The 57,409-nt window shown below is 58.2% G+C and carries 51 protein-coding genes and 9 pseudogenes; 27 read left to right on the forward strand and 33 right to left on the reverse strand.

The features are described from left to right. The 3 genes and pseudogenes from NKI79_RS29355 to NKI79_RS29365 all read left to right on the forward strand — a co-directional run. A partial coding sequence (locus NKI79_RS29355) for a Kae1-like domain-containing protein (protein WP_502900083.1) occupies positions 1 to 998 on the forward strand: 998 nt, incomplete at its 5' end. A 268-nt stretch (positions 999 to 1,266) separates the two neighbouring features. Next, positions 1,267 to 2,948, forward strand: a pseudogene (locus tag NKI79_RS29360) (ISL3 family transposase). 708 nt (positions 2,949 to 3,656) lie between these two features. Then, positions 3,657 to 4,196, forward strand: coding sequence for a glycosyltransferase family 10 domain-containing protein (locus tag NKI79_RS29365; RefSeq protein ID WP_352806562.1), 540 nt, complete (start codon positions 3,657 to 3,659; stop codon positions 4,194 to 4,196). 137 nt (positions 4,197 to 4,333) lie between these two features. Here NKI79_RS29365 and NKI79_RS29370 read toward each other — a convergent pair whose 3' ends face one another. The 7 genes from NKI79_RS29370 to NKI79_RS29400 all read right to left on the reverse strand — a co-directional run bounded on the left by NKI79_RS29370 (position 4,334) and on the right by NKI79_RS29400 (position 11,056). Next, positions 4,334 to 4,687, reverse strand: coding sequence for a hypothetical protein (locus tag NKI79_RS29370; protein ID WP_352806565.1), 354 nt, complete (start codon positions 4,685 to 4,687; stop codon positions 4,334 to 4,336). Positions 4,688 to 4,885: 198 nt separating this feature from the next. Beyond that, a complete protein-coding gene (locus NKI79_RS29375; RefSeq protein WP_352579643.1) occupies positions 4,886 to 5,251 on the reverse strand; it encodes an ATP-binding protein in 366 nt (121 codons plus the stop codon). Continuing rightward, positions 5,139 to 5,372: an ATP-binding protein gene (locus NKI79_RS29380; RefSeq protein WP_348625942.1), complete on the reverse strand. Its 234-nt coding sequence runs from the start codon at positions 5,370 to 5,372 to the stop codon at positions 5,139 to 5,141. Before NKI79_RS29380 ends, NKI79_RS29375 begins: the two co-directional genes overlap by 113 nt. 243 nt (positions 5,373 to 5,615) lie before the next feature. Next, on the reverse strand, positions 5,616 to 6,800 hold the full coding sequence (locus NKI79_RS29385) for a glycosyltransferase family 9 protein (RefSeq protein WP_352571661.1): 1,185 nt from the start codon (positions 6,798 to 6,800) through the stop codon (positions 5,616 to 5,618). 582 nt (positions 6,801 to 7,382) lie between these two features. Then, on the reverse strand, positions 7,383 to 9,449 hold the full coding sequence (locus tag NKI79_RS29390) for a carbamoyltransferase family protein (RefSeq protein ID WP_023679092.1): 2,067 nt from the start codon (positions 9,447 to 9,449) through the stop codon (positions 7,383 to 7,385). A 921-nt stretch (positions 9,450 to 10,370) separates the two neighbouring features. Beyond that, positions 10,371 to 10,793 (reverse strand): type II toxin-antitoxin system VapC family toxin, encoded by a 423-nt coding sequence (locus tag NKI79_RS29395; protein ID WP_352480554.1) that lies wholly within the window; start codon positions 10,791 to 10,793, stop codon positions 10,371 to 10,373. Next, positions 10,790 to 11,056, reverse strand: a complete 267-nt coding sequence (locus tag NKI79_RS29400; RefSeq protein WP_023679089.1) for a type II toxin-antitoxin system prevent-host-death family antitoxin — start codon at positions 11,054 to 11,056, stop codon at positions 10,790 to 10,792. The genes NKI79_RS29395 and NKI79_RS29400 overlap by 4 nt, the downstream gene beginning before the upstream one ends. Positions 11,057 to 11,443: 387 nt before the next feature. Between NKI79_RS29400 and tyrS the strand changes: the two genes are divergently transcribed. Then, the gene (gene tyrS / locus NKI79_RS29405) at positions 11,444 to 12,703 is read left to right on the forward strand and encodes a tyrosine--tRNA ligase (protein WP_031212411.1); all 1,260 of its coding nucleotides are present in this window, start codon (positions 11,444 to 11,446) and stop codon (positions 12,701 to 12,703) included. A gap of 50 nt (positions 12,704 to 12,753) precedes the next feature. Here the strand turns inward: tyrS and NKI79_RS29410 are convergent. After that, positions 12,754 to 13,132: pseudogene (locus NKI79_RS29410) on the reverse strand (IS30 family transposase); the annotation flags it as partial. A gap of 5 nt (positions 13,133 to 13,137) precedes the next feature. On the opposite strand from NKI79_RS29410, the pseudogene NKI79_RS29415 reads away from it, so the two are divergent. Continuing rightward, a pseudogene (locus NKI79_RS29415) lies at positions 13,138 to 13,455 on the forward strand (integrase core domain-containing protein); the annotation flags it as partial. A gap of 977 nt (positions 13,456 to 14,432) precedes the next feature. Here NKI79_RS29415 and NKI79_RS29425 read toward each other — a convergent pair. Both NKI79_RS29425 and NKI79_RS33355 read right to left on the reverse strand, forming a co-directional pair. Next, positions 14,433 to 15,038: pseudogene (locus NKI79_RS29425) on the reverse strand (Tn3 family transposase); the annotation flags it as partial. 27 nt (positions 15,039 to 15,065) lie between these two features. Next, positions 15,066 to 15,263: pseudogene (locus tag NKI79_RS33355) on the reverse strand (leucine zipper domain-containing protein); the annotation flags it as partial. A 139-nt stretch (positions 15,264 to 15,402) separates the two neighbouring features. On the opposite strand from NKI79_RS33355, the gene NKI79_RS29430 reads away from it, so the two are divergent. Beyond that, on the forward strand, positions 15,403 to 17,064 hold the full coding sequence (locus NKI79_RS29430) for a tannase/feruloyl esterase family alpha/beta hydrolase (protein ID WP_352806567.1): 1,662 nt from the start codon (positions 15,403 to 15,405) through the stop codon (positions 17,062 to 17,064). Between the two features lie 242 nt (positions 17,065 to 17,306). Here NKI79_RS29430 and NKI79_RS29435 read toward each other — a convergent pair. After that, positions 17,307 to 18,437 (reverse strand): annotated as a pseudogene (locus NKI79_RS29435) (site-specific integrase). Between the two features lie 536 nt (positions 18,438 to 18,973). Here NKI79_RS29435 and NKI79_RS29440 point away from each other — a divergent pair. Further along, on the forward strand, positions 18,974 to 19,942 hold the full coding sequence (locus tag NKI79_RS29440; protein WP_352806569.1) for a glycosyltransferase family 10 domain-containing protein: 969 nt from the start codon (positions 18,974 to 18,976) through the stop codon (positions 19,940 to 19,942). Between the two features lie 138 nt (positions 19,943 to 20,080). On the opposite strand, the gene NKI79_RS29445 is transcribed toward NKI79_RS29440, so the two are convergent. Then, positions 20,081 to 20,437 (reverse strand): hypothetical protein, encoded by a 357-nt coding sequence (locus NKI79_RS29445; protein ID WP_352806572.1) that lies wholly within the window; start codon positions 20,435 to 20,437, stop codon positions 20,081 to 20,083. An 859-nt stretch (positions 20,438 to 21,296) separates the two neighbouring features. On the opposite strand from NKI79_RS29445, the gene NKI79_RS29455 reads away from it, so the two are divergent. After that, positions 21,297 to 22,295 carry a DUF1612 domain-containing protein gene (locus NKI79_RS29455; protein WP_352806574.1) on the forward strand — a complete coding sequence of 333 codons (999 nt, stop codon included), beginning with the start codon at positions 21,297 to 21,299 and terminating at the stop codon, positions 22,293 to 22,295. 33 nt (positions 22,296 to 22,328) lie between these two features. Then, on the forward strand, positions 22,329 to 22,442 hold the full coding sequence (locus tag NKI79_RS29460) for a helix-turn-helix domain-containing protein (protein WP_352842715.1): 114 nt from the start codon (positions 22,329 to 22,331) through the stop codon (positions 22,440 to 22,442). 137 nt (positions 22,443 to 22,579) lie between these two features. Here the strand turns inward: NKI79_RS29460 and NKI79_RS29465 are convergent, their stop codons facing one another. From NKI79_RS29465 to NKI79_RS29515, 11 genes are all read right to left on the reverse strand, one after another. Beyond that, complete coding sequence (locus NKI79_RS29465; protein WP_352806576.1) at positions 22,580 to 22,978, reverse strand: hypothetical protein; 399 nt, start codon at positions 22,976 to 22,978, stop codon at positions 22,580 to 22,582. Between the two features lie 435 nt (positions 22,979 to 23,413). After that, positions 23,414 to 23,812: a holo-ACP synthase gene (acpS, locus tag NKI79_RS29470; RefSeq protein ID WP_352755360.1), complete on the reverse strand. Its 399-nt coding sequence runs from the start codon at positions 23,810 to 23,812 to the stop codon at positions 23,414 to 23,416. A gap of 6 nt (positions 23,813 to 23,818) precedes the next feature. Next, a complete protein-coding gene (locus NKI79_RS29475) occupies positions 23,819 to 24,187 on the reverse strand; it encodes a hypothetical protein (protein WP_352755362.1) in 369 nt (122 codons plus the stop codon). Then, a complete protein-coding gene (locus NKI79_RS29480) occupies positions 24,184 to 25,188 on the reverse strand; it encodes a nucleotide kinase domain-containing protein (protein ID WP_352806578.1) in 1,005 nt (334 codons plus the stop codon). The genes NKI79_RS29475 and NKI79_RS29480 overlap by 4 nt, the downstream gene beginning before the upstream one ends. Before the next feature lie 136 nt (positions 25,189 to 25,324). Further along, the gene (locus NKI79_RS29485; RefSeq protein ID WP_352806580.1) at positions 25,325 to 26,047 is read right to left on the reverse strand and encodes a dCTP deaminase domain-containing protein; all 723 of its coding nucleotides are present in this window, start codon (positions 26,045 to 26,047) and stop codon (positions 25,325 to 25,327) included. Further along, complete coding sequence (locus NKI79_RS29490; RefSeq protein ID WP_352755369.1) at positions 26,047 to 26,643, reverse strand: hypothetical protein; 597 nt, start codon at positions 26,641 to 26,643, stop codon at positions 26,047 to 26,049. The genes NKI79_RS29485 and NKI79_RS29490 overlap by 1 nt, the downstream gene beginning before the upstream one ends. Before the next feature lie 11 nt (positions 26,644 to 26,654). Continuing rightward, positions 26,655 to 27,467, reverse strand: coding sequence for a thymidylate synthase family protein (locus tag NKI79_RS29495; RefSeq protein WP_352755371.1), 813 nt, complete (start codon positions 27,465 to 27,467; stop codon positions 26,655 to 26,657). Positions 27,468 to 27,475: 8 nt separating this feature from the next. After that, positions 27,476 to 28,108, reverse strand: coding sequence for a C1 family peptidase (locus NKI79_RS29500; RefSeq protein ID WP_352755374.1), 633 nt, complete (start codon positions 28,106 to 28,108; stop codon positions 27,476 to 27,478). Next, positions 28,108 to 29,127, reverse strand: a complete 1,020-nt coding sequence (locus tag NKI79_RS29505; RefSeq protein ID WP_352755375.1) for an ImmA/IrrE family metallo-endopeptidase — start codon at positions 29,125 to 29,127, stop codon at positions 28,108 to 28,110. Before NKI79_RS29505 ends, NKI79_RS29500 begins: the two co-directional genes overlap by 1 nt. Further along, complete coding sequence (locus NKI79_RS29510) at positions 29,120 to 29,476, reverse strand: helix-turn-helix transcriptional regulator (RefSeq protein ID WP_352755377.1); 357 nt, start codon at positions 29,474 to 29,476, stop codon at positions 29,120 to 29,122. Before NKI79_RS29510 ends, NKI79_RS29505 begins: the two co-directional genes overlap by 8 nt. A 10-nt stretch (positions 29,477 to 29,486) precedes the next feature. Beyond that, positions 29,487 to 29,858, reverse strand: a complete 372-nt coding sequence (locus NKI79_RS29515) for a hypothetical protein (RefSeq protein ID WP_352755379.1) — start codon at positions 29,856 to 29,858, stop codon at positions 29,487 to 29,489. Between the two features lie 278 nt (positions 29,859 to 30,136). Between NKI79_RS29515 and NKI79_RS29520 the strand changes: the two genes are divergently transcribed. Both NKI79_RS29520 and NKI79_RS29525 read left to right on the forward strand, forming a co-directional pair. Beyond that, positions 30,137 to 30,775 (forward strand): DUF433 domain-containing protein, encoded by a 639-nt coding sequence (locus NKI79_RS29520; protein ID WP_352755381.1) that lies wholly within the window; start codon positions 30,137 to 30,139, stop codon positions 30,773 to 30,775. Continuing rightward, positions 30,772 to 31,203, forward strand: a complete 432-nt coding sequence (locus tag NKI79_RS29525; protein WP_352755383.1) for a type II toxin-antitoxin system VapC family toxin — start codon at positions 30,772 to 30,774, stop codon at positions 31,201 to 31,203. Before NKI79_RS29520 ends, NKI79_RS29525 begins: the two co-directional genes overlap by 4 nt. Before the next feature lie 176 nt (positions 31,204 to 31,379). Here the strand turns inward: NKI79_RS29525 and NKI79_RS29530 are convergent, their stop codons facing one another. The 5 genes from NKI79_RS29530 to NKI79_RS29550 all read right to left on the reverse strand — a co-directional run bounded on the left by NKI79_RS29530 (position 31,380) and on the right by NKI79_RS29550 (position 35,625). Continuing rightward, positions 31,380 to 32,111 carry a DUF4431 domain-containing protein gene (locus tag NKI79_RS29530; protein WP_352755385.1) on the reverse strand — a complete coding sequence of 244 codons (732 nt, stop codon included), beginning with the start codon at positions 32,109 to 32,111 and terminating at the stop codon, positions 31,380 to 31,382. A 68-nt stretch (positions 32,112 to 32,179) separates the two neighbouring features. Next, entirely contained in the window at positions 32,180 to 32,647 is a 468-nt protein-coding gene (locus NKI79_RS29535; RefSeq protein ID WP_352806587.1) for a hypothetical protein, read from the reverse strand. 92 nt (positions 32,648 to 32,739) lie between these two features. After that, the gene (locus NKI79_RS29540) at positions 32,740 to 33,588 is read right to left on the reverse strand and encodes a GIY-YIG nuclease family protein (RefSeq protein WP_352755390.1); all 849 of its coding nucleotides are present in this window, start codon (positions 33,586 to 33,588) and stop codon (positions 32,740 to 32,742) included. A 244-nt stretch (positions 33,589 to 33,832) separates the two neighbouring features. Then, positions 33,833 to 34,741: a restriction endonuclease gene (locus tag NKI79_RS29545; RefSeq protein ID WP_352755392.1), complete on the reverse strand. Its 909-nt coding sequence runs from the start codon at positions 34,739 to 34,741 to the stop codon at positions 33,833 to 33,835. Positions 34,742 to 35,037: 296 nt separating this feature from the next. Further along, positions 35,038 to 35,625 (reverse strand): DUF309 domain-containing protein, encoded by a 588-nt coding sequence (locus tag NKI79_RS29550; protein WP_352755394.1) that lies wholly within the window; start codon positions 35,623 to 35,625, stop codon positions 35,038 to 35,040. A gap of 1,113 nt (positions 35,626 to 36,738) precedes the next feature. On the opposite strand from NKI79_RS29550, the pseudogene NKI79_RS29555 reads away from it, so the two are divergent. From NKI79_RS29555 to NKI79_RS29570, 4 genes and pseudogenes are all read left to right on the forward strand, one after another. Then, a pseudogene (locus tag NKI79_RS29555) lies at positions 36,739 to 37,302 on the forward strand (OB-fold nucleic acid binding domain-containing protein); the annotation flags it as partial. 84 nt (positions 37,303 to 37,386) lie between these two features. Then, positions 37,387 to 38,016 (forward strand): hypothetical protein, encoded by a 630-nt coding sequence (locus tag NKI79_RS29560; RefSeq protein WP_352806592.1) that lies wholly within the window; start codon positions 37,387 to 37,389, stop codon positions 38,014 to 38,016. 11 nt (positions 38,017 to 38,027) lie between these two features. Then, a complete protein-coding gene (locus NKI79_RS29565) occupies positions 38,028 to 39,212 on the forward strand; it encodes an SIR2 family protein (RefSeq protein ID WP_352755398.1) in 1,185 nt (394 codons plus the stop codon). A 50-nt stretch (positions 39,213 to 39,262) separates the two neighbouring features. Next, on the forward strand, positions 39,263 to 40,201 hold the full coding sequence (locus tag NKI79_RS29570; protein ID WP_352755400.1) for a DUF2971 domain-containing protein: 939 nt from the start codon (positions 39,263 to 39,265) through the stop codon (positions 40,199 to 40,201). A 519-nt stretch (positions 40,202 to 40,720) separates the two neighbouring features. On the opposite strand, the pseudogene NKI79_RS29580 reads toward NKI79_RS29570, so the two are convergent. Next, positions 40,721 to 40,855: pseudogene (locus tag NKI79_RS29580) on the reverse strand (helix-turn-helix domain-containing protein); the annotation flags it as partial. 448 nt (positions 40,856 to 41,303) lie between these two features. Here NKI79_RS29580 and NKI79_RS29585 point away from each other — a divergent pair. After that, positions 41,304 to 41,639 carry a hypothetical protein gene (locus tag NKI79_RS29585; RefSeq protein WP_352755485.1) on the forward strand — a complete coding sequence of 112 codons (336 nt, stop codon included), beginning with the start codon at positions 41,304 to 41,306 and terminating at the stop codon, positions 41,637 to 41,639. Here NKI79_RS29585 and NKI79_RS29590 read toward each other — a convergent pair. The 3 genes and pseudogenes from NKI79_RS29590 to NKI79_RS29600 all read right to left on the reverse strand — a co-directional run bounded on the left by NKI79_RS29590 (position 41,546) and on the right by NKI79_RS29600 (position 44,205). Then, a pseudogene (locus NKI79_RS29590) lies at positions 41,546 to 42,045 on the reverse strand (peptide deformylase). The gene NKI79_RS29585 and the pseudogene NKI79_RS29590 overlap by 94 nt on opposite strands. A 38-nt stretch (positions 42,046 to 42,083) precedes the next feature. After that, positions 42,084 to 42,557 carry a Ros/MucR family transcriptional regulator gene (locus NKI79_RS29595; protein ID WP_352755402.1) on the reverse strand — a complete coding sequence of 158 codons (474 nt, stop codon included), beginning with the start codon at positions 42,555 to 42,557 and terminating at the stop codon, positions 42,084 to 42,086. 226 nt (positions 42,558 to 42,783) lie between these two features. Beyond that, the gene (locus NKI79_RS29600) at positions 42,784 to 44,205 is read right to left on the reverse strand and encodes a DUF4365 domain-containing protein (RefSeq protein ID WP_352806595.1); all 1,422 of its coding nucleotides are present in this window, start codon (positions 44,203 to 44,205) and stop codon (positions 42,784 to 42,786) included. Positions 44,206 to 44,752: 547 nt separating this feature from the next. On the opposite strand from NKI79_RS29600, the gene NKI79_RS29605 reads away from it, so the two are divergent. The 9 genes from NKI79_RS29605 (at position 44,753) to NKI79_RS29640 (ending at position 54,501) form a co-directional block, all read left to right on the forward strand. Continuing rightward, positions 44,753 to 45,439, forward strand: coding sequence for an XRE family transcriptional regulator (locus NKI79_RS29605; RefSeq protein WP_352806598.1), 687 nt, complete (start codon positions 44,753 to 44,755; stop codon positions 45,437 to 45,439). Next, on the forward strand, positions 45,440 to 46,075 hold the full coding sequence (locus NKI79_RS29610; RefSeq protein WP_352806601.1) for an RES family NAD+ phosphorylase: 636 nt from the start codon (positions 45,440 to 45,442) through the stop codon (positions 46,073 to 46,075). A gap of 198 nt (positions 46,076 to 46,273) precedes the next feature. After that, positions 46,274 to 47,782 (forward strand): DNA ligase D, encoded by a 1,509-nt coding sequence (gene ligD, locus NKI79_RS29615; RefSeq protein WP_352806616.1) that lies wholly within the window; start codon positions 46,274 to 46,276, stop codon positions 47,780 to 47,782. Between the two features lie 103 nt (positions 47,783 to 47,885). Next, positions 47,886 to 49,568, forward strand: coding sequence for a DNA polymerase/3'-5' exonuclease PolX (locus NKI79_RS29620; protein WP_352806618.1), 1,683 nt, complete (start codon positions 47,886 to 47,888; stop codon positions 49,566 to 49,568). 672 nt (positions 49,569 to 50,240) lie between these two features. Continuing rightward, a complete protein-coding gene (locus NKI79_RS29625; protein WP_352806604.1) occupies positions 50,241 to 51,110 on the forward strand; it encodes an MBL fold metallo-hydrolase in 870 nt (289 codons plus the stop codon). A gap of 354 nt (positions 51,111 to 51,464) precedes the next feature. Continuing rightward, a complete protein-coding gene (locus NKI79_RS29630; RefSeq protein WP_502909870.1) occupies positions 51,465 to 51,917 on the forward strand; it encodes a YidB family protein in 453 nt (150 codons plus the stop codon). Between the two features lie 149 nt (positions 51,918 to 52,066). Further along, positions 52,067 to 52,399 (forward strand): TPR end-of-group domain-containing protein, encoded by a 333-nt coding sequence (locus NKI79_RS33360; RefSeq protein WP_502900687.1) that lies wholly within the window; start codon positions 52,067 to 52,069, stop codon positions 52,397 to 52,399. 424 nt (positions 52,400 to 52,823) lie between these two features. Further along, positions 52,824 to 53,075 (forward strand): alpha/beta fold hydrolase, encoded by a 252-nt coding sequence (locus tag NKI79_RS29635; protein WP_352690972.1) that lies wholly within the window; start codon positions 52,824 to 52,826, stop codon positions 53,073 to 53,075. A gap of 499 nt (positions 53,076 to 53,574) precedes the next feature. Beyond that, the gene (locus NKI79_RS29640; RefSeq protein WP_352806607.1) at positions 53,575 to 54,501 is read left to right on the forward strand and encodes an ArsR/SmtB family transcription factor; all 927 of its coding nucleotides are present in this window, start codon (positions 53,575 to 53,577) and stop codon (positions 54,499 to 54,501) included. Between the two features lie 233 nt (positions 54,502 to 54,734). Here NKI79_RS29640 and NKI79_RS29645 read toward each other — a convergent pair whose 3' ends face one another. Further along, entirely contained in the window at positions 54,735 to 55,658 is a 924-nt protein-coding gene (locus NKI79_RS29645) for a glycoside hydrolase family protein (RefSeq protein WP_352806610.1), read from the reverse strand. 398 nt (positions 55,659 to 56,056) lie between these two features. Between NKI79_RS29645 and NKI79_RS29650 the strand changes: the two genes are divergently transcribed. Together NKI79_RS29650 and NKI79_RS29655 are read left to right on the forward strand one after the other, a co-directional pair. Then, positions 56,057 to 57,229, forward strand: coding sequence for a glycosyltransferase family protein (locus NKI79_RS29650; RefSeq protein ID WP_352806613.1), 1,173 nt, complete (start codon positions 56,057 to 56,059; stop codon positions 57,227 to 57,229). A 2-nt stretch (positions 57,230 to 57,231) separates the two neighbouring features. Continuing rightward, a partial coding sequence (locus tag NKI79_RS29655; RefSeq protein ID WP_352806624.1) for an NAD(P)-binding protein occupies positions 57,232 to 57,409 on the forward strand: 178 nt, incomplete at its 3' end.

Raw genomic sequence — 57,409 nt, forward strand, 5'->3', positions numbered from 1 at the left:
AGAACGCGTGGAGGCAGGCGTTGGGGCTGTATCGAAGCCTGTTCGACACGAAGCCGGACCTCATTGTGGCCGACCGGAATCCGGGCTACCGTTCGACCCAGCTTGCCATGGAGCTTGCCCGTGAGACCGCGGCGAGGTTTGTGCAGGTCCAGCACCATCACGCGCATCTCGCCTCGTGCCTTGCCCAGCACGGCCGCGCAATCGACGCACCGCCGGTGCTGGGCATTATCCTCGACGGTCTCGGATACGGCGATGACGGCACGATCTGGGGCGGCGAGTTCCTGCTCGGCGGCTATCGAGGGTTCCGGAGGCTGGCATACTTCGAGCCGGTCGCCATGCCCGGCGGCGACAAGGCCAGCCTCGAGCCGTGGCGCAATGCCTATGCGCATCTGCGGGCGGCTTTCGGTCCGGATTTCCTGGCCAAGCTTCCTGCCGATCGGCCCTTCGTCCCCGCCTTGGCCGAAAAGCCGCTTCGGGTGCTGGACCGGATGATCGAGAGGGGCGTCAATGCTCCGCTTGCCTCCTCGGCGGGGCGGCTTTTCGATGCCTGCGCGGCAGTCCTCGGCATCTGTTTGGAGCGCCAGAGCTACGAGGGGCAAGCCGGCATGGAGATGGAGGCGCTCGCCAGCCCGTTCATGGATGCGGCCGAGGCTTGGCCAGCAACCTCGCGGAAGGGACCGGTTATCTCCTGGAAAGGTCTGTGGGAAGCGCTTCTTTGTGATCAGGCTTTGGGCGCCGAAACCGGGCTGATTGCTGCGCGCTTCCACAGGACGCTGATAGAGATCATCTCGCGGAAGGCCATCGGACTCACTAACGAAAACGGCGTCGGCACGGTCGCACTGTCCGGTGGCGCTTTCCAGAATCGGCTGCTGCTCAAAGGCGTACTTGCCGAGCTCACAGTCGCAGGATTGGAGGGGCTGGCGCACGTAAGCATTCCCGCAAACGACGGCGGTCTGGCGCTCGGCCAGGCAACGATCGGCCTAGCCCTTTCGCATTGAGACCAATCGTTGAAGAAAAAATATCAGCATCGTCCAAATAAGGCGCTGCGCATTGTGACGTGCGGCGGCCAGCTTTGCGCATTTCGTCCGGGCCGTGAGTGGCTGATCGCGTATGGCCGGGTAAAAGGACTAGCCAGGAATGATGCTCCGAGGGAATCGTCGAGGACGGGTACGCAGCCAAGGATCGTGTCGCTTGGCAGTTAATGGGGCTCTGCCTCACTTTGTGTGGTTCATTCGCCGTTGGCGAGGGATGCCGCTATGTGCGGGCATGCGAACGAAAACAAAATGGTCCCCCGGCCCAGGGGCTAAAATACGGGGTGTCGCGCTCACTGATGATGACAGTTGGCTTGTTTCCGCTGCCGGACCGGCGTTCGGCATTTTGCCCAGATTGCGGACGACGGACCCGAAGTCGGCATGGCTGGTCCAACCGCAGCCTTCAGAATCTGCCGGTCCAGGGCAAGACCGTGACGGTGAAGCCTCGGTTGAGCCGCTGGCGGTGCGCACATCAGAAATGTGAACGACAAACATTCACCGACCGTCTGCCGACGATTGCTTCCCCTTGGAGGGTCGCGGAGATTGTCGGTCTGCTCGGCCATAGCACCGGCGGCCGTCCCGGCGAGCGCTTGATGCGACGGCTCGGCATGCCGGTCTGCGACGACACTATCCTGTGGCAGCTGAAGCGAGATGCCGCGGTCGCTCACAGCAACTCCACCATTCGGGTCGTTGGCATCGATGACTGGAGCTGGCGGCGATCATGGCGCTACGGCACGATGATCGTGGACCTGGAGCGCCATTCGGTTGTCGACATCCTGGATGACAGAAGCGTGGCGAGTGCGTCGCAATGGCTAGAGCGGCACCCTTCCGTCGAGATCGTGAGCCGAGACCGATGCGGGCTCTATGCGCAAGCTGTTCGCGAGGGTGCACCGCAAGCGCGCCAGGTGGCTGATCGGTTCCATCTCATGTAGAATCTGCGGGTCGCAATCGAGGAGCAGATGAGCCTTTCGGGCCGCGCCACGGGGCCTGCATTGCTGCCCGATAAGGGTATCGGGAGCGCGCAAGTCGATCTGATGCAGGATGATCCGCACGTTGACGCAACGCATCGGCGCCGGGTGCGCCACGCTCATCGACAATCGCGGCAGACGGTGTTCGAAATGGTTCACGCCTTGCGCAAGGAAAGGGCTGTCCTGTTCCGAGATCGCCCGTCGTACCGGCTACGGCCGGCGCAGCATCGCCAAATGGCTGAATTTCGACACGCCACCCGACCGACGCAGGGCCGCGTCGAGCCGACGTCACCCTTATATTTCGAGGCGTTTCTTAGCCAGTCCTGGAGAGACGGCAATCGCTGCGGACGACACCTGTTCCACGATATCAAACAGCGCGGCTACACGGGCAGTTTCTCGAATCTGGAGCGGCTTCTCCCAAGCTGGCGCCGCGCCGAGAGGACGGGCGAGGACAGTGCGTCGCCTGCTTCGATCATACGCCATCAACCAGCCCGCGATGCTGTCCCCATCCAGGATCCGGCGACCGGCCATGTGATCTCGCCGGTAGTCGCCGCGGCCCTCTGCATGAAGGCCCGGGGTATGCTGACGATCATTCAGGCGAGAAAGGTCGACGTCCTGAAGCAAGGATCACATGAGTTTGCCACGATGCGCAGGCTTGCCATGCGCTTCCGCGGCATTTTGCGGGGCCTGTGAATTGGACAAGCTCGACACTTGGATCGAGGATGCCGTCAACTCCGGGCTCGTCGCCATCACGCGTTTCGCTCGGGTCCTACGCCGTGACGTTGACGCCGTTCGCAATGCCATTGAATTACGGTGGAGCAACGGCCAGGCGGAAGGGCAGATCAACCGCCTGAAGACGATCAAGCGTGCGATGTACGGCAGAGCGGGCTCCGAACTCCTTAGGGCACGCATGCTGCCACTCAACCGGCCTGATCACCACACAAAGTGAGGAAGAACCTGGTTAAGTGCAAAGCGACAATTGCCTCGACGGCGGGTCCCGGCAGGTTTATGCTGCCCAATGTTACCGCAATCCGGAATGGCGATTGAGTACCTTCACGAGTGAAGGGATTCCCGCGGTCTTAGAGATGAGTTGTCGAATGGCGCGAAGTCGCACAGAATCGTGTGTTTGATATCGATCAGGATCGCGAGCTATTTCAGGCGCAGAGAGGTGTTGCGCCCGATGCACAAGTTGCTCCCGGTCCAACGGAAGTGAATGGGGTGGAACTGCTTTGTTGGCCAAATTGTTGACGGAACGTCCGGCGCCCATTGTTGCTACATGTCTGGATTCTTGGGGCGTTTTGGATGATGCAATCCACCATCTCACTCCAAAGGGCAGTGGAATCTGGAACAATGTCGCTTTTGTACGCACGACATCCTTCGTGCCCGATTGACATATCGTCTTTAACTCTGCTTCTCTTTTTGGGTCCCTGTTGATATCGAGGCGAGCCCAAACAGGACAATTTTTGCAATCGGCGAACCGCCGACGAAAGCTCATCGCGCATTTCATGAAGGGCAGGGGAAAAATACCATCGTCCTGACGTCTGACGCAGAGCTGGCTGCTCGGCAGAATGCAGGGCGCCGATTCGTTTTGGCTCCACCTATCACTCGGTCTTGGTCTGTAAACAAGACATATGACCAACTTCTGGTCAGCGAAGTCGTGGACAAGCCGCTTCGGCTCTCATGGATTACCAGTAACATCGCCCTGCTTAAAGGGCATCGATATCGGCTGGCGTTTCTGGAACGGCTGAGAGAGGAGCTCGATTTTGACCTGTTCGGCCGAGGTTTTCGGCTGATTGGAGATAAATGGAACGCACTCGCACCTTACCGTTACAGTATAGCTTTCGAGAATACTCGTGCTGATTACTATTTCACAGAGAAGCTTATGGACTGCTTCGTTGCTGAAACAATGCCGATCTATTACGGCAGCCCGGCAATCACGAGGTTCTTCCCTTCGGACTCAATGGTTCTGATTGACCCAGAGGACAAGAACGTAATCCAAAAAATTCAAGAAATCATCAACTCGGACCTCTGGAAGGAGCGTCGCGGCGCAATACGAGAGGCGAAGCGGTTGGTCCTCGAGAAATACAATACGTTTGCTTATCTCGCGGGCTTCATCGAAAGCGTTCAGGATAAACCCTTACCGCCAGAAATTATACACATCGATTCGCCTGAGGTCGATTTTGGAATAGACGAATGAAGTACTCCAACGCTCGCTTCGCGTGCCCGGCGGTTGGTGGTCTGGCGAGATCGGTACGGAAAGCTCGGCGGAGAATGCCTACTGCGCAGAACGGCCGGTACGGGCGCACGAGGTCATGCGCCCCCGGCTGCCGCTGATCAGACGAACTGGGGAAGGCCAGGAACTGAATTGAGGACCTCGTCCACGAGTTCGTCGCCGACACGTTCCTTGGTGAAGGCGATCGTCTCGTTGGCGAGGCCGGCGATCTTTGCCATGCTGAGACCCTCACTCATCAATTGCTGGCCGAGCCCCATAAGGCCGCCACCCTCTGGGTCGTCGCCATGATACTTCGCTACTAATTCCGAAGCTCCCGGAATGGCCGCGATCATGCGGGCAACGGGACCGTCGGCCGCGTGGCTTTGCAGGAAACCCAGCATTAACCCAACGGCCTTCTCTGCGAGAGCCGGGCCGATGCCGGCACCAGTGGCGATGCGCGGTAAGAATTCTTCCATGCAGGGTCTCTCTCTCTTTACACGGGGCCGGTCCGGCGCCCAGCGCCCTTGGCCGAACCACAATTGAACTCCACAAAAATAGGCCGAGCGGAAGTGCTATTGCGCGTAAAACCGCCTCTGTCAACGCAAGCTGCGTCGGACGTGCGTATTTCGCAAAAACGAGACAGTCGTTCCGCTAAATCGCGGACAGCAGTTTCACTAATTCGCGGACAGCAGGATGGGGTCGGCGCTCGGTTGCCTGGTTGAAGTCATTTGCGATTGATTTCGCCGTTTTCGGCGCCGGTCAAGGGCGGCGGTGTTTTTTGCTTTCTCATGCTCGCCGATCATGGCGTGCCACTGGGCGATCGGCAGTTGGGCGGTGATCAGCGTTGATTTCCGGCGATAGCGTTCCTCGAAGATTTCCAGCAGATCGAGACGCTGCTGGTCGGTCAGGCTGTGGGTGCCCCAGTCGTCAAGGATGAGCAGTTGCACCCGAGCCAGCTTGTCGATGAGACGGGGAAAGCGGCCGTCGCGACGCGCCAGGGCGAGATCTTCGAACAGACGCGGCATGCGCAGGTAGAGCACGGAATGATTCGAGCCGGGCGGCCTGACGTCCGAAGGCGCAGGCCAGCCAAGTCTTTCCGGTGCCGGTCTGCCCGGTGATGACGAGGTTTTCATGCGCCTTCAGCCAGGCGCCTTGGGCCAGCTGTCGCTTGGCACTTAATTGGGGTCTCCCTCACTTTGTGTGGTTCATCTGCTGTTAGTGGCGCTGTCGCTATGGACGGGCATGCGAACGAAAACGAAATGGTCGCCCGGCCCAGGGGGTGACATCGCCACTGCGGTCCTTCGACCAAGTCGATTCAATTCTGAATTTCGGCCTTTAGATGTTTGTAGCGATTGAATCAGCGACCAAGATCCGGGCAATCGCGGTTATGGTGACCGCGAGCCACTAAGCTTGTGCCGTACCCTTACAATGATTCATCAAGGCGTTTACCTCGGCAATCACGAGATCCGGCGTGATGTCGAACTTGCATCGGACTTTGACCGGACAATGCCGCACTTGGTCCAGACCACACCCGCGACATTCAATAACACTCATAAGCATGCTGACCAGGGGACCTCGAAACCCCCAAATCTCCGGTAGATGTGACGCCGTGAAAATGCCGATAGTAGGGCGGCCAAGCTGGGCAGCGACATGCCCGGTGCCTGAATTGTTCGAAACGACGAGCGCGGCCGAATTCACGAGATAATTGAATTCCAATTCCGACAAGTCGACAGCCGTCCGAATGTTCGCGGCTCCACGATCCCGAGCTATGTTCGCAACCTCCTCAAGCGCTTCCAGGCATTCGCCACGGGCAACGAGGACCACCTCACCACGGGTCGAAAGAGCAGCGACAACTTTGCCAAAACTTTCAATCGGCCAATCTCGCAGGCTGGAATTGGAGAACGGAGCCACGACAATCGGGGCATTGCCTGTAGTCGAATTCTGTGGGTGACCCGCTCCGCTTTCGAAATAGGCAGCTGCCTTTGCGACCAGAAAGAGGAGGATTTCTGACACATGCTGGAGACGCACCTGCTTGCGGTCAATGAACCAATCAAGCCATCTACGAGGGATTTTGTTAGCAAGCCCTATTTTTTGGACCAGCTTGTAGAGGATGGTTCTGCGCAGTTTCAGATTGAATGGCGCTATCGCAATATCGATCTGATGCATGCTGTACGGATCAACTATCGCCGCACGGTGCCTGGCGGGGACTTCAAGCAAGATGGGCCTTGTTTCTTCCGGAACACGCATATCAATGGCAAGATCAAACTCGCCGGTCAGCAGCGGCCTTATGTCGGCGGCTTTTTTGCGCGTTTTGACTTTTGGGTTGCGAGGAAAAAAGTCAAAAGCAATGTGATCGTCGGCGAGGTCGAACTGTTTTGCAGTAGCGATGTTCCAGCTTCCCACCACCAGCGTAATGTGGGCATGCGCAAAACGCTGACGAAGGTCCTTTAGGGGCCCTAGAGACATCCAAAAGTCGCCGACATGATCAAGCTTGAGGACCAAAATTCTCATCCTTGCGCTTGACTGTTCCGGCTCTTCCCAGCTGCGGTATATAATTTGATTGCGGTCGTGCTTTGTAAAATATGCCATTGCCATTCCGAAGATTATACGGTCAACACTGATAGCCAGTGACGCGTGTGTAGGGTTGGAGTGCTCCCCACTTGTCCGCGTCTCCGCAAGAATTCTGCCATCAGATCCAAGCCGCGCTCCAGCAGGAGCTGTCGGGCGAAGTCTGCATCTCTAGCGGTGGTAGCGCGCCAAGAAGCCAGCTATGTCCCGACCCGCAATGTGAAGGGCTTCGTCACGGTCTTGCATGCAGTGAGTTCGAGAAACGCCGAGTAGACGGCGATCGCCAAGCCGCCGTCCCCAGATCTCGAGCATAACGGCAGTGGCCTCGCTCTTTGGTCGATGCTGATCCTGAATGAGACCGTCGCCGCCGGCGACGACATCGCCGGCCGGATTGACCGTCTCCGGCACGCCCTGTCGCTGTGGTCCCGCATCATGGTGGTTAACAAAGGACCCGCCGCAGGCGCTTTTTTCTGCGCGTCCGGGTCGTCCAACATGAAGTGGACGAATCAACCCTGTGATGAAGTCGACCGCCAGCCCCCCGGGAGCGGGCCGGCGGCGTCGATGAACACATTTATTCGCCGAGCTTGGATAGCGGCATCGCTATCACGCTGAGAGCCTGTTATGCTGGTCCAGCGTTTGATCGCAATCTTGATCCGTGCGAGCAGCTTGTGAGGGATGCAACCGAACGAGGCGCTGCTCCCACAGTCGTCGCAGGCCCTCCATCACAGCGTCACGCTTAGCCTGATCCGGCGCAATTGTATTGAGGAGATCTCCCAACATGGCTTCGCCCTCAATCCGCATCAGCAGATTAAACAAGTCGTGTGAAATTCGCACACTGTCACTGTTGAAGTGGGTCGTGCTGATCTCGCAGTGAGTTTCCCGACGATCTGGCGCTTTGTAAGCGCGGGTTTGATGGAGGGACACATAGGGCGGCAACGAAACCGCAAGCGCAGTCCAATCCTGCAGCGTTGCAGCCCGCTTTTTTACCAGGAAGGGCCCGACCACAAGTCCATCCAGCTCTGTCGTCAGAAAGGTGGCAATCGCGTCTGCAACCGAATCCACGATCGGTTCGGCATTGTTGTTAAAGGACGTATTGAGCAGAATTGGAGTGCCTGTGCGCTTCTTGAACGCATTGATGACCTCCCAGTACGCGGGATTGGCGTTGTGCGATACTGTTTGCAGGCGAGCGGTACCGTCGACGTGCGTGATGGCACCGAGCAAGGCGCGCTTTGAGTCACGCACGCGAACGACGAAATTCATGAATGGAAATTCGTGCCTACCGTCCGGGAGGTCGAAAAATTCGCTCGCATCCTCCTCCAGCACAGATGGCGCGAAGGGCCGATAGCCTTCGCGCTTCTTGACCATCGCATTGATCCGGTCCTTGTTTGCGGCGGGCCGAGGGTCGGCAAGAATGCTGCGGTTGCCCAGCGCACGTGGCCCAAACTCCGAACGACCCTGCACCCAGCCGATCACGGCGCCGTTGGCGATCCAGTCGGCTGCACTGCTTGCCACGTCATCAGAGCGTTCAACCTCGAGATGTCCGGCCCATGCATTCAGTTCCTGTTGCACGGCGCGCTCGCTCCCGAGATCAGGACCCCAATAGACCTCCTGCAGTCGCTCACACGGCGCGGGGCGGCCCATCTCGTTAGAGACTATCAGCGCAGCTCCCAATGCGCAGCCAGCGTCGTGAGACGCGGGTTGCACGAAGATGTCTTCGAAAAGCCCTGAATACAGCAGCTTACCGTTCATCGTACAGTTGTGGGCCACCCCCCCCGCCAGGCACAACCGCTTCATGCCGGTGGCCTCACGGTGATGCCGGAGAATGTGGAACACGATCCGCTCAAGCGCTTCCTGCAGTGACGCACTCACATCTCGATGCTGCTGGGTGAAGGGCATTCCCTTTCGCCTGACCTCGATATTGCGGAGCAACGCCGGACCGATGCGGTCGAGGTGAACACGGTAGCCACCGCCGTTGGCGGAGAGCTCGTAGAACTGCTCGAAGAGCTCGCGATAGGGAGCGGGGTCGCCGTAGGGCGCGAGTCCCATTACCTTATACTCGTCGAACAAGCCGTAGCCGAGATAGCGGATCGTCTCGAGATAAAACAGCCCAAGAGAATTGTTCTCGGGGAAAGCCTCGAGTTGCGTAATTTCTGTGCCAGACCCTACCGCCAAGAGGCCCGATAGGAAATCACCAGAGCCATCAATCGCTAGAATGAGACTTTGTTCGAAGCCCGACATTGCAAAGGCGCTCACGGCGTGCGCCTGATGATGACTTACGAATGAAATACGCGAACTGTCCAACTTAGTGCCGAACTCACGCGTTAACAGATCCTGCACCAACGTTTTAGCATCCAACGGAATGGAGAGAATGTCCGGGTGGGATGCGGACATACCTTCAAGCATGGCGTTGGCATAGGGCTCGCTGGCGTAGAGCGCGACACGATCAATGTCGTTGAGCTGAACCCCCGCCGCTGACAGACAGTATTGAATCGAACGAATTGGGAGCTTGTTGGAGTGTTTCATCCGATTGAGGCGTTCCTCTTCGACGGCTGCTATCACCCGTCCGTCTCGGACGAGCACCGCGGCGCCATCGTGCATAAAGGCGTTCCGAAGCTCGAATCGGTTTTCATGGACTTGGTCAAGTCCGCCGCTAATTCCTAGACACAGCATTTCTTTCTCCACATAGTGACGGGCAAGCCAAATTGGCCTGCCTCCGTTTCCAACTAAATAGGCCGCATTGTCGCTTGCAGCTGCAACCGCCTGTCAGGCATCACCGGCATCAAAGAACGCCTCATAAGGGGTCCGCCTGAATCAACATGAGATGCTTCGATCGTGGCGCCTGCCGTTCCATGACGCCGAGAGCTTGGCTGGATCACCGCGCCGTGAACTGGCCCGATTTCATTCCCCGAAAGACCGTCGCACAGCGAGTGACACGTGCTGCACTGTCCACCTGCTTCCCGGTCGCACATCCGATAACGCCTTCGGCTGTGCAGGAGGCCGCATCGCGTCATGCGTCGGCCAAACATGGCACCGACTGGAAGCACGGCAATACCGCGTAGATGTAAAGTGCGCTGATGTTGTATGGTAGCGCTGCCGGCCGGGTCTCCAATCCGCTGCCCAGACGAGCCGACCGGATCTGCCTGCGGCAATAAGCCCGCCCACAAGCAGAATCGCGCTGGGCAGCGGGCTCGCCTGCAAGACTTCGCAGCTCAGGAACATTGGGGACGACTAGCGTCGAACCGCCGACATGGTCGGCCAGTTGCAACTCACTTCTCGGCACGACCTCCACTGCACGTCAGGGCGCATGGAAGATTTTCTCCTTGGATGGGTGATCGGTGCGGACGTGCTTTTGTCCATGCAAGATTTCCGAAGAGTTATGAAATCGTTTGTTTCGATCAAAGTCATCCACGCTATGAATAGCTGACGGACATGCGCTTCAAAGGGCTTCAGGCTTCCTGGATGGCTACTCCGATTTGAAGCGCGTGGCATTCCATGCGCTCTGTCACAACATTTCAGCAAAGGGTATGAGAGCAAACCCACACTTCTTTTTCGAAATTCGCTTCGAGCATTCGGGATGAGGTGCTGGGCGATTCACGCAGTCCACGGATCGAAGAGCTCTATTCCGAAGCCTTCGAAATCCTTCATATTACGCGTTGCCAGAGTGAGCTCCTGGGCAATCGCTGTGGCTGCGATCAATCCGTCCATTGACGTCAGCCCGCGGCCGCGGCGCTTCGCAAGACCCATCAGATCGCCCCAGGCCAGAGCAACCGGCTCGTCGACGGGGAGGACTCTCTGCTCGAAACGCTGAGGCAGGTCTCGGGCAAGCCATTCGGCCAGCGCCTCACGCTTCCGACCCTCGCCCATGAGAGCAACGCCGCGCCGGATTTCCGCGATCGACACCACGCTGATGAACGAGCGATCCTCGTCGAGCTTGTCCAGCCATTCCAGAACGCGTGCGTCCGGCGCCGGCCTTGTCACCTCGGACAGGACATTCGTGTCCAGCAGTAGCCTCACAGCGGCAGATCACGCGGTTCATCGCGTTGACGCTCAAGGTCGAGTTCCGCGCCGCGTAGCGGCGACTCCAGCAGAAACTCCGCAAGCGTACCCTTGCGCACCGTCTTGCGTTGCCATTCCTCGGCGGAGACGACAACGACGCTTGGCCTACCGTTGCGCGTGATCGTTTGCGGCGCCGCCTGCGCACGCTCGATGACTTCCGACAGCCGCGCCTTGGCCCGAGCGACGGTCCAGTTGGCATCCTCTTTTGGAGCAGACTGCATTCTGGCCTCCGTGACCATTGTGACTACGGTGACTATATAAAAATGCATAGTGACCGCAACAGGGGAGGGGGACTTTTTTCTAGAGCCCGGACGCCTTGGTGAGATGTTGTCGCAAAAGTTGAGTTCTGCGACGGTGCAAAAGTCAGTTGCAAAATCGTCGCGACAAAGGCTCGGCAGCTCCCCGAAGTAGCCATTTCAGATTGCTTGCAGGTGCGGATAAAGTCCTTTATGCATCGGCACATGATCAAGTCCGCGCCCATCGCTGCAATCTATTATGCGACGCTTCCATAAGGAGCGGCGCGTTTCGATCATGCCTTGAAACAAGCCGCCGTCAGGCGGCTTGTTCATTGAGAGGACCCCCTGGCGGCAATACCAGGAGGATTCCCTATGGCACTTCCCGATTTATCAACCGGTCATTCCGAACCATGTTCGGCCGCTTTGAAGACGCTCATTGAGCGCGGCTATGTAAATCAAGGGACCGACCTGCCGGGTGTCGATGCCGCCTTTGAAGCAGGCGTCGTACCCGCTTACGCTGGTTTCGATGCGACGGCTGACAGTCTTCATGTCGGCCATCTTCTTCTGATCATGGCGCTTCGTCATCTTCAGCAGACTGGCCATAAACCCATCGTTCTCATTGGGGGTGGGACCACCCGCATCGGCGATCCCAGCTTCCGTTCGGAGGCGCGGCCGATGCTGACGGACGACCGGATCGCCGCCAACATTGAAGGGATCAGAAAGGTCTTTGACCGTCTCCTTGTCTTCGGAGACGGCCCGACGGATGCCGTGATGGTGAACAATGCCGACTGGCTGGACAGCATTCGTTGGATCGACATGCTGAGAGACGTCGGCAGGCATTTCTCCGTCAATCGGATGCTCTCTTTCGACAGTGTGAAGTCGCGGCTGGAAAAGCAGGAGAACCTGAGCTTCTTAGAATTCAACTACATGATCCTCCAAGCGTTCGACTTCCTTGAGCTATCCCGCCGGACCGGTTGCCGTCTGCAGATGGGTGGAGCCGACCAGTGGGGGAACATCATCAATGGCATCGACTTGATACGGCGGACGGATGGAAAGGAAGTCTTCGGAGTGACTACGCCGCTTCTGACGACTTCTTCAGGTGTCAAGATGGGTAAGACGGCTGCCGGAGCTGTGTGGCTCAACGAAGATCGCCTTTCGCCATACGATTACTGGCAATTCTGGCGTAACACGGAAGACGCTGATGTCGTTCGGTTCCTGAAGCTTTTCACCGATCTGCCGATGGACGAGATCGAGCGATTTGGACAGGCTGAAGGAACCGAGCTAAACGCCGTCAAAGAACGTCTGGCCAACGAAGCTACGGCCCTGGCACATGGAACTAACGCCGCCAAACAGGCGGAGGCCACGGCTAGCCAAGCATTTGGGCAGGGCGAAGCCGCAGAGGGGCTACCGACGCTTCATCTAAATGACGCCGAGGGCTTGGCCGGAGTAGCCCTTGTGGATTTGCTGGTACGCGCCGGATTGACCTCCTCCAAAGGGGAAGCGCGAAGGGCGATCTCGGGACGAGGTGTGCGGATCAACGGCAACTTCGTCGAGATTGATACAATGATATCGTCCCAAGACCTCCCGATCCGGCTTTCGCTCGGCCGGAAGCGCCACACTGTTGTAAAGTAGGGTTTCAGCAAATGCTGTCGCAGAAATTCTGCCCGCTTAGCGGGGTGGGTTCAACTGATCCCTGCAACACACTCCGCGAACTTTTCAGCTGGGGTTTGATAAAGCAAGGTCTTTCGCGGCCTCTCATTGAGCTGCCGTGCGATCGCGCTGAGCTTAGTCTGGCTGTGCAGGGATAGATCGGTTCCGCGCGGCAGATATTGGCGCAGTAATCGGTTGGTGTTTTTCGTTGGAGCCGCGCTGCCACGGCGACCGCGGATCACAGAAGTAGACCTCGACGTCGGAGGCCAAGGTCAGGCGCTGGTGATCGGCGAGCTCTTTACCTCGGTCCCAGGTCAACGACTGGTACAGTTCGCCGGGGAGTTTCCGTGCCTGTTTGATCAGTGCCGAGACGACGCTTTCGGTATCCTTGTTGGCGACCTTGACCAGCATCCCTTCAGCACATCTTCGACGGCATCTGCGACGAACATGGCATCGAGCACCGGCTCACAAAGATCAACCATCCCTGGGCGAACGGCCAGGTCGAGCGGATGAATCGGACCATCAAGGACGCCACCGTCAAGCGCTTCCACTATGACGATCACGATCAACTGCGCCGGCATCTCGCCGACTTCATCTTAGCTTACAATTTCGCGCGCCGGCTTAAGACCTTCAAGGGCCTAACACCCTACGAGTTCATCTGCAAAATCTGGGCAAAAGAGCCCGAACGGTTCCGACTCGATCCCACCCATCAAATGCCGGGACTAAACACCTAGCCTCCACCTTCGTTGCTTCATTGCTAATGAGCTTAGCAGGTGTTCGATGGTAAGCTCGCTGGTTTCTGCGGGTATCGCCCCGAGCGGCTTGAACGCACACGCCACAGAGCAGAGATCGGTCCATTTTGTTACGAACGAACATCTTGCTTCCGGTAGAGCTTTCTCGAACCAAGGTCCGAAAAGGGTCGCGAGCTGTCCGGTTCCCATCTGTCTCAGTAGGGTGGACAACCGACATGCAGCGGTTACCCGCCCATGCTCGTGTGTTGTTGGTTTGAAGGCTGAGGGTCTGTCACTATCCACTTTCCAATCATACGATTCGGATCACTGTCTTCGTGGTCGATATGGCAGGGCTGCTCGTGTCGTCCTGCACACTCGCGATCGTTCCCAACTTGTCCCGGGGAGCCCGTCTTTACGGGGTAATCGAAAACGTCGTGACAGATGCCAACCATCGCCGGACTGGGCTACTGGGCTGGGCCGCGCCGTCCTTCATGCCGCGCTCGACAAAGCATGGAACGCCGATTGCTACAAGGTTCTGTTGGCGACTGGATCTCGGAGGGAGTCCACTCTGCGCTTCTATGAAGGTGCAGGGTTCCAGCAAGGCGGAAAACTTACTTCGAAATTCGCCGCTTGGAGGACGCTTTGGGTCGATTTTCCACCTTCCCTGACGGCCCGGAGGGGTGGGAATCGGCCGCTCGCGTCGTCCCGGCTGCCTAGCGTGGCGGATGAATTAACAGCCAGCGATTTGGCTCTTGCTCGACGAACTCTTTCTGGACGTGCCTGAGCACGTTCCGCTGCCCGGCAAACGGAACCATGTTGACCGCTTGATCGAAGGGGACCCACTGAAACTCGCTGTGTTCGGCATTCAGTCGCACCGTCTCTGTCGACCCCGCGAAACCCACGAAAACCGGCAGGAGGCTAATGGCGTCGCGGTCCGCTTCATAGAATTGCTCGCATATGTCGGCCGAATAGAGCCTCTGCAGCGTCAAGCCCGTTTCCTCCTTAGTCTCTCGCCAGGTCTTCCTTACGATCCGGTCATGGGTCTCGACCACGGCATCGGCGACCGCCGCCTCCCATTCCACGGCGCAAACGGCAAGGATCGCCCAGCGTCGATCCGAGCTGATATCGCGCAAGCCATCGGTGAACATAGCGCTCACCCTGCCGACGCAGGCGAGCGATGCGGTGTTGCGGATGCCGGCGAGCACTTGCGGATCAAGACCCACCGCGCAGGAACTCCAGTCGGTCAAGCAGCCGGTTTGCCGCCGCGGAATTGTTGCCGAGCTCGAACTTGCGAAGCAAGATGAAGCGGCTTATGTTACCGGCCAACATTTCGGTCAGAAGCCCATCCAACCGCTCGCGCGCACCAGCATCCAGCTTTTCCGCAATCCGCGTTTCGATCCGGCGCTCGGCGTCGACCAGGGCGTCCGCGCACAAGCGCTCGATTGTCGACACGGCTGGCAAGATAGTCAAAGTCTCCCTCCACCGCGCGACAAAACGCGAGCAAGGTCCTCGTTCGATCTGGCATCTTCAGCCTGATCGAAAAGCCAATCCCGCAGATCACGGGTACCGCGCCGCTCGATCGTCTCAATAACCGCCTGAGGCGTCGGCCGGCGCAGCCGATGAGGGCGAGATGAGCGATCCCGCAATCCTGGCATTTCCTCGGCGCGATACCGGTCGAGCCATTTGCGAACCGTCCGCGGGCAGACGCCTGCGGCTTTGGCGACGGCCTCAGGCGTCTGTCCGCTCTCGACCTGCATTACAATTCGCTCTCGACCGAGCGGCGTCACACGGGTACTCTTATGGATGTTCATCCGGTCCCACTGGAATCACTGAAGCTTCGACAACCTCAGCTTTCCCGGTTCGGACCGGATGGATAACCTTCTGAAAGCTCACAACTAGCTACCAATGCGATCAGCTTTCGGGCTATCGGGGCATCCAGGGAGGATGGGTATGTTCTTGGCTAACGGGCTCAAGCTGCGGGACCGCGGGTGCACCCTGGCACTGATTTTGGCGATCATATGTGTATGTGCGCCTGCACTGGCGGCAAACGCGTCGGATCAGGCGTGCCGGTCCATCGCCAAGCTCACAATTCCAAGCGTGATCTTTACCGAGGCTAGCCTTCAAAAGCCGCAGGAGATCCCCGCAGATCCCTTCACTGCATTCACCGGCGCCTCGCCTCAGGCGGTAAAAGTGGGCGGGCACTGCCTTGTCCGAGGTGTTATCGGGAAACGCCAGGGGGTCGATGGTCAATCATATGGCACCCGGTTTGAGGTGCGTCTTCCGACGACCTGGAACGACATGTTCCTTTTCCAGGGCGGCGGCGCAGTTGATGGCTTCCTGGCGCCGGCCGTCGGGACCATTCCTTGCCGGAACTCGACCGCGGCTCCCGGGCTCTTGCGCGGCTACGCTGTTGTAAGCATGGATGGCGGGCACCCAAGCCCCGATCCGGCTTTCGGGGTCGATCAAGCCGCACGCATTGATTTTGCGTACGCCTCCATTGGCAAAGTCACTTCGGTCTCGAAGCAGGTGGTGGCCAAGTTCTATGGGGCGGCTCCGAAAAAGTCGGTGTTCATGGGATGCTCGAATGGCGGTCGTGAGGCGTTGATAGCGGCTCAGCGATATCCGCTCGAGTTCGACGGGATTGTTGCAGGTAGCCCGGGTTTTCGTCTCAGTGCCGCCAACATTGCCCAAGCCTGGGATACTCGCGAGTACATGAGCATCGCTCCCAAGGATGAGGCCGGCCATCCCATTCTATCCCGCGCCTTCTCCCAGCAGGATCTGAACCTCGTCGCCAACGCGGTTCTCGCTGCCTGTGATGCCCGCGATGGCATTGAGGATGGCGTCATCAACGCCTGGCAGCAGTGCCGGTTCGACCCAAAGGTCCTGTCCTGCCAAGGCGATAAGACGGACAGCTGCCTCACGGCTGGTCAAGTGCAGGCCATGAGCCGCGCGTTCGCGGGTCCGGAAAGCTCCGATGGCGAAAAGCTTTACAGCGATTGGCCATATGATACGGGCGTTGCGGGCGCGGACTGGAGAATGTGGAAGCTGGGCAAATCCCCCACTTCCCAGTCGGATGCAAACAACATCGTTCTGGGAGCCCGCTCGCTTCAATACTACTTCATGACGCCCCCGGCGCCGAATTTTGACCCCCTGAAGTTCGACTTCGACAAGGATCCGGCACGCGTTGCGGATACGGCCAAGCTCAATGATGCGACCGGCACGTATCTCGCCAGCTTCGCTGCCCACGGTGGAAAGCTGCTCTTGTTTCAGGGACTTTCCGATCCGGTCTTCTCAGCCAACGATCTGGTGCGCTGGTACAAGCAAGTCGTCGAGGTCACAAGCGGCGGCGATTTGGAAGCGACTCGCCGTTTCGTGCGCATGTTCATAATCCCGGGGATGACCCACTGCGGCGATGGCCAAGCCTTCGACGACTTTGATCCTTTGGCCGCCATCGAGGGCTGGATAAACCAAGACAAGGCTCCGGATTCTCTCGCGGCTGGCAGCAAGGCATTCCCCGGCAAGCACCAGCCGATCTGCGCTTATCCCACTCAAGCTGCCTATGGCGGTAAGGGAAATCCCGATGAGATCGCGAGCTATTCGTGTCGGGGATAAGAGACCTCGTCATTTGTTCGCTTCAATCTGCGCGCATTCCCGGAACAGGTCTCCCGGACCAAGGATCGGTTGGAAAAGCTAAACCCGGAATTTGTGGGCCGTGCCATAACGCAGTTGATGATCATGCCTGACTACGAAGCGTCGGCCGCCGATAGTTTGGACACAGCGCTCGCTGTGCTCGATGAGGTAATTGTTATCGCCTGAGATCTGACCGCCTCATCCCAGCGGACAAAACGGGGGCATCAGAGCCCGGACGCCTTGGTGAGATTTACGCGGAAACGATCGCGCCGGCGCTGATAATTTCGCGTCATCTCCGCGGAGGCATGGCCGAGCTGTTTTTGCACATAGCATTCGTCGACCTCGGCCGACGAGGCGAGGCCGGCGCGCAGTGAGTGGCCGGCGAATTTCTTGGCCCGTTCGCCCTCCGACAGATCGCCGCGCACGCCGGCGGCGAGCGCCGTGCGCTTGACCAGGCGTGCGACCTCCTGGTCGTTCAAGCGATCGGCACCGACGGCTCTGCCTTGACCAGCAACGCGCCGAAACAGCGGTCCGTGCGCAATGCGCGCCAGTCTTAGCCAGGTCTGCAGAGCGACCACAGGGCAGGTGGCGTCGGAGGAGCCGCGGCCGATTTCGACCTCGCGCCAGCCGGTTTTGCCGCGCAATGTGACAAGCAGACCCTTATCGGCAAAAATCTCGACCCAGCCGCGTCCGTCCTCGGTCTGATCCCTGCCGACGTCGAGGCCGACGATTTCGGATCGGCGAAGGCCCCCGGCGAAACCCAAAAGCAGCATGGCGCGGTCGCGCAGACCACGCAGCGTGCCGCGGTCGAGGGTCTCGAGCATCGCGATCAGATCCTCAGGCAGGATCGCTTCCTTCTGCCGGGGAGGGGAGGCGTGGGTGTTGCGAACGCCAGCCATCACCGTGGCGATATGCCGATCCTTGCGGTCCAGCGGCTGGCCGCGCTGGGCACAATTCCAGGAGAGCGACGAAAGCCGGCGCTCGATGGTTGAAACGGTGTTGGGCTTTTTGTCGCCAGTGGCCGTACCTGACGCGCAGGCGGCGATATAGAGCCCGACGACCTGAGGATCGGGCGGGAACATCTCGATGCCTTGGCGCCGGCACCAGCTCGAAAAATGCTTCTAGTCGGCTGCGTAGGCGCGGCGCGTGTTGGCCGAACTCGCCGCCTCGATATAATCGCGCGCGCGGCCGGCGAGCGCCTCAAGATGCGGATGCGCAGGCAGGCTGGGATTGGCAATAGCTGGAAGGGGAGGGGACGAGGCTAGGTCGGCATCGCCCATCTGCATGACGATATCGATGATGTCGGGCAAAGCCGCGGCGCTTTGTGTATGAAGCTTGTCCGAAATTCGTAGCATATTTCGGACATCTTGACCGTCACTTCGTCCGAAATCGGACCACAGATTTCGGACAAAGCCCCGGCATCAACCCGCCAATATCTCGATCTGCCGTCGCCGCTGCAAACGTCGCCTGTGAGAGGCGAGCCGCCTCTAAACTGGTCGTATATCCCGATTAATAATAAGAATGTAGTCAACTTCCATATTTTAGAGGGCACGCATGCTGCCACTCAACCGGCCTGATCACCACACAAAGTGAGGAAGAACCTGGTTAGGTGCAAAGCGACAATTGCCTCGACAGCGGGTCCCGGAAGGTTTATGCTGCCCAATCTTACCGCAATCCGAAATGGCGATTGAGTACCTTCACGAGTGAAGGGATTCCCGCGGTCTTAGAGATGAGTTGTCGAATGGCGCGAAGTCGCACAGAATCGCGAAGTCGCACAGAATCGTGTGTTTGATACCGATCAGGATCGCGAGCTATTTCAGGTGCAGAGAGGTCTTGCGCCCGATGCACGAGTTGCTCCCGGTCCAACGGAAGTGAATGGGGTGGAACTGCTTTGTCGACCAAATTGTTGACGGAACGTCCGGCGCCCATTGTTGCTACATGTCTGGATTCTTGGGGCGTTTTGGATGATGCAATCCACCATCTCACTCCAAAGGGCAGTGGAATCTGGAACAATGTCGCTTTTGTACGCAGGACATCCTTCGCGCCCGATTGGCATATTGTCTTTAACTCTGCTTCTATTTTTGGGCTCCCTGTTGATATCGAGGCGAGTCCAAACAGGACAATTTTTGCAATCGGCGAACCGCCGACGAAAGCTCATCGCGCATTTCATGAAGGGCAGGGGAAAAATACCATCGTCCTGACGTCTGACGCAGAGCTGGCTGCTCGGCAGAATGCAGAGCGCCGATTCGTTTTGTCTCCACCTATCACTCGGTCTTGGTCTGTAACAAAGACATATGACCAACTTCTGGTCAGCGAAGTCGTGGACAAGCCGCTTCGGCTCTCATGGATTACCAGTAACATCGCCCTGCTTAAAGGGCATCGATATCGGCTGGCGTTTCTGGAACGGCTGAGAGAGGAGCTCGATTTTGACCTGTTCGGCCGAGGTTTTCGGCTGATTGGAGATAAATGGGACGCACTCGCACCGTACCGTTACAGTATAGCTTTCGAGAATACTCGTGCTGATTACTATTTTACAGAGAAGCTTATGGACTGCTTCGTTGCTGAAACAATGCCGATCTATTACGGCAGCCCGGCAATCACGAGGTTCTTCCCTTCCGACTCAATGGTTCTGATTGACCCAGAGGACAAGAACGTAATCCAAAAAATTCAAGAAATCATCGACTCGGACCTCTGGAAGGAGCGTCGCGGCGCAATACGAGAGGCGAAGCGGTTGGTTCTTGAGAAATACAATACGTTTGCTTATCTCGCGGGCTTCATCGAAAGCGTTCACGATAAACCCTTACCGCCGGAAGTTATACACATCGGTTCGCCTGCGGTCGATTTTGGGACAGACGAATGAAGTACTCCAACGCTCGCTTCGCGTGCCCGGCGGTTGGTGGTCTGGCGAGATCGGTACGGAGCGCTCGGCGGAGAATGCCTACCTGCGCAGAACGGCCGGCACGGGCGCACGAGGTCATGCGCCCCCGGCTGCCGCTGATCAGACGAACTGGGGAAGGCCAGGAACGGAATTGAGGACCTCGTCCACGAGTTCGTCGCCGGCATGTTCCTTGGCGAAGGCGATCGTCTCGTTGGCGATGGCGGCGATCTTTAGAATGCTGAGACCCTCACTCATCAATTGCTGGCCGAGCCCCATGAGGCCGCCTCCGCCCTCTGGGTCGTTGCCATGATACTTCGCCACTAATTCCGAAGCTCCGGGAATGGCCGCGATCATGCGGGCAACGGGACCGTCGGCCGCGTGGCGTTGCAGGAAACCCAGCATTAACCCAACGGCCTTCTCTGCGAGAGCCGGGCCGATGCCGGCACCAGTGGCGATGCGCGGTAAGAATTCTTCCATGCAGGGTCTCTCTCTCTTTACACGGGGCCGGTCCGGCGCCCAGCGCCCTTGGCCGAACCACAATTGAACTCCACAAAAATAGGCCGGCGGAAGTGCTATTGCAACTGCGTTAAAACCGCCTCTGTCAACGCAAGCTGCGTCGGACGTGCGTATTTCGCAAAAACGGGACAGTCGTTCCGCTAAATCGCGGACAGCAGTTTCACTAATTCGCGGACAGCAGGATGGGGTCGGCGCTCGGTTGCCTGGTTGAAGTCATTTGCGATTGATTTCGCCGTTTTCGGCGCCGGTCAAGGGCGGCGGTGTTTTTTGCTTTCTCATGCTGTCGCCTTCGAGGGTGATGCGATGGGCGTTGTGATGATCCGGTCGAGAATGGCGTCGGCTATTGTCGGCTCCGCGAATGCTTCATGATGCACCTTTCCTTGATCGCCTGGTCCGTTGCAGTCGGCGTTGAAGTTGATCGATCTGGTCGCTGGAAAGGTTTCCGCTTGGCCGCGGGCGTCACCATTTCTTTCCCACAAGATCCTTCAACGCGGCATTGTCGAGCATGGCGTCGGCCATAGTTCGGACATCTTGCCCGCCACTTCGTCCGAAATCGGACCACAGATTTCGGACAAAGCCCCGGCATCAACCCGCCAATATCTCGATCTGCGGTCGCCGCTGGAAGTCGCCTCTGAGAGGCGAGCCGCCTCTAAACTGGTCGTATATTCCGATTAATAATAAGAATGTAATCAACTTCCCATATTTTAAATAACCACACTATCGATAAGCGGTCACTATCGATAGTGAGAAGGCTTCCAGAGAAAATCCCCTGCAAGTCAACTTAAATGCCGGATAGCTTGACTATCGCGAATCAGCCATCATGAAAACAATGGCTTACGACATCGGCGATCTGTCCCTGAAAACCCTGATCGGGCCGGTTTCCCGCGCGACCGAAGCCTTGGCGCAGCTCGACGAGCGCCTGGTCCGCTCGCCGGTCCGTGATGGCTTCGTCGAGCGCCAGCACTTTGCCGACGCGGCCGCAGCACTTTGGCTCGAGGGCGAGCTCGTCCACCTCAACGATCTCGTGCTGCACGACGCCCATATGGGACATCCGCACACCGACCCACGAACTCACCCGCGCGCATGCGGTGCTGCGAACCCGCCGGCGAATTTTTGCACAAAAACCGGACTGGGCGCTCAGCCGCGACGGTTTTTTGGCCCTGACCGGTCGCGGCGGCGCGACGCCGGCCTCGGGACAAAAAAGCCGGGAAGGGCAGGGGCTGGAGCCAGCTCTGTTGAAGCCGACGGTCGCAATGATGGTGAGGACGATCGTCTGGCCGAAGAATTTGCCGAGATCGATGCCGTCCTGGCCCGCTCGTCGAAAATTCTCAGCGGCGCCGACGTGCCTGGTCGAAAGGAGGAAACGTCACAACGTGACCGGCCGGAGCCGCAAAACGGCCTGATCTACGATCTCGACTGGAATGAAGAAGAACGCCTCGCAGAATGGCAGGCCGTTATCGCCGACACGCGGGAGTGGCCATTGGTGATGCGCGCTGCGATCCTGCTCGAGGCCTGGTCCGACATCGAGGTGCTGCAGCACGGCGCCTGGCTCGGGCCACTGCTCGTGGCCGCGCTGTTGCGGCAGGAGGGTCTTGTCACCCACCATCTCGCCAGCCGGCATCTCGGCGCCAAAAACATTCCGCGCGAGCGGCGGCGGGCGCGCAATCGGTCCGACCGGTTGCTGGCTTGCCTCGATGCTATCCACGACGCCGCGCTGACCGGGTTGAAGGAGCATGATCGGCTGGTGCTGGCCAAAAGCCAGATGGAGCGAAAACTCCGCGACCGCCGCGCCAGCTCCAAGCTGTCCGACGTGGTCTAGCTCGTGCTGTCGCGGCCACTCGTCTCGGCGGGCATGATACAGGAGCGGCTAAAGGTGACAAAACAGGGGGCGCTCAACCTGGTCGGTGAGCTCGGGCTGCGCGAAATGACGGGCAGGGGAAGGTTTCGTGCGTGGGGAGTGATGTAGGCTCTTTCAAAGTCGTTCATGCGATGAGCTCTGGGCAGCTCGGCATTTCATTGGCTTCCCAGTATTACCAGAGTGGATCGAACCTTAAGCTCAAGCGTACCGTAGGGCATAATTTCGACGACGGTGCCGCTTGATGGTCAGCTGCTCACCTGAAAGACAAATGACTTTGGAGCTTTGTACAGCAGCGACCACTTGATATGGCCTGCGAAACCGGTCTGCGAAGCGATCTCGTTCTTCATTGCCGTGGCCTCTGTGGGGTTCACGCGTGGATCAATCATGATCTGATCAATAAGATCACTAGGGTCCACGGTGTAGCGGAACTTGCCTTCTGGAGCGGGATCCCCGAACAGCTTCCGATACACAAGTCGGACCTCCTTCTCGTGTTTGAACGCCGTTCGCTTGACAAGCAGTGTCGACGCGACTGTCCCAGGGTTCAGTCCTTTCGCGAAAATCGTGCTTGCGGATTGAAACAGCTTCCTGTCCGGGAGGTACTGCACGCTGCCTATAAAGGCATGCTTTGCATCTCCAATGTCCATGGCAGCGGTCAGGCCGTCAGCCAGTCGCTTTATTGTCGTCCGCACACGCACACCGTCGAACCTCCCATGGTCCGCTTTCTGAGAGTAGATTCGCTACATCGCGTCGGATCCTCTTTCAGTCGTCCAGCACTGGCGTAGAGACGATCATGGAACCCGAACTCGCACACCGTTCCATCCCTGTCACGGGTCTTTGCTTTGAGGATGAAGTTCTCAAAAGGATCTTCCCACATAGACGGCAAGACAAGAACGTTCTCGCGTTCTGTGAAGAACTGGTAGAGGCGATGCAGCTTCATGTATCGGTATACGTAGCGATTTCGCTTGCTTGCTCGATGTTGATGTAATTCTCGTAGTTCACCGGCGCGCCCACTTATCTCAATCCTGTAGCATGAGTCTCATACCGCTGAGGATCCACATGTTAAGGAGTGTTTCTTTCTGTCAGATTCTAGGGACCGCCGAGATGATCACGAACGCCTGCGCCACATGGCGATCGTCGGAACACGTTATATGGAATGTGGGAACAAACCCAATTGGCATGAGCTTCTGGAGACGATCGAGAGCTCCCTTTGTAAGTCCCAGGGTAGCCTTTGGATCGAACTGCAGGACCTCGATGTCTCGCCACCCAACGCCATCGGCCATTCCGGTTCCAATTGCCTTGGCGCCGGCCTCCTTACCGCAAAAACACCTTGCGAAATACCGCGCGGGATCGCTAGCCGCAGCGCAGATCCGGCGCTCGTCACTAGTGAATATTCGCTCGAGATAAGCATCTCCGAACCGATTCAACGAACGCCGGATCCGGTCTATTGAGCAGAGATCGTTGCCGATGCCGAGGATCACCGCTGGCTACCACAAGGCCCTAATCGCCACCGTTATCGCGCAAAAGGTCACAATCCAGACAAGCGCCGCCGCTCCAGCTAGTCCTGATTTCACACCGAGAATCTCAAGTCGGATCGGACCTTCAACGGCGCGAACTATCCCCACGAGGATGAACGCCATGGCTATTGCGATTGGTATGCCAATAACAGCCGGTCCATGTCGCTCGATAATTGTGGCAAGGTCCGATGTAGGCAAAGTCAACAGGACGTATGGGGCGAGCACAATGATCGCCGCGATTCCCGCCACCGCGAATAGGCCATAGACGATCCGAACCAAAGGCTCTGATGTTGAGGGAATATCGTAAGGCCCCTTTCGCATGTCTTTCATGTCGGTCACGCGAACAGCCCCATTTCAAAGCGTTTGGCCCCACGCGTGCTTGTTCGTTCGACTTCGACGATGTTGAGCCCCCATCGGGGGGGATAAAATGGTGTTGGAAGCGGCTCCGGATCATGACGGTACGCTTGCTTGATCCGTGTTCGTCCCGAGATTCCCGCGACATCAGGATGGGCTACCCGGGCGTATTTGGAGATTTCGCAGAAGAGATTCTGGCAATCGATTGGCTGCAAGCGCCTACCGTATAGCGTCTGGAAACCAATCTCAGATGCCTCGAATGCGCGTTCCTGCTGATCGCAAACCCAATGTATCACGGCCTCTGCATCTCGTCCCTCGGTATGCACGAAGCACTTCGCAATCCCATCCCGTGCACCGGGACCGGCAATTACGAAATCCGCTTCCGAATGCTCCAAAAGCATGGAGTAGTTCAGGTCGATCGCGTATTGGAAAGCGAGGAACGGTCCGATACCTGGATAGCGCAATAGCTGCTCGTAGACAGTGCGGAAAGTAGCAGCCTGGCGTAAGCGGTCTGGCAATTTATCGTTCATCATCTGGACCAACAAGGCGAGATGATTGGCATGCTTGCGGGCTTTGCCAAGCGCCGGAGCCGGCATGATGTACGCCGCCGAATAAATCCGTTGCCCGCGACCCATCATTTGGTCGAGGACATGGGAGACTGCATCTAGGTCGGTGCCTTTCCAGGTGAGCGGTCCGAGCTTACGCTCCAAGGCTTCCCACGTTTCGATTCTGTTGAAGAACTTGAAAAGCATTGTGCGGAAAAAAAGCTCAGTAGGCGTCGATGGACGATCGGGGTGATACTGGATCTGACGGATGAGGTATTGGCTGACGCGGTCGCTGGCCCTGTAGGCATTTGTGAAGCGAAAGGCGCCAAGAATCGGGTCAGTAGTCCATGGGCCGATCGGGTCGGCAATGCGACGAAAAAACATGGCCTGGCGTTCGGCTGCAAAACGCCAATAGCTATCGAAAACGGGGGTTGGTTCCATGTGCTCTGACAATCTATGCGCGGGGCAGCCAAACATGCTGCCAAGCGCACGTCGCTGGACACCCACACGCCGAAACAAGAATCACAAATGAATAGCAGGTTTGGGCCGAGACGTTAACGGACCAGGGTCGCGTGCGTTAGGGCGACGAGGATGCCGGGGCTGTTGTTGCCGCCGGCGCGACACTTGGGCGGCTGAACGAGCATTCTCGCAACCCCAAAGTGAGCAACGCGCCGACAGCCAAGGCCAATGCCCATTTCAGGACAGCCTGCTCTTTCTCTACGACGCTGATGCGATTATCAAGCTTCTTGTCGTTCTCGTTTATCTTGGACAGCAATCCAGCGAAAGATTGAAGGCCGCCGGCTATTGGGCCGGTCAGGTCGGATGGAATGCTATCAAATCCGAGCTTCTTCTCGACGTCCGATGGCCGATCAAGATCAGCGTACCAAATGAGAAAGCACGGCTCGCCGCGAGACAGATGGACTGGCCCTGGCCCCGCGTTGAAGACGGAGAAGATCAGACGACCTTCATAATTGGGGTCGACGTGGAAGCCTGACACATTCACTAGGCCTCTGAACTTGTATCCGGCGCGGATGGAGATGAAGGCGATTGCCTCCTTTGGAACCGTGACCCGTTCCTCTGTGAGCACGAAGCCAAATTGCCCGGCAGGAATAGTGAAGCCTTGGCCTTCTGGCAGCAAAGTCTTGGGCTTATTACGAGGATCGTCAGGCTCGCCTGTCGGCGATACATAGATCTCTGGACCCACACGGAGACGGTACGAAGCGTGGTCGACGCGCTTAAAATCGAAGTCGGTGATCAACTCGCCCAGTTCAACTTTCAGCCGCTCGCCACCCCAGAACATTAGGTTGTTTCTCCCCCGCGTCTGCGAAAATAGTCAACGAAGATTGAGCGATTCTCGACTACGGCAATTCGGGCCTTGTAAGTCTCGGTCAAATCTATACCTCGCGCGTTTGCCTCTGCTAACAGGGCCTTGAGGAGGGCGAGGTTACAACTCTTCATCGAATCGCGGAAAGGTACGCTTTCCAAATGGTCCCAGGACTCGCACACCTTGGCCAGTTGACCATTGTGACGTGCGAAAGCACGGACCAGCCAGAAAGGGTCGGTTTCTTTGCGTTCGAGCTCCGTGGCAACAACAGAGCCGAATGCCCCAAGGGACGATGAGGTTTCGGCCGACTTCCCTAGTTCAAGTCCTAAGTCCTGGTTCAGCGTGTTTGCAGTCGCGAGCGCAATGATGAAGGCGTCTGTCAATGTTTTTACGAGCCGAGCCACATCGCCGGTCTCTGCAGCTTCAAACAGGTGCCCCGTATATTTGGCATTGTGTAGTGCCATGTGCTTGATGCGCTCGGCGAGACCGAGGATGACGACATCCTTGTGGAATGCCTCATCGTGATGGAGTTGTTCCCATTGAAGAGCAAGAAGCTGTTCCCGAACGTTCATCGATATCCCTTTCATGCCACAGCAGCGGAACTAGAGTCGTAAATCGCCTGGCAACGCGCGATGAGGGCAGCGACATCACGCTTGCCCCAACTGCCTCCGGAGCCATCGCCAGAACCACTATCGAGCCGCGCGAAGGTGGAGTTTATTGTGAGACCGCCGACCCCCAGCGCGGTTTCTCGGGCCAGAAAATACTGGAGCCGACCGAGACCAACCAAGTTACCAAGTAGTCTGCGGACGTAATAGTGGGAGCGGTAGGTAGCGTTGAAGTGGACCTTTCCGTGGTGCACTTTAATGCTAAGGTGGCTCAGGCATGGCCCGCCGTACAGGCGCTTCCGATCTGTGGCTGGATCATAAATTGGAATGTCGTCGTCGAATGCTCGCCCTTTGCCGAGCTCAAACGATGCTCGATACTTGCTGTGATACTTTATTTTTTGAACCATGTCCTCGAGAGGATTAAACGTCTCGCCCTGCGCGTCCTTTTGCCGAAGGATTCGGTACGCATAACTGCCCCAGTTGCCATCTGTGCGCGCCTTCTGAATCGCTCGGATTTTGGCAGGATAACCGTCGAAGACTCCTCGTGCGCCCGCGTGCAGATACTCGTCGAGTGGGAAGATAGTCTCTGCAACGGTGTGTACGCTAAAAGCCCCACTGTCCTTGAGGAACTTGTCGACTTCGTTGTAAACGGCCGCGTCGGGCTCGGAGAGGACGGTCGGTTCGTACACGTGCAGGAAAACGTCGAAGTCCTCCTGATCCGGACAAGAGCCCAAGTATTCCACGGCCGCGAGCCACACCGTCGGAGCCGTTTGTCGTTTGATGAGTTCCATCGTGACCCCTATGCCAATATGGCGGTTTGAAGAAGCTGGCGGTCGACATAGCTGCGGGAGACCCAAGCGTGACCGCCTTGACCCCAGCCTTTCCCCCAACTGTTGCGGATAAGGAGTGCCGACACTCCATCGGCCCAGATCCCATGTCCAATGGCTAGCACCGCATGGCCGCCGCGTTCGACATCGGGGCTCAGATCGGGAATGCGACCCGCTGGGTCAGGACGCCAAAAGGCGTCCGTGATTGCCAGGCCGAGGATAACTGGAAGGCTTTGATCGAGGGCGGTAATTATGTCAGCAAATGCAAGTTTGCTTGGCGTCATCGCCGTCTTGTACAGCGTCGTAGTTACTGTCGGCGGCGCCCATGGCGTGGCCTGAACCAAGCTATAGGGCCACACCGCTTCCATTGGCTGTCCGTTGTCAGCAAGAGCTGCGGCCGCCGCTGCCATTGTGGCGCCGGTCGTTGGGTCTGCGCCAGGCATACGCGCCACCGCGTGATAGAAAAGGTACTCCACGGACAACAGCTCGCCAGGTCCTACATGATGCTCATGAGCGGTCGAGGTAGCAAAAGCCAAACATGATTGGCGGCGACCTTGATCGCGAACTGGCAACAGGTGTGGGCGAAGATCGACGCTCGGAACCATTAGGGCTGTAAACCCAAGAGTCGGCGATCTGCACGCGATAAGCCCCCAGGCTCTGGGCCTCGCAGTGCGAGCGCTACGGAAAACCTAGGATCGTCCTCCGCAATACCCTTCCAGGGCTGTTTTTCACGCAGGGTGACGGTACCAATTCCGGTTGTCGGTGGCCTTGTGATGAGAGTACGCACCGCCGAAGCGCCATAGACGGGCGGATCACGGGAAAATGCGGATTCATCAGACAGGACTTCATAGCCAGCCTGTCGAAGGGCTTCAATCTGCCACTGGTGTCCGCTGCCGGCTGCCTCCTTGAGCTCTATTCGAAGGAGGTCGTCGGGATTGCCAACAATCGGCGTGCCGTCGTCCTTGCTGGTAAGCCGCCAGACATCGGCCCACGAGTTTCCCGGCTTGAACTGTCCACCGAGCCTAGATTTCATCTGTGCCACGGTTGCCTTGCGCAGAGCGTCCACCTCACCCTGTGGAAGGATTTGATGACCAACGAGACCCCAGCACGTCGCCTCGTAGCTGGCGCCCATTCGAAGCGAGAGCTGGTAGACAATATCGGGATTGCGCAAGTGACCATTTACTGTCCACCCTTGCGATTGCACGTGGTGCCGATACAGCCACCGAGGCAGCAGGAACTCAGCTGCAAAGGCGTCCGCTGCCACTTCCTGGAGGTCTCTTCCTCCGCTCGGCGCCAATGGACCACGCTCTAGAATCTCGCGGTCGATGCTGCCGCGGTGCTCCAATACTACATGGCCAAGCTCGTGGGCCGCTGTGAAGCGTTGGATATGGAGGCTACGCCGCGTCGTTACCATGATGCCCTTGAGCGGGGCGGGGAGGCAAAGTCCCAGTGCTGAGGTCAGCGGCTTGAAAAGCAGCGGAATGTCGAGCTCAGCGATAGTCTCAAAAACGTCGATCAAACCCGCACCGCCAGTCACCCGCTGCTGCAACGCAAGCTCTCTGTGCAGGCGCTTTGCGGCAGCGATGGCATCTAGGCGAACGGCGGCGACAGGGGATCTAGCCACGTTTCGGGCTCCGCGGACCTCTTGCCTGGAGGAACTCAGCAAAGCGCATTAGCTCGTCCCGATCTTCCGTTGATAGTTCTGTCGCCGCGCGGGCGAGCGCCTGGACGCTTTCCGGCAATGGTGGCGTTGTAGTCGTGCCCGTGAGCGATTCAATCGACTGGCTGTAAACATCGGCGAACCGGGCAAGCTCTACGGCGTCCACTTTTCGCCTGCCGTTCTCGACCAGTGATAATGCAGATCGCGACAAACCGACAGCCTCGGCCGCTTCGTCCTGCTTCAGCTCGAGATATTCACGTGCCTTTCGAAGCCGGTCGCCGATCTCTCGCCACTTGTCGTTCTCTTCGTTCATAAAACTATCCTCACGCCGGCTCCAACTCTTTGGCCGGTTTATGTTTCTTGACCTTGATCTCGCCCGTGAACACTTTTTGAAGCTTTGGCACAAGGTCGGCGATCATAGCCTCACAGCTGTCGTAGCCACCGGGCTTGATGATCTCAGGCGGCAGTCCGATGCCCAACACCTGCTGTGTTATGATGGTCGCATCAACCACCCGCTTGGAGTCAATCGCCGGTCGCATGGCGATGATCGAGCCGCCGGCGCCGGATGGCGCTTCGGTCGAGGTGCTGCCGTCGATCGAGGTTGTCTCTTCCTCAAACCACGCCTCAAGCTCGGAGATAAGCTCTGGGATTTTCTCCGCGAACTGCTTTTGTAGATCGTCTTTGGTCGCGTCCATCGCGCGCTCCATGTTCGATTTTCGAACATATATTGAGCCATGTGCGCGAAAAGTCAACACCTGATGTAGCGCCATGTCAAACCCCTTCGGTATTGAGCGGAGCGTCAAGACTTGAACGCGTGCCACATGTGCCGGCACAAACGGACGCCGACGGAACAGATTTGCCGGAGCAGGCGGGTTAGAAGCCTGGATTGTGGGCGCTTGGAGCATCCCTGCAATTTCGCTTGCATCGCAGCTAATTCATCCCTATTTTGGGAAGGATTAGGTAGGAGAGACGAATGACGTCCACACAGACCTTGACGTTGAGCGAGGCCAGTTATGTGCTCAATCGCTCCGCGACGACTCTAAACAAGGCAGTCGATACCGGTGTCATCCGCGCCAGGCAACGCAAGGTTGGCAACGCGGTCCAGCGCGTGCTAGGCCCTGCGGAGCTGCGGTTTCTGCGACTGGCCGACGAACTCGATAGGGATCTGACCCCGGCGGGGCGGCGTCGCCTCTACGAGGCACTTCGGAAATTGTCGGCGGACACGCACATGGTAAAGCTTGGCGGGCTTGATCTCGATCTAGCTCGCATTGATAGCGATCTGAAGGACCGTCTGGAGCGTCTCAATCATATCAGGCTTTGGGTTGATCGGGGCAAACCACAGTCCGAGGCACTTATCCGTGAAACGGATGTGCCTGTGCATCTTATTGCCGCTCTTGCGCGCGGGCAGACGGTTGATGAAATCCTGGTGGATTATCCGTCGCTGAATAGGGTGCAGGTCGAAGCTGCCATCGAATATGCCAAGGCCTATCCGAAGCGAGGGCGGCCCTACGCGACGCGTAGCTTGAAGCGCACGCTTGCCGGTATGGCTGACCTCGGAGTGTTCGATGCTGCTGACAGCGGGGAAGAGACGGCTCCCCGCAAGATTCCGTGACGCTATATCTGATCGACGAGAACGTGCTACGTGAGGCGGGTAGCCAAGGCAATGCAAATGTCCGTCGTTGGCTGGCCACGATCGACGATTCAAATCTGCGGTTGAGCGCCGCGACGCTCTTCGAGAAGCGCCGCGGCGCCGAAGCTCTCAAACGCCGCGATCCGGCACGGTCGGCAACGCTCCTGGCGGCAATTGACGCGCTCGAGAAGTCGTTTTCTGATCGTATCGTTCCAATCGATGCCCCAATCGTCTCGGAATGGACGCGCCTCCTCGGCGAAAAGAATAAGGATCGATGGGATCTCGCCCTTGCGGCGACCGCTCGTGTTCATGACCTCATCCTTGTAACGCGCAATCTCAAAGACTTTACCGGCCGTGGTGTCCGTCTTTTGAATCCATTCAAGGATCCTCCGGAGGAATTTGGAGGTTGAAAACATGCGAGATAAGACTTAGTGCGATACCGGCGTTGATGTCGTGAAGACAACTGGCAACGTAACACTTGCGTTGCCGGTGCACGTTACCCGAACAGATTATACGATGGCCACTTCCAGCTCATGAAAGCCATCGACGTCTGCGGCCCCGGAAACGCAAACTGATCGTCATCCGGTCAGCACCCAGTTTCCGACTTGATCGTGGAGATCAGGTTGAGGCTGCCAACCTGCTTCGTGGTCAGCACTGATGAACCGTTGCAGACGCGACCATTTTTGGTCTCGAACGTGTAGTGTGCCCGAAACCTGTTCGGTGACAAAGGCGACACGCCTAACAATTTGAGCGACCGTTTGAGGTTGCCATAAAAATCTGACAGCGCCTTTGCAGATAGTGGTCCCTTCCCCCGCTTTTCCGGGATCACGTTCTTGGCAGCGGCTGCACCGTCGCCAATTTCCAGGGCCAGGTAGAACGCTTCCACTGTCGTGTTTGCGGAGGCAGCATCAGCGGGATGCTGAAGGGATGTAACCGAAGTCACGGTCATCAAGAGCGGCGCGTGGTGGTGACCCGTGTGAGCACCAAAGAGATCGGCTCCCGAAACCTCGACGGACCGTCCGACGAGCTTCATCAGAACGTCTGTTTCGTCGATTATCTGGATTCGGTCGATGGTCGTGCCGTCGTCGACGAAGTCGTCTCCGGTTACGCAGAATGGCGTATCCAGCGACAGAATGTATGCAGGCTCCGGCGTGTCGCCACTCCGAACATCTTCGAAGTTCGGAGGCCCCGGAAAAATCGGGCGGCTAAGCTCACCTGTTACCGAAACCGTCGACTGGGTGGAAAGATCAAGGCAGGCAGCCATCGTGGGGAGAGGGACGCCCACCATTCCCATCAAAACCAATACCGTCCGGTTCATGTGATGCGCCCCGACGACGTCAAAAGAAACTGGGCAAATCCGCCTGTCAAGAATGCGGCAGCTGCCCATCACTGGCCGCAAAACGAGTTTGGAATGACCTTGTAAGTTGTCTCCGCAACCAGGGTTAGATTGCCCGACCCGATATCGTAGTAGCGCCGGACACACGTGTCGTATTCGCCTTTACTCGTGTCCATCCAATCGGCCTGCAGCAGTGTGCTGTCGATCCCGTATTTCATCTGAAGTTGGTAATTGTCTTCGCCGCCAAGGGGAAAATCGACAAGCCTGCCGTCCCGGCCGTCGATCAGGAATGCGAAGATGCAAGATGAGCCACACCCAATTTCAATCAGGGTGAAATGGCCGCCGAAGTTCGATCCGGCCTTCATGCCGTTCCGGATTCGCGTCTTAAATTGGGCCACGGACCCTGTAAATTTCGGAAGGACGGGCATTCCTTTGAGGTATGTCTTCGTCGGATAGTCGGCGAAGTGAGGCTGAGACTGCGCCGACGTGACGCCAAAGATCATGGCGACTGCAGCCATAGCCGAAATCAAAATCCTTCTCATAATCCCCGCCTTTCGTTTGACCCGAGGCCGGGATGCTTCCCGCTGCTCATCGTGTCAACAATACCGTCTTAGGACGCGAATAGCAGAATGGTGTGCGCGTCGATCACCCGACCTCGGACGACGTCCCCTTCCTTGAAGTGCTTTTGGAACCACGTGGCAATTTGCTGGTTTCGACCGACGACCCTGACAGCGCCCGTCTGGTTGGCGGTTCGATTGATCTTCGAGATCACCGGCACGCTTTCGTCCGAGAACAACACGCGGATCGGACCGCCGTCCTTGCCGAGAAACTGACTGGCTTCGACGCCGGGATTCAGGAAACCTTTCTTGTAGTACGTCGGGCCGAGCAGGATGGTGAAAGACGCCAAAGCGGGATCCGATGTCCCGGAATCTGACTGGATGTCAAATTCAGCGGAGGCACTAGGCGGTTCGCCACCGGTTTCCTCCGCCTCTTCGCGTTCGGCTTCCTCCGTAATCGGCTGCCCTTTTTCGCGTCCGTTCCACGGCGGATCAAATGCTTTGATCAGGGAGTCTTCGAGCCCCGCCGCCAGGTTGATTTCGAAATCAGTGTACCGAAGATGCGAGATCGGCGTGAAGGCCAGAATTCGGATCTCGGTGCCACCACCAATGGCGGCCTGGATGTTCCGGTGGCACCGCAGATTTGTCCGCTGCCGTTTGCCAGGACGACAGTAGCCGACGTAACGTCGCCGGATCGAACGGGCGGTCTTCCCTATGTATTGAACGTCATCGCCCCGAACGAAAGCATAAAGCGCATTCGGCACATCGAGCATTACGCCGTTTGCGTCGGCGCCTACCCCATCGAGCTGGTAGGCAATGTCTTCTCCAGCGCTCACCCATCCACCGATGTCGACAAAACCCAGGTTGAGTAGAACATCCACATTGAGTTCCGGATTCGCCATGTGTGGATGCCTCCCATTGTCCGAGTGCTACTCCTCGCACGGCTGCCTGCGGTGTCAACAGTGGACGCTTTACGCCTTTGATCCGGACAGCTTGTTATCCGGCGCGCATCGATCAGCACGACGTCACGATGCCCGGCGATTTCGAGCTTTTCAGGATGGCGCCATATCAATAACGCGATACATGGCGTGAGCCGCGTGGTTCCTGGGTTGCCAACCTGCCGACTGCTGACGATTCTACGAGAATCTAGACGAAGCGCCGTTCCGGTAGATTGCCGATCTTCACTCGATGGTCCAACGCTCCCGTAGAGACGAGGTAGCCCACAACGCCATCCTTCGATTTGACGAATGCCAACGTAGATTGCCCACTGGAGAACGTAATTTGTCCAGACGCGATCTCCAGCGCTGCGCTTTCTCCGGCGTAGTAATGGAGCGTAATTGGGCGCTCCGTGACCTCAATCTCCAGTGCGTAAGTGCATGTGATATCCTTCGCTTGGAAGCGCTGGCCCAGAGCGTCGATGACGTAGAGTTCCTCCATCCGAGCAACGATTTGACCGTTGAGGGTCTGGCGGGTGGTCGGATTGCGGGCCTCCGGGGACAGTTTGTCCATGATGAGGGATTGAATACCCTCGCCGGTGTAGGGCAAGCCGTCAGACGTATAGATCGCGGATGGATTCGTGACCTTTCGCCCGTTTTCCACCACGCCAACACAGGCCTCGATCGCGGTGAAGTTGTGGAATTGGCCGACGATGGTTACGGTGCCAATCCATTCGAAGGATTCCGCCTCGGCCAAGTCCATGCATGTCAGGTTCAGTGCCTTTGCCTTGGTGCGGGCGGTGCTTGTAAAGCCGTTCGCAGCAACTACGATTCCGCAGTGGATTCCAGTCTTTTCGCACTTCTTAGCGAAGGCCTCAATCTGAGGAACTCCTACCTTTCGCCCTTGGTCCCTGCATTCAATGGCCGTCAGGTTCGGCCCGTGATGAGTACGACGGATAATCACCACGTCATGTTCGCGGAGCCGCCCGGTGTCCTTGTCGGGCAACCGTAAGGAGGAATCCACGGTCACGCCGTCCTGTTGCGCGAACATACGCTCCAGGGTGGCGACGAAATTATGGAATCGCTGACCGGGTCGTTCATGAGAGGCGGTTTCTTTCACGGCGCAGATCATACCCCATGGTGTCAGCTTTGCATCCCGTTTAGGACTTTGGGTTGGAGCTTATCCGGCCCTTTCGCGCGCCTGAACAGTGGGCGGCAATCAGGAAGCAAGAATTGAGAGTGTTTGCGTCCGGCATCGAGGGGTCTTATGTGTCAGACGGCGCCCAAAGCTGATGTCGCGACACCCTAACCCAAGTCGCATTTAGCGGCTGAGGGTACTTTGATGTTGTAAGGCGTCAATTAAGGAGACGACGATTGGACTGGACCTGGCGAAGAACGTGTTTCAGGTCCATGGCGTCAATCGGAGGGATGAGTGCCTGTCGGCGACAGCCGCGACGCACCGGAGCTTGGCCCGAGAATGAAGTCAAACACGGGTTGAGGCTGACCGAGCGCCGTCGCCTGCAGGGTTGCGGGGATCCTTGCTGCGACTTTGGCTTGTTCGGCGAGCGTTGCGGGCGACATGCCGAGCGCGCGCCCGAAGGTTTGATCCGTCTTGTCCATCAGCCGGTGAAGAAGTCCAGCGGCGCGCCCAGCATGACGCACCGCCGCAGCCTGCTTGCCCTCACGGATCTTCACGCCGGCCGCCGATAACAGGATCAATCCCTTGAAGAGCATCCGGAGCGGACCGCCTCGATCTGCAACCTGCCAAAGACCTTCCCAAGCCTCATGGGCTTCCCAGTAATAGCCGTGATTGAAGAGGTCGAGACCCCAGCGGAATATGTCTGAATCAAGCGACGCCTCTGCGGCCAACGGCATGGCTTCGCTTTGGTAGCTATGTCCTGCGGGATCGCGCACGGGATGCGGTTGCCTGCCTGGCAGATACGCATAGGATGGAAAGCGCTTTTCGGGCAGCCAACGCGGGCGCAACATCGAACCGATAGCCATCAAATAGGTATAGCACGCCCGTGACACTGAACTGATCTCAGTTCCGTGCATAGCCACTGCATAAGGAAATGACTCTTGGCAAAATAGCCATCAGCCAGCCAGTCCTGCGTGTCTTAAGCTGCGAAAAGGTTGAGTTGTGGATCATCCGGCAGTTCATGCGACCGCTCATTTCTCAGGCGGTTATACTCCTCCTCGAAACGCTCGCGCTCGAAGAACCAGCGCATCAAGGGATAGATCCGTTAATCATATAATCGCCGCTGCGCCTCGGTTAGCTGCGCGAAATCCCAATCGTCGAGCAGGAAAGCGACTTCATCTTCCGGACGGCCTTCATTGAAATAGCCTTCCTCGCACACTCCTCGAGAATACCGGCATCAGCGGTTTGGAACAGCCATTCGCTGCGCTCTTCCTCCGACGTAAACCTGAACGTTGCGGTTCCCGGACAAGCTCGAGATCGGCTGAGTTTGGGATTTTGTCGACGGGCCAGCCGGCACAGTAGGCCAGAACCGCCGCCTTGTCGGCCTCGTCCTAGAAGGTGCAGATCGCAAGTTCCTCCTCGGGCACTTTCCGCCGAAACCGCGAATGTTCCAGCCTTCGACGACAAAGCGCGCCGTCGCGGCCTGATCTGGCGTGACACCGGCCTTAATCGAACACGTCCTGCGCGGCGAGGAGGCCGCGCACGATTTCTGCCGGCTGCGCTCCTTCGACGCGGATCGTGATGGTCATCACCTATCTCCACTGTTGGTCGCGGACATCGACGCCTCTCCTTCGGCAGGGGCATGACATCATCCCGATGACCCCTACGAGAACAAATGTAGAACATATCCCAGGTTTTCCGCGTTTCAAGGCTCAGATGAGTGTATCGGCGTCCCCTCATGCCATTTCCGAGCTTCGAAAACGCATCGCGCGTCTCGAAGGCGGCAACGGCGGGGCCGCACGGTTTTGCCGTTCGGCGTGGCCGCGATCGACAGGGTTCTGCCGGGAGGGGGATTGGTCTTTGGCGGTCTGCACGAGGTCGCTGGCGGCGGCAATGGCGCCGTTGATGGCGCGGCCGCTGCACTGTTCGCTGCAGGAATTGCCACACGCACTGTCGGCAAGGTGCTGTGGTGCGTAACCCGGCCAGACCTTGCTGGCCGCGAAGTAGTCGAGGACTATGGTCATGTCGGGCTGACACTGCGCAGCCACCCTGTCTCGTTTCTCCGTGCCGATCTTCGTCGGCGCCGCATCGTGACCTGTCAGGAAGCCATGCAGGCGAGGGACAAACGTTGGCTTGAGGCAGCCGGCCTGGTGCTGGTCCGGCAACGGCCCGGCTCGGCAAAAGGCGTCATGTTCCTCACCATGGAAGATGAAACCGGCGCAACAAATATCGTCGTCTGGGTCAAGGTGTTCGAGAGATTCCGGCGTCTGCTTCTTTCGTCTTCCATGCTGGGAGTGCGCGGCCGCATCCAGCGGGAGGGGGAGGTCGTGCATCTCGTGGCGCACGAACTGACAGACCTCTCTGGCGAACTCGCCAGCGTGAGAAATCGAGAGGTGCCGGTTCCCTTGCCGCATGGACGGGGCGATGAGGCCTATCACGGCGTGCCAGATATCGATCCGCGGAGCCTGCCGATAGGCCGCAACATCGTCGACCCCTACGATCACATCGATCGTATCAAGGTGAAGACGCGGGATTTTCGCTAGCGCTCATGATATTGGCGCTGCATTCATCTCAGCCTATCGAAGCATTCCAGCTGGATTGTTTGAGGCGTTCCAGAGTCGGTAATTATGACGAACTTTCTTAAGTCCATCCACGCTGCTCAATTCGAAGACAAGGTCGATCGCATGTGGCGTGCGTTTCAGGCGGCCTGTGCTCCCTTCCATAAGGAAATTGCAGATCTGCAGAAGCAGCACGATGCATTCGAACAGCAGGTTCAGGCGGGCGAAGCCCAGTGGGAAGAAGTCGACGAGGATACCGGCGCAGGCTGGAGCTATGGCGGGGACTTCGCCGAACGTCGCGAAGATGCCGAGGACGCCCTTTTGACGATGCGGAAGGCGTTCGTGATGACGACATATCATCTATGGGAACGCGGTGCCCAGCGGTGGGGGAAGACGATGATTCCAAAGCCGAACCATGGCGATCTGATCAGGGCGTTGAAGATTGCAGCCATCATTGTCGACAAGCAGCGTCTCGAGGAATTGCGCCTGCTCGTAAACTGCCTCAAGCATAACAGCGGCAGTGCTCGCAAACTTCATAAATCGCGACCGTCACTCTTTGCCGTGGATTTCGATCCGGATGCCCTCCATCCGGCTACCGGCAAACCATTTTCGCCCATCGACTGGGCCGATAACATCGTGCTTACCGACAGCGATGTGGACACATATTTTGGCGTTGTTCTCAGTTCAGCTCCGAAGTGAGGGGAAGCGAAGTGAAACGTGCAATCCTGATTGTCGGCGCCGGCGCGTCGGTCGAGTATGAGGCACCCTCCACAGCCAAAATCACCGCTGAGATCGAACGCCAAGTTATGCCCGATGGCTGGATGAAATCCAGTGGCGGGGACCAAGCGTTCCAGGTCATCAAGCAGCAGCTAGAGGGTTATTTGAACGAGCCTCGCGACGTCAACTTTGAGCACATCTATCACTGCGCTCATGAATTGTTCAACTCGTTTCCCGCCTCCAGCCGAGCGATGAACGAGTATCGGCCGCTCCTCACCCCCTTCCTTGAACAGAAAACCCCTCTCTCCCAAACAGCCCTTCGCGCCCTGTGCGGCAAGATCGTCGACGTGATCTACAAGACATACTCGGTGGCCTGTGGCGCCAATCCGTTAGGCCTGGGTCCCCTCGCAACCTTCATAAGTGGTCTCCAGCGCGAGTTTGTCACAAGGATCTACACGACCAATTACGACGACTTCATTCTCCAGGCCGCGCCCGACCTATACACCGGCTTTCCATCTCCGCCATCCTCGGGGCCGAAACGGTTCGGTCCGAAGGAGTTCTGGTCTCGGGACAACGATCATGCGGTATTCCATCTGCATGGTTCCGTGCATTTGGGATTCCCGCATCCCTTGCCCGCCGACAGCGAAATTGGCGATCTTTATTGGTTTGATGATCGCGCAGAGGCCATCAAGCACGCCCGATTTGATGGCAGCGACGTATCGCGCATGGATGGAACGACTTTCATGCGGACATCCGTCATTACCGGACTAGATAAGCTATCCCGCCTTCAGCAACGTCCAATGGCGCACTACTACGCAGCGCTAGCCCGGGATCTGATGCATGCGGACGTCATCTACGTGATCGGGTCAGGTCTCACAGACCTTCATGTCAATACCTGGCTCCGCGAGGCAAGAGCAGCGCGTCCTGCCGCTCCAATCATTTTTGTCGACTATTGGCAAGAGCCATTTCTAGAGACAACAGCCTTTGACTACGGCAGCAAAGAGATCCACCTGTTCCACGATCTGCGCGTACACATAAAGGGACCCTTTGGCGGAACTCGAATAGGCGACGGATGGACAATTGCATCCGACCTGAGCTCTGCAATTTGGGACAGAGGGTTTCAGAGGTTTCTGGCGGCGCCAGCCGAGTTGGAAGAATTGCTGGCACGGCTGAAGTAAAGTGCACTCTCATCGGCTGCGCCTCTAACGAGTAACGATAGGGGGAGACGATGACCACGGACAAAAAGATACCGCGTCGGCTTTATAAATATCGGGCGTTCAGCAATCTAACTCTCGAATCGCTGGTTGCCGATGAACTTTGGTACGCTGATCCGAGCACATTCAATGACCCGCTCGATACGCGGCCTTCCTTGAACACCGACCTGGATGTTCAGCAACTAGAAAACGTGCTCCGCCGCCTCGTTGAGAATCGCGTTCGCGCGGAGATGTCTACGGCAGCAAAGACGATCAAGTATCAAGGTCCCAAGACCCTGGACCACATAGAGCGGCATAGCCATCGCCGCGCAGAACAGCTTATTGCCGACGTCGCCTACAACGCTACCAATCCAGAATATGACGTTGGCGATCCACATGCTTTCCTGCTCGGGCAGTACATTGAGGAGGAGCTCCTGCGGCAATACGAGAAGGGCATCATATCGCTGGCTGTGAGGGCGACATGTCCTCTGATGTGGAGCCATTACGGCGAGCAGCACAATGGGATCTGCATTGGATATTCCGTACCTGCCGATGCCGCGAGCGAGATCCATCTGGTCAAGTACGGCGGCAGCAGACTTGTTGACGCCAGCGATGTCGCCAAGATGCTCGATGGTGACGAAATAGCCCGCAAGAGGGTGGATAGTGCCGTTTTGCTGAGAAAGGCCACCGATTGGCGCTACGAGCGCGAATGGCGTATTATTGGCCCGAGGGGGTTGCAGGATTCGCCGCTAGAACTCGAAGAAGTCATTTTCGGCATGCGATGCAAATCACCCGTCATGTATGCCGTTGCGAAGGCCCTCGAGAACCGTGACAGACTGGTGAAGTTCTTTGAAATGCGGGAAGTCAGGGGCACATTCAAGCTCAAGAAGATGCCCCTCGATCTCAATGAGCTATCGGCGTCCATGCCGAGAAGGGCACGTTCGATTTACGAGGCATTTGAGAAACTCGACTAGCGAAGCAATCGACCTGCCAAAGTCAGCGCCGCAGTGAGGTTGAAAGTCCGAGTGCGCGCGCCCGGATGTTTGATGCAGACGATCATCCCCCGTTTAACCGGAGCCTTTGCGCACAGTTTCCGCTTCAAGCGATCCCGCTGGGAGAGGTCTCAGAAGCTCCGCTTCGGGCTTGGTAAGGTGAAGCCACGCAGCCCAGTTCTCAGGCTGAAGCACCACGACCTGTCCGATTGTGAAACGGTGCAATGTCTGGGCCAGGCTCAGTTATCAGCATGGTGAAGGCGGAAGGGTGATTGCCTTGGCCCTCGCGCCAAATTCCTGCGATCGCCAGGAAGGGCGGCCCATTTAGCGTGAAGTGATGTTTTGTTTTTGGGTATTTCGTTCCAGTGAACTCAAAAAAAACCGGATGCCGGAATGAGGCACCGGCTGCTGTTGGCGAAACTTCGTCCTTCCGATCGAAAGTTGAAAACCGGCCCGTCCTTTGGGCCCGATCGCGGAAAACTGAAGTTCATTGGGGCGATACGCCACGACACCACCTTCACGCAGATAGCGGCGAACCGTATTGCGCGCGCAACCGAACTCTTGCGCAATGCGCTTCGCACCCCAGCCGACCTCATGCAGCCGAACCATCGCTGAAACTTCTTCCCCCGACCGCATCTCCTCAACCCGCATTGTTGTCGACAAGGCGAGCTTCGATGGAAATTCTTCTTGCATCCACTGATCCTCTCAAAAATGAGGGGTCAGTTCTTCGTTCGGCGCCAAGTCATCAGATGCAGATCGACTTTGGCGACATGCCAGTTCGACACCGCCTGCATCATCTTGCAATATTCCACCCACTTCACGTGCTGTTCGTACGCGTTGCACATGGCTTGAGATTATCGCAGAAAGGATGATCTTTCGAGAGGGCGGGCGGCTCTCTGTCTGGATCGGGCTGTCGGCGAAGCTGAAGCCCCGCGACGCGGGTCTTCTCCCGTCCGGGCGTCCATCCCTGCCGAAAGTCTCGGTACCACTCGCAGAGATGGAGGATTGTAGCTGTGCTGAAGGCCGTCAGACGATGCCTCGAAAAGAGGAAGGCGATCCGTGCCGATGGCGGCGAGACGCCCAGGTGTTCATTCTTCTCGACAAGCGCACCGCCTACTATGAGGCACAGCGTCGCGCGGCGCGGTCCCGGGTTCATGGCGATACCCGCGAATTCGCCCATTGGGCGAAAGTCGCCGCCGAGATCGCGCGCATTGCCCCAGAGGGGGAATGGACATCGAGGTCGTACGTGCGGTCGTCGATGACGAGCTCGATCGTCTCCGACCTGGGTCAAGGCGCAGGATTTGACAGCGTTCTCTCGAATATCGACTACGACGTGCGCAGCACTTTCTCATACCACTTGATCAGCCGATCCCGCTTCAGGCGCGAGAGCCTTTGGACCCAGAAGATGCCGCCGAGTTGATCAATCTCATGCTAGTGACACACCGCAAGCAGACCGTCGGCCTCCTCGATCTGCTCGATGCCGTCCAGATCTCGATAACCTACACGGACGCGGGCCTGGCGTTCGATGTCCTCCGTCACTCCGGGCATCGAGACGCTGCCTTCCGTATGACGGGTCATTTCGGGAGAGGCCCAAAGAATGGTGGGATTGACGTAGGTACGAAGCGCCGATGTGGGCGAAAGTTCGATGACGACCAGCCGCTTCGGAATGCCGATATTGGGGGCGGTTATTCCGATGCCAGGCGCCGCGCGCATTGTGTCCGCCAGGTCGATCGCGAGGCGACGCAAGTCTTCATCGAAGCCGGCTACGGGCTCGGCGACAGCACGAAGGCGACGGTCGGGAATCTCACGATCGACCGGACCGTCACCTGTCACTCCTTTGTCTCGGCGGTCACAATCTCGGACGTCAGCTGATCTTCAGGCCGATCTTGCGGCGTCTCGCTGCCGGCGACGCCACGGGCTCGGGCGTTACAGCCTTTCTTCCCAGGCCGCTTGCCTTCGCAAGCTGAGACCGCGCAGCGGCGTAGTTCGGCGCAACCATCGGATAGTCCGCAGGCAGGCCCCACTTTGCGCGGTACTCATCCGGCGTCAGATCATAGTGAGTGCCGATGTGACGCTTGAGCGATTTGAACTTCTTGCCGTCTTCCAGGCAGATTATGAAATCCGGCGTCACCGATTTCTTGATCGGCACCACCGGCGCGCGCCTTTCTTCCGGCTGCGGTCCAGATGGCGTCTGCAGCTTGCTGACCGCGGCAAAGGTATCGGCAATGATACGGCCAAGTTCAAACGCTGGAAGCGGGTTGTTCCTCACATAGGCGGCAACAATATCTGCGGTCATGCCAAGCACATCTGCGCTGGGCTCTGCGATTTCTTCGGTCATTTGGCCAACTTTCTCATTTTCTGCGGCACCCCTCCTGCTTCGGTGAAATCGCTACAGGAAAGTTTGCCCGTTGCACAGGCCGGGATCGCCGTCGATATCTCGAAACCAGACCGCAGGTCGCTACTACCCTCCGGGACGGACCCTTCATAGCAGCAGATATACGGTTCGCCGGCCGATCTGAATTTGATCTCTTCGATGACGCTGTCTGTGTCGTTCAATCCATATATCAGAGCGCGGAGCCGGTATTTCGGTCGGCGCTGCTGCGATCGAGGTACTCGCCATTCCCGAGGTTCGGATTCGGAAAGGTCGGTTCAGGCGGCTCTCTTGTGGTGGCCACCCCAATAGGGCCCAGGATCGCCCTCATTTCGTCGGCGAATCCCATGGTCTCCGTCCCTGACCGCCCGCGAAGCCAGGAGCTCGGCACTCCGTTACGATCGTCGTTCCAGTCCACCAGCCAGCAGATTAGGGGACTGAGTGGAATATCGCGATGGCGGAACAGCACATTGTTCTTGGGCGCGTCCTTGAACCTGGTTGAGATGTAATCGCGAAGCGCATGATAGTGAATGTTCTGGCGGGCCACCTCGACAGCCGGTTGTTCCGGCCGCGCGCGGTGCCAGTGCGAAAGATGGTAATAATCGAGATAGGCATTGAAGCGGATCGCAAGGACATCGGTGTAGGGACCGAACCGCGCCTGATCGTCGACAATATCGAAGCCCGCATAGACTTCGATCTGAATGTGAGGATGAAGCGACAGGGTCATGTATTGGTTGTCGTGGACTCGTGGCAATCCGACAGCCTGCAGATACTTCACGAACCGGCGCCCATTGGTCGTCAGCGGCGCGATGAACGTCGGATATTCGAGCTTGCCATAGAGAGATTCGCTGATATCGGCCGCGTCTATCAGCGCGATATGGTGCCGGGCAAGCAGACTGAAATAGGTCGAGAAGAAGGGGTAGAGACCAGCCCGGTTGAACGTGTAGGTGATCGGAATCTGGCCCTCCCGCTCCCGCACAGTTTTGCGAATCATGTCGGCCAGCAAGCTCGAATGGAACTGAAGTTTGCTGCAGAGCCCCCATAAACCTTCGACGAAGAGGTCAAGCGCCGTCACCTCGACGATACCACGACCGCTTCCGTCCCGGTGCACCAATGCCTCGAGCTCCTTGCGCAGTGCAGCGTATTGATCGCTGGAATAGACCGTCAGATCGAAGCGCCCATGCAGGTTAGCTTCGAAGGCCTTGTCGAGCTTGTTCGTCTTCGAGAACGTGATACTCGCGACACCATCCTGATCGTGCTGTTCCTCGGAGAACGCGCTGCTCACATCGACCCAATAGACGTTGCCGTCGTCGGGGTGATGGATCAGCAGGAAGAGTGGGATGGAGAGCTTGCGCCAATAGTCCAGATCGTCCTTGTGCGGATAGAATTTGAAGGACGTTTCGCTCTCCGAGCGGATATAGCTCCGGCCCGACTTGACCTGGACACCGATGATCTTGCCGGTCGGAAATTCCCCCAATGCAATTTCAATGGTGCCGTCGACACCAACGTCCTCTTCAATCAGGCTGCGCCAGATCAGGTCCAGCTCGTTGCATGCCTGTTCGACGGCAATGACTCCCGCCCGACCCTGCTTTGCTGTGCGGCTCCGTTTCTTCACAAGATGTCCCCTCCTCGCCGCGCAAATGCGGTATGCGCCCGCGACGGTCTATCTGCGGTGCATTGTTTGTGTGCATCCACTTACATCCAATACTCTTGATCCGCAGCCCGGCAAGCGCGAGCCTGACCGGGAATGCCGAAGGCCGTCACCCGCGGGTCGGGCTGTTGGCCAAGCTGAAGCCCTCTTTCAGGCGGCCCGCCCTAAGGCGGAGCGCGGAGCATTGCAAAAAAGAGAGGGCCTCTGCCGCCGCGATCGCTCGGCGTCGGCCTTATCGAAGCCAAAGAAGCCAACGCCTACTACGACGGACATGGACATCGGTGTCATGCGCGCCGTCGCAACCGAGGGGGAGCGATTGCGCGCCCGACGGCCGCTTTCTCTGCCGCTTGCGTGCTGCGGGCCTGCGAGATCACGGGGAGGGGATCACCGGGCGTTGGGAATTGCGCAGTCCTCATCCCGTAGCCGCAAGGTTTTGCTGACTTTTCGAAATTATCCAACTTGACGAACTTGCATTCCGTGTCCACATTGGTGGAAACAAGAGGTTGTCGTCATGGCCGCTAAAAAGCGAAGCAATCATAGCGAGACCGCGTCGCATGTGGGAGTCGCGACCTTGAGCTTCACGACAAAGCTGCCGGCACAGGCAGATTTCAAGAAGGTGTTACTCGAACGCTATCAGGAAGCGATCGCGCGCAGCCGCAAGGTCGGCCATCGCGTATCGTTCCGCGTAGAAGTCGATCCGACCGCAGGCGCGCAGACGATCACGCCGGTCGACGAACAGCCTATTGCTTCGGGCGATGCGTTTCCCGTCGAGGACATGGGCAAGCCCGACACCGAATTGGAAGCGGCCCTTGCGGCGGCGCACGAGCGCGGCCGTAAGCGTGTTGCCGAGATTGTAGCCGGCGAGGAAATGCTGAGTGCGGAAGCGTTTGCCAAACTGCTCGGCACGTCGCGGGTGACGGTCAACGCCAAACGGCAGAGCGGGCAGGTGCTCGGGATCAATGGCGCCAAGCGCGGCTTCCGCTTCCCTATATGGCAACTCGACAAGGACGGCCGGCCGTTCGGGGCATTGCCGGAGCTACATGCGACGTTGGGCAATAGTGCCTGGGCGGTCTACCGGTTTCTGGTGTCGCGTCATGGCGCGCTCGATGGGGTGACAGGTCTTCGAGCTCTTCAGCGGGGCAATAACGCCTCGGTGTTGGCTGCGGCGGAAGGTATGGCTAGAGGCGATTTCGACTGAATGCCTGGTCTTCTATCTCCACTCGATTTCTCGCGCGCAAAGCTCGAAATCGAGACGATACCAACGGGCCGGACATTCGGTCGGATCTACTGGAGCACCCATCCAGATCCGCTCGGATATGGGAAGTCGCCAAGCCGGTTTAGCGATCCTCGGCGCCTTGTCGCCCCCAATGGATTTGGTGTTCTCTGCCTCGGTGACTCCCTCCAGGGATGCTTCCTCGAAGCCGTGCTTCGCGACCGGCGCGAAGGACTTCTTGACGATCTTCCGATAGATGAGGTGGAGCTCACTCAGCGGCGGTTCGCGGAGATCGTCACGACTGAGAATCTCCGCCTAGTCGAGCTCAGAGGCGACAAGGCCGTCAGAATGGGTGTGCCGACGGATGTAGTTCGGGCGAAGCGCCAGAGCCTGGCACGCCAGTGGTCACTGGCGTTTTGCGAGCACCCGTCTGGGCCCGACGGAATGATTTATCCCTCGCGTCTGAATGGCGCGACCAATCTCGCTATTTACGATCGTTCAGTAGGTAAGTTTCAAGACGGAAGAGGGACGGGCGAAGAGCAAACGAGCGTGGAAGCACCGAGCCTTTTACGTGAGCGACGTCGGAGACAGGACATGGATGGGGAGGCTCACCATTTGTAATTGAAGGCTTTATTCATTTGGCACGATCGGTGCAGCGGATGATCCGCAAACGTTGCGCGCGACCGATATAATGAGAGGTGAGCGCCATCAGGATTCCTGCGTTAACGGTCCACTCGGTCTTTACGGTGTGGCCGCCGCGCGGGCGCCAGGACTCGGTCACCCGATGGTCACCGCAAGAACTGGCTGTGCCCGGCGACTATCGACTTTTATGCGTTCGATCTGCTGCAGCTCGACGGCGAAGATCTGACAAGGCTTCCTCTTGTTGAGCGCAAGGCGAAGCTGGAGGCGATCTTGCCTGCGAAAAATCCGGTCCTTCGTTACTCCGACCATATCCTCGGCCGCGGAGAAGAGCTGCTTGATCGCTTCTGCGCTGCCGGCCTTGAGGGCGTCGTCTCAAAGCTCGCGGATTCGAATTATGTGGCGGCCCGCGGCGCAAGCTGGCTGAAGATCAAATGCATCAGGCGACAGGAATTTGTGATTGTCGGCTGGACGCCGTCCGACAAGGTCCGCGCGTTTCGGTCCTTGATCCTTGGCGTTCATGACGGCGGCAAGCTGCGTTACGCCGGGAAAGTCGGCACCGGCTTCGATACCGCTGAACTTCTTCGTCTCTTAAAGATCATGGCGCCGCTTGAGCAGAAGGCCGCGACCGTCGACGCACCACGCGCCGAAGTGCGCGGCGCACACTGGCTCCGTCCGAAACTGGTCGCTGAGATTGCCTTCACCGAAATGACAAATGAAGGGACGTTACGACATCCGAGTTATCTTGGTCTCCGCGAAGACAAGAAGCCGGAGGCGGTCGTGCTCGAGACGGAACGTCATGCAGCCGATCTAGCCGCGTCTGCGACAACCGCCATCGCGATAAGTAACCGTGACCGCGTCATCTATCCGGAGTCCAACATCACCAAGGGACAGCTCGCCGACCATTACGCAGCGGTCGCGGCGATCATGCTTGCTTGGGTTGGCAGCCGGCCGATCAGTCTGGTTCGATGCCCACAGGGCCGCGCGAAGAAGTGCTTCTTCCAAAAACACGACGCCGGCAGCTTTGGCGACAAAGTCCACCACGTCGGCATCACGGAGAAGGACGGGCACGAGGAACCATATCTCTATGTCGACGATGCGGATGGACTCATGACTTGCGTCCAGATGGGAACGATCGAGCTACATGGATGGGGGGCTCGGATCGAGGATGTCGAAAAAGCCGACCGCCTCGTGTTCGACCTCGACCCCGATGAAGGCCTCGATTTTGAGGCCATCCGCGCCGCTGCCTTTCAGTTCCGCGCTATCCTTAAATCTCTGGGGCTTACGACTTTCCCGATGCTGACGGGAGGCAAAGGAGTGCACGTCATCGCGCCGCTCACCCCTGGCGCCGAGTGGCCACAGGTGAAGGACTTCGCGTCTCGCCTGGCGCAGGCGGTCGCCCGGAGCGATCCGGCCCATTTCACGGCTGTGTTGTCAAAGGCGCGCCGCAAGGGTCGCATCTTTGTGGACTATCTACGCAATCAGCGCGGGGCGACCGCGATCATGCCCTACAGCGCAAGATCACGTCCGGGCGCTCCTGTCGCGGCACCGATCACGTGGGCGGAGATGAAGACAATAGATGCGCCCTCTCATTTCCACGTGGGCGATGCTCCTGAATTAAAGAAACGCGCAGCCTCCAAAGCTCTGGCTGGATGGGGTCGCGCTGACCAATCCTTGCCCAATCTGTAGCGTACGTGAAGAGGCAGTAAAGCCGGGATTTAAAGGGCAACGCGGCGCTCATGGCCTTGCCTGATTGGAACCTGCGGAGATCGGCCTCCGTTTGGCTGAAGCCATGGCAAAAATCAATCCGAGGACCGTCGCCAGTCTTTTGAGGGAATACGCACAACGGGCGTCTATGCGCGGCGACAATCCCTATCGCATAAAGGCATACTTGCGCGCGGCAGACAGTCTGACGGCCCTGTCGCAGCCGCTTGATCGGATCATCGCCGCCGGCGCCCTCACCACGATCCCGGGGATCGGTGACGCGATCGCAGACATCGTGACCAAGCTTTACCAAACCGGCACGCACCCGAGCCTTGAGAAGCTGCGCGAGGATGTTCCAGCGGGAGTGATGGAGCTGTTTGCCATACCCGGGCTTCGTCCTGATAAGATACTGAAGCTTCATCAGGCGCTCGGCGTGAACTCGCTGGCGGAGCTCGAGGCCGCAGCAAGAGAAGACCGCATACGCCCAGTCAAAGGCCTCGGCGCCGCGCTTCAGACAAAGCTCCTGCAGAACCTGGCCATCGTGCGAAGCGGCGAAACGCAACTTCACCTGCACAAGGCCGCCGCCCTTCTCGACCATGCGGTCATATCGGTGAAGCAAGAGCATCCAGAGTTTTCGCGCGTCGAAATTGCGGGCGACTTCCGGCGCGGTTGCGAGCTCGTTTCCGATTTCGCCCTGGTAGCGCAGGGCAGAAAGTCGACGACTGAAATCGAGGATACGACGCTCAGGCTTGTTGTCACGGACAGGAAGCACTTTGGCGCGAGCCTGCTCGAAGCAACCGGTTCGGCAGACCACCTCGAACAACTGAAGACGTTCGCGGCCCACAAGGGATTCACCCTAAACGCCGACGGGCTTCATCGCGGGAGAAAGCTGATCGCGTCAGCGACAGAAGAAGAAATCTATCAAGCTCTAGACCTGCAGTTTATCGAGCCTGAATTGCGCGAAGGCACCGACGAGATTGAGCGAGCGGCAAAGCAGAAGCTGCCCGCCCTCATTCGGGATGAAGATCTGCATGGCATCCTGCATTCTCACACGACCGCATCCGACGGCACCGAAACGCTTGAGGCAATGGCTGAAGCCACGCGCAACCGCGGTTTCGAATACTATGGTGTCGCCGATCATTCGCAGTCCGCTCACTATGCAGGCGGCCTTTCGTTGCAGGAGATTGCTGAACAGCACCGCGAAGCTGACCGGCTGAACAAGGCATACAATGGAAAATTTCGCATACTGAAGGGCATCGAGGCGGACATCCTGGCGGATGGCTCGCTCGATTACCCGAATCACATTTTGGAGCAGTTCGATTTCGTCGTCGCGAGCGTGCACAGCCGCTTCAAGTTGCCGAAGAAGGAACAGACGGAGCGTATCCTTGAGGCGATCGGAAATCCTCGGACGACAATCATCGGGCACATGACCGGTCGCCAGCTGTTGCGCCGGCCCGGTTATGATCTCGACGTCGACAAAGTCCTCAAAGCGTGTGCGAAACACGGCGTCGCTGTCGAAATCAACGCACATCCGTGGCGACTCGACCTCGACTGGCGCTGGCATCAAAAGGCACTCGATCAGGGCTGCATCTTCAGCATCAATCCGGACGCTCATTCGATTCGCGAGCTCGACCACATGCATTGGGGTGTCGAGATGGCGCGCAAGGGCGGTGTCCCTGCGAAGCGGGTCCTGAACGCGATGCGTTTGACGGCCCTCCTTGCGCATCTCGCACGGCGCTGCCGCGAACGAGGCATAGGCATCGATGAATGAAATGCAGCGATCCCTGATCGACATGGTCTGGAGATCCGTAATGGAAGATGTCCCAGCTAACCTGGACACCTGCCGATCGGGCCGCCTCGACCATTGGAGCCCAACTTGACCAGTCAGAGGTCGCGGGAGGCCGTTTCGATCAGGTGCCACCGCAGTCCGTCGCGGATGGTGCAAAGGCCGAGTTCGGCGCAGCCGCGGTAGTCGCCCAGGGCATGCAAAATTATGCGAGGTTCGCACGAATAAGATCGACGCGAACCCCGTGCTTGCGCCGGTGCGAGGAGCACTCAAAACGTGCCATGAAAAACTGGCGAAGCGCGAAGCTTGCGGACCGGAGCCTCCACCTGGTGCTCGTCTCTGCGCCCCACTTCGCTCATTCGAAGTCTCCTTTCAGCAGCCGGCTTCGAACTCGGCCGCCTGTTAGGACCGGGAACCGCGTTGGCGAAATACCGCATCCAATGGGGCGCGCGCCATCTTCGTTGCTCAGTCCAGCTCGTCCTGGCGCGACCGGGTAATGCCGAACCGATTTGGTCGAGCCTTTGTTCCTGTGGTGGACTGTCCGGAGCTGGGTGGCGAAGGAGGAACTAAGGAGGGACGTGCCAAGTTCGGGGCGATGTACCACCGCCGCCGATCGACTCGAGCGGCTGCTCAGCAACAAGAGAGGCACGGGATCACATGACCGTTCAGATTCGACTTTCCGAGATCGACCACGCCAGGCGCGAGGATCTTGGCGACGGCGCTTGGAGCATCGCACCGGACTTGGGCTATTTGAGGCTAGCAATCGTCAATGTCGTGTTCTTCGGCGCACCGGGCAGCGGAGATCGGAACTGGATGCTGATTGATACCGGGTTGCCGACGTCCCGCAGCAGCATTCTTGCGGTCGCGGAAAAGCGGTTTGGCACCAACGCACGGCCAGCCGCGATCATCCTGACCCACGGCCATTTCGACCATGTGGGAACGGTTCTAAACCTTGCGAATAAGTGGGACGTGCCTGTCTTCGCGCATCCACTCGAGCGCCCCTATTTGGACGGAACCGCATCCTATCCGCCACCGGATCCCTGGGTCGGGGGTGGACTTATGGCGCTGCTTTCGCCGCTTTTTCCACGGGGGCCAATTGATCTTGGCAACCGTTTGGAACTCTTACCTGCCGACGGATCGATCCCCGGAATGCCCGGATGGCGATGGCTACACACACCCGGGCACGCTCCTGGGCATATCTCGCTCTGGCGCGAGAAGGACCGCTCGCTGATCGTAGGGGACGCTTTCATCACCACCGGTCAGGAGTCAGTCTATGAGGTCGCCGTTCAGGATCTTGAGATGCACGGTCCGCCGCGCTACTTCACGCCGGACTGGGATGCGGCGGAAAGATCCGTGAAGCACCTGGCTGCCCTGAACCCGCGGATGGTCATCAGTGGACACGGTGCGGCTGCTGCGGGAGTGGGCATGCGTCAAGCTCTTGACAGCCTGGCTGAGCGGTTCAGGGTGTTCGCCGTCCCGCCGAAATTGAAATTCGTGCGCGAGCCGGCGGCAGTCCAAGGTAGCTGAGGCTAACCGAGCCGTCGTCGTTCTGAAGTATGGTCAAGTTGGGCAGACTCTGTCTCTCGAGCCGGTAGAGTTACCCGTCGGGTCGCGCGCCCCATCGTCGCCGACAAACTCTGACAAGCGGAACAAACCCGGGAGGCGCCGGGTTAGGGCGTTCGATCGGCGCAGGGCGACTGCGGCCAAGCGCCCCGAAGTTCTGCGTCAGGAGAAGACGCCAGATGGAAAACGAGTACCCGAAGGACGCGTCCTCTCCGCCCGCGAGCCGACCGGCAAGAAGTTGTTCGAGTCCACACGCGTCGGCATCCGCCAAGACTTGGCTTTGATTCGCTCATCGGCCAAAACCGTGGAGGAGACCAAATGGCAAATCTGGGAAGATTGGCGATCGCGATGCTTGGCGTTCTGGCATACCAAAACCGCGACAAGCTCTGTGAATTGATTCCGGGAGCGGGGTATCTTAACCCAAACGACCCGCAACGCAGAATTCTGGCTCAGATAACGAATGGCGTGTCGAGGGCTGACCTTGGTGAGATCCTCGACCGGTTCAGGGAGGTGGGGGCAGGATCGAAGGTCGACTCGTGGGTTGGCAGCGGGCCAAACCAACCGATTGAGCCAAGGGACGTCCAAGCGGCAATGGACGAAGGTACACTCACGTCCATGTCGATGCAGACGGGTCTTTCGCGCGAGGAGCTAATCAGAAGGATTGTGCGGGATCTACCCGAGACAGTCAACGAGATGACGCCGAATGGTGAATGGCCGCCTGAGCCGACACATGGCTTGGATAAGTCGACCCTGCTCGACAATGTATCCTAGGGGACACAGCCAGGAATGCAGCCGGCCAAGGCGAGATCCAGGGTGGCAACTCTACACGGGGGGCGCTCCTGCGCGATCGCCTTCATCCGCTCGCGAACCAAGGATCTGTTTCGAGCGCGCCGAACGCTCAACTGGCCGCCATCCTGAAAATGCGGCACCGCTGCATCGCGGCGCCCTCGCTCGCGTATATCGGTGAGCGGAAGAAGGCGCGTTCCTGGCTGGCCAGAGCGCTGGCGATCGATCCGGACGACTTCGTGACGCAGTACAACGCCGCTTGCATGTATTCCGTGCTCGGGGAAGTGGAGGAAGCGGTGCGGTACCTGGAAAGAGCCGTCGGAGGAAGCGTGAGTCAGAACGTATTGGAACGAATCCGTCACGAAGTCATTTCGACGCCATTCGCGATCACCCGCGGTTCGTGCAGCTTCTTAGTTCACTTGCCTTGTGACGCACAGCTGTACTTGCACAAGCTTCGGCCTGCCTAGCAGCCGCGTTCGGTTTGGGTGGCGGATTCAACTGATCGCAGCAACACACGCTCCTTTCTGAAAGATGGAGTGTGAGCCATGAAGCAGCGAAGTCGCATCTACTACTCGGCCGCTCAGCGCCTGAGATTTGGGTTCGATGGCAGGCGGGCGAGTCGATGAGCTCGATCGGACGACGATTCGATCGGGAGTCTTCGTCGGTCCGTTCTTGCCGCCGCGCCTGGGCCTTGCACTGGCGGGCTGCCGGCCTTGCCTGTCGCCGGTGGTGTTTTCCGCCACATTTTGCTGCCGCTGCTTGTGCTGCTCACCTAGCCGCTCGCCATGGGCAAGTATTTCGCCCCGGCATCGTCTCTGCGGGGTTTGCTTCGTCGGCAAAGGACATCGCCAGCTGGCCTCACAGCTGCGGTCGATCGCGGCCGAATCGGGATTGATGCTGGCCGACGCGCTGGCCGGCGGCCGCTTCACCCGCTACAATGATCTGTTGATGCCTGCCGGCATTATTGCCGGGGCCGGCGACCGGTTGTTCGATGCGAAAGCCGAGGCTCTTAGACTACAATCGGAGATTCCTGGTTCCTTTGTCGATATCATCCCGCAGGCCGGCCACATGGTCCACCACACCGCACCGCTAGCTGTTCTCGCCATGGTGGACAGGGTCGCTGCCGCGGCCAGCATGAAGTAGGCCGGCACTGGCGCGATCCCGAAGAAGTGGAATCGCGATTTTCGGAAAAGATCATGCTCAAAAGGTAGGTAGAACCCCGTCCCGACTCTATCGGGTGGCGAATCCGATGATTTACTTCACGGCGGCACGCACTTCAGCGAACCGCATCCTGTGCATCCATCCGCGCCGGTTCGGCTAACATCGACGTCGAGGTCCCGTATCTTGGGGATTTGGCCAGGGGAACGGCCCCAATTCCGTGTTCGGCTTCTGCCTCTCTTTGTGGCTGCCAGCATCTAGTCGTCTGCAAATCGAGGCAACGGACTGACAAGCACCCCCCGCACTACAAGGAGCTGGCGGTCGGAGAACAGATGTAGACATGTTGCACCATCCTTGCGGGTGCGGCTTGCGATGCATACCGACGGTCGAGGCCCTAATGTAACCAAATCAACGGCTCGGCGTTTCGGTCAGCGCCGTTGCAATGAGCGAAGCCACAACCTCACGAGCATAGACTGGCGATTTCATGAGTCGCAATTTTCTGGTGATTGAACCTGAGGAAGGCATTGCCGTGCTCAAGGGGCTTGCCTCCTCGGCGCGGATCTCGATGCTGAAACTGCTGCATGAGAAGGGGCCGATGAATGTCAACGAAATCGCCGCCGAGCTGTCGCTTCCGCAATCGACCGTCTCGACAAACATCCAGGTGCTGGAGGATGCGGGCCTGATCCGCACCGAGAACAAGAAAGCGAAGAAAGGCAACCAGAAAATCTGTTATCCGACGGCCGAAGAAGTGCTCGTCGTGTTCAAGGGCGAATATCGTGCGGTCAAGAACGACGCGATCGAAGTGTCGATGCCGATCGGGCTTTACACCGGCTTCGAGGTTACCGCGCCCTGCGGCCTTTGTTCGCCGGACGGCATCATCGGTCTGCTCGATGTTCCCAACACTTTCCTCGATCCGGACCGCATGAAAGCCGGTCTGCTATGGTTCACGCGCGGTTTTGTCGAATACCAGTTCCCCAACAATGCCAAGCTTGCCAATGCCGAGATCACCGAACTCGAAGTGGCGCTAGAGCTGTCCTCGGAAGTGCCGGGCACCAGCGCCGATTGGCCCTCGGACATCACGCTGACGATCAATGGCGTCGATGTCGGCACCTGGACGTCGCCGGGGGATTTCGGCGACAAGCGCGGCGTCTTCACGCCCACCTGGTGGAAGCTCAAGGGCTCGCAATACGGTAAGCTGAAGAACTGGCGAATTGCCAATGACGGCACCTATGTCGACGGCCTCAGGATTTCCGAAACCGGCCTCGCCGCACTCGATCTGAAGAGCCATCATTCAATCCGCGTCCGTATCGGCGTCAAGGACGATGCCAAGCGCCCCGGCGGGATCAATATTTTCGGCAAGGGCTTTGGAAATTACGATCAGGACATTGTGCTCAGGATCAAAACCGCGTGAATCGACTGGCCGCGTTGCTGCGCTCAGTTACAGTTCATTGCTAGGCTAGGCTTGCAGCTGGCACCGCCGTCCATGAGGCGACTGGCTTGCCTGACGTGTATAGATCCCTCGTCGCAAGCTTTGCCCACTGGCTGCGAATCCCCTGCTACCCTCAATCACCAGTACAAAGGGATCCGTCCCACCAACCAACAGCCAGAGCATCCTCCGTTCCGGCAAATGCCGGAACTTACCATCTAGGCAACTCTCGAAAGTATATGCCGATCCAGGTCACACTTAGCCAACCCGAACCGCCAGCGATGGTTCGTAGCCTCACGCCTGCTCTGGTAGAACAAGGTCAGTTGCCGGCCGTCGATCATCACCGTCGAATGGCCATTCTCGCCGGGCTCACCAGGGTCGAGAACGGGGCCGACGGAAACGTAGGGACCCTTGACGTCATCGGCGATGGCGAAGAAGACGCGCTGCCGGCTGCCGCGCGGACCTTCGGGGAGGAAGCAGGTGGCGTTGAGAAGCACACGACCGTCCGGCAGCTCGACGAGCTGCGCGCCTTCGATCCCCCATTCGTAATCGGGGTGCTCGCGCGCATTGTGATGTGGCACGTCGAGATGATCGAGTATCTTGCCGAGACGTTTCCATGGCCCGAACCAAGAATCGGATTGGCTGCGCGCCAGATAGACATCAGGCTGAGGCACCCTGGTGAATTTGGGCATGCCTGAATAGACGATATAGCGCTTGCCGCCGATGATTGCGGGGTGGGGATCGTAGATGCCGTCCTCATCGGTGTCGGGCAGCGACAATATCGCGGGATTGAGCACCACCCAATGAAAGCCGTCATTGGACACCGCGTGCTCGCAACGTCCGCCGGACTTCATGAATTCGGTCTGGATAAACATGTGGAAGACGCCGCACTCATGAATGACGCCGGGCGCCGCAATGCCAGATCCGGTTACCGGCAAAACGATCGCCTCGTGCTCTGTCCAGGGTCCATAAAGATCCGGCGCTGTGGCGTGGAGGATTTTCCAGCTCTCTGTTGTGACGGTGCCGCTGGAGCCGAAGACGTGCCAGAGCGTGCCGTCGAACACCGGACAAGGGTCCTTCAGATCATCCACAACCTGCGGGTGAAACAATGGAAAGACGTTGGTTTCAAAGTCGATCTTCATTCGCCAGCCATCCCTCGATTCGTCTCGGTCTCCATTCAAATGAACCACCGGCGCGACTCAGATGAATCGATTCCAAGCGTATTTATAGCTCCGCTGATGAACGGTTGTTGAACGATTGAAGGATTTGAACCGCTCTGTGGCAAAGGGCCACATTTGGGAGCCCGACCTGACGCGAGGGGCTTCATCATGTGGATCGAATGGGGGCGGCCGGCTCGCCCCTTCTCTGTCGAGCCGTCGCAAGTGGAGCGGACGGCTGGTCTCGCCCGAGACAGTTTGGAGCTATGGAACAACTTATCGGGATGGAAGTTATATAGAAGGCTGCGAACTTCATGTCAAAGCTGCCTCGATTGACTTTTGTTAGTCGAGGCATTTTGTAACTATATCGAAGGATAATCTACATGGAAATGGCGGCGGGCCGGGCCAAAACACCAAAAAACCCTGTACAACCGTCTATTTTAATTTGCTTTTCACACCTCCGATGGAATTTTGTATTCCAAAGACCGCAACAGATCCTGACGCTCGCCTCAAAACAGCAACAGCTAATTTACTTCGAAGAGCCGATCTTCGATGAGAGGCGCCACGCTTCGATGCGGGTGCACAATATTACCCCCAAGATCAGAATAGTGACGCCGCTGATCCCAGTTGGTACTTCCGCGACCAGGGCGGACGCAATCCAGCGCAGGTTCGTCGATCAGATCCTCGCCTCCACGCCGCATGACCGATTGACGACCTGGTATTACACGCCCATGGCGCTACGCTTCAGCGATCATCTCGCCTGTGACGTCTGCGTCTACGACTGCATGGATGAACTCTCCGCGTTCAAAGACGCTCCCGCAGAGTTGACGCAGTTGGAAAAGGCGCTGTTGCAACGTGCCGATGTCGTCTTCACGGGCGGGCAGAGCCTCTACGAGGCCAAGCGCAGCTTGCATCGGGCGATCTTTCCCTTCCCGAGCAGCATCGACGTTACCCATTTCCATCAGGCTAGGGCGCCAGGTGAAGACCCGTTCGATCAGGCCGACATACCTCACCCGAGGGTGGGGTATTTCGGGGTCATCGACGAACGGCTCGACGTTGAACTTATCGCGCATGCGGCTGCCGCAATGCCAGACGTGCATTTTGTCATGCTCGGCCCTGTCGTCAAGATCGATCGGGCGAGCCTTCCCACGGCAGGCAATCTGCATTGGCTGGGCGGCAAGTCCTATGCAGACCTGCCGAACTATCTCAGGCATTGGAGTGCCGGCTGGATGCCGTTCGCGCTCAACGAAGCGACCCGCTACATCAGCCCGACCAAGACTCCCGAGTTTCTTGCGGCAGGACTGCCGGTGTTGTCCACGGCGATCGTCGACGTTGTGCGTACCTACGGCGTCGAAGGCCTTGTCGAGATTGTCGAGGCGGAGGACATCGAGGCCAAGCTTCGCTCGATCCTGGCCCACCCCCGCGATTTCCTGGTCAAGAAGGCCGACGCCTACCTCGCCGACATGTCCTGGGAGAAGACCTGGAGCGCGATGGCTGCCCACATCGAGCGCGCCCTTGCGATGAAGAGCGTCGTCCCATTCCTGAGGAGGGCGTGAGCGTGTTCGACTGGTTGATCGTAGGGGCCGGTTTCGCCGGCAGTGTGCTGGCCGAGCGTATCGCATCGCAACGGCAGGAAAGCGTCCTGATCATAGACCGACGAAATCACGTCGGCGGCAATGCCTATGACTGCTACGACGAGGCCGGAATCCTAATTCACCGTTACGGGCCTCACATCT

It is taken from the genome of Mesorhizobium sp. M0340, from assembly GCF_040321535.1.
Classification (GTDB): Bacteria; Pseudomonadota; Alphaproteobacteria; order Rhizobiales; family Rhizobiaceae; genus Mesorhizobium.

Bases quoted from the DNA above. Each gene is read 5' to 3' on its own strand.
- NKI79_RS29370 (WP_352806565.1), bottom strand. From the start codon at position 4,687: ATGGAAGAATTCTTACCGCGCATCGCCACTGGTGCCGGCATCGGCCCG.
- NKI79_RS29385 (WP_352571661.1), bottom strand. From the start codon at position 6,800: ATGGCATATTTTACAAAGCACGACCGCAATCAAATTATATACCGCAGC.
- NKI79_RS29390 (WP_023679092.1), bottom strand. From the start codon at position 9,449: ATGCTGTGTCTAGGAATTAGCGGCGGACTTGACCAAGTCCATGAAAAC.
- NKI79_RS29400 (WP_023679089.1), bottom strand. From the start codon at position 11,056: ATGCAGTCTGCTCCAAAAGAGGATGCCAACTGGACCGTCGCTCGGGCC.
- tyrS (WP_031212411.1), top strand. From the start codon at position 11,444: ATGGCACTTCCCGATTTATCAACCGGTCATTCCGAACCATGTTCGGCC.
- NKI79_RS29430 (WP_352806567.1), top strand. From the start codon at position 15,403: ATGTTCTTGGCTAACGGGCTCAAGCTGCGGGACCGCGGGTGCACCCTG.
- NKI79_RS29445 (WP_352806572.1), bottom strand. From the start codon at position 20,437: ATGGAAGAATTCTTACCGCGCATCGCCACTGGTGCCGGCATCGGCCCG.
- NKI79_RS29455 (WP_352806574.1), top strand. From the start codon at position 21,297: ATGAAAACAATGGCTTACGACATCGGCGATCTGTCCCTGAAAACCCTG.
- NKI79_RS29460 (WP_352842715.1), top strand. From the start codon at position 22,329: ATGATACAGGAGCGGCTAAAGGTGACAAAACAGGGGGCGCTCAACCTG.
- NKI79_RS29465 (WP_352806576.1), bottom strand. From the start codon at position 22,978: ATGGACATTGGAGATGCAAAGCATGCCTTTATAGGCAGCGTGCAGTAC.
- NKI79_RS29480 (WP_352806578.1), bottom strand. From the start codon at position 25,188: ATGGAACCAACCCCCGTTTTCGATAGCTATTGGCGTTTTGCAGCCGAA.
- NKI79_RS29485 (WP_352806580.1), bottom strand. From the start codon at position 26,047: ATGTTCTGGGGTGGCGAGCGGCTGAAAGTTGAACTGGGCGAGTTGATC.
- NKI79_RS29490 (WP_352755369.1), bottom strand. From the start codon at position 26,643: ATGAACGTTCGGGAACAGCTTCTTGCTCTTCAATGGGAACAACTCCAT.
- NKI79_RS29495 (WP_352755371.1), bottom strand. From the start codon at position 27,467: ATGGAACTCATCAAACGACAAACGGCTCCGACGGTGTGGCTCGCGGCC.
- NKI79_RS29500 (WP_352755374.1), bottom strand. From the start codon at position 28,108: ATGGTTCCGAGCGTCGATCTTCGCCCACACCTGTTGCCAGTTCGCGAT.
- NKI79_RS29510 (WP_352755377.1), bottom strand. From the start codon at position 29,476: ATGAACGAAGAGAACGACAAGTGGCGAGAGATCGGCGACCGGCTTCGA.
- NKI79_RS29515 (WP_352755379.1), bottom strand. From the start codon at position 29,858: ATGGACGCGACCAAAGACGATCTACAAAAGCAGTTCGCGGAGAAAATC.
- NKI79_RS29520 (WP_352755381.1), top strand. From the start codon at position 30,137: ATGACGTCCACACAGACCTTGACGTTGAGCGAGGCCAGTTATGTGCTC.
- NKI79_RS29530 (WP_352755385.1), bottom strand. From the start codon at position 32,111: ATGAACCGGACGGTATTGGTTTTGATGGGAATGGTGGGCGTCCCTCTC.
- NKI79_RS29535 (WP_352806587.1), bottom strand. From the start codon at position 32,647: ATGGCTGCAGTCGCCATGATCTTTGGCGTCACGTCGGCGCAGTCTCAG.
- NKI79_RS29540 (WP_352755390.1), bottom strand. From the start codon at position 33,588: ATGGCGAATCCGGAACTCAATGTGGATGTTCTACTCAACCTGGGTTTT.
- NKI79_RS29550 (WP_352755394.1), bottom strand. From the start codon at position 35,625: ATGGCTATCGGTTCGATGTTGCGCCCGCGTTGGCTGCCCGAAAAGCGC.
- NKI79_RS29560 (WP_352806592.1), top strand. From the start codon at position 37,387: ATGACGAACTTTCTTAAGTCCATCCACGCTGCTCAATTCGAAGACAAG.
- NKI79_RS29570 (WP_352755400.1), top strand. From the start codon at position 39,263: ATGACCACGGACAAAAAGATACCGCGTCGGCTTTATAAATATCGGGCG.
- NKI79_RS29595 (WP_352755402.1), bottom strand. From the start codon at position 42,557: ATGACCGAAGAAATCGCAGAGCCCAGCGCAGATGTGCTTGGCATGACC.
- NKI79_RS29605 (WP_352806598.1), top strand. From the start codon at position 44,753: ATGGCCGCTAAAAAGCGAAGCAATCATAGCGAGACCGCGTCGCATGTG.
- NKI79_RS29610 (WP_352806601.1), top strand. From the start codon at position 45,440: ATGCCTGGTCTTCTATCTCCACTCGATTTCTCGCGCGCAAAGCTCGAA.
- NKI79_RS29620 (WP_352806618.1), top strand. From the start codon at position 47,886: ATGGCAAAAATCAATCCGAGGACCGTCGCCAGTCTTTTGAGGGAATAC.
- NKI79_RS29625 (WP_352806604.1), top strand. From the start codon at position 50,241: ATGACCGTTCAGATTCGACTTTCCGAGATCGACCACGCCAGGCGCGAG.
- NKI79_RS29630 (WP_502909870.1), top strand. From the start codon at position 51,465: ATGGCAAATCTGGGAAGATTGGCGATCGCGATGCTTGGCGTTCTGGCA.
- NKI79_RS33360 (WP_502900687.1), top strand. From the start codon at position 52,067: ATGCGGCACCGCTGCATCGCGGCGCCCTCGCTCGCGTATATCGGTGAG.
- NKI79_RS29640 (WP_352806607.1), top strand. From the start codon at position 53,575: ATGAGTCGCAATTTTCTGGTGATTGAACCTGAGGAAGGCATTGCCGTG.
- NKI79_RS29645 (WP_352806610.1), bottom strand. From the start codon at position 55,658: ATGAAGATCGACTTTGAAACCAACGTCTTTCCATTGTTTCACCCGCAG.
- NKI79_RS29650 (WP_352806613.1), top strand. From the start codon at position 56,057: ATGGAAATGGCGGCGGGCCGGGCCAAAACACCAAAAAACCCTGTACAA.